Source organism: Pseudoduganella dura (assembly GCF_009727155.1).
Classification (GTDB): domain Bacteria; phylum Pseudomonadota; class Gammaproteobacteria; order Burkholderiales; family Burkholderiaceae_D; genus Rugamonas; species Rugamonas dura.
Window position 1 is genome coordinate 3618981 of sequence record NZ_WNWM01000002.1, and the last position, 56192, is coordinate 3675172.

The following is a 56192-nucleotide window of genomic DNA, read 5'->3' on the forward strand; positions in this document are numbered from 1 at the left end:
CTGCTGGACTTCGTTGACAACAAGCTGCCCGGCTGGCCCGAGCGCGTGCGCATCATGCAGTCGAACTGGATCGGCAAGTCGACCGGCGTGCGCTTCGCCTTCCCGCACACGATCGCGGGTGACGACGGCCAGCCCATCGGCGACGGCAAGATGTACGTGTTCACCACGCGGCCTGACACGATCATGGGCGTCACGTTCTGCGCGGTAGCCGCCGAGCATCCGCTGGCCACGCATGCGGCCCGGAACAATCCGGAACTGCAAGCCTTCATCGCCGAGTGCAAGATGGGTTCCGTGATCGAGGCCGACATGGCCACGATGGAAAAGAAGGGCATGCCGACCGGCCTGTCCGTGACCCACCCGCTGACCGGCGAACAGGTGGAAGTCTGGATCGGCAACTACGTGCTGATCACCTACGGCGACGGCGCCGTGATGGGCGTGCCGGCGCACGACGAGCGCGATTTCGCGTTCGCGAAAAAATACGACCTGCCGATCAAGCAGGTGATCACCACCGCCGACAGCAAGGAATACTCGACCGAAGCCTGGCAGGAATGGTATGGCGACAAGGCCGCTTCCGTTGTCATCAACTCCGGCAAGTACGACGGCCTGAAATACGCCGAAGCCGTGGATGCGGTGGCCGCCGACCTGGCCGCGCTGGGCCTGGGTGAAAAGAAGGTCACGTTCCGCCTGCGCGACTGGGGCATCTCGCGCCAGCGCTACTGGGGCACGCCGATCCCGATGATCAACTGCGCCGATTGCGGCGCCGTGCCGGTGCCCGAAAAAGACCTGCCGGTGGTGCTGCCGGAAGACTGCGTGCCGGACGGCACGGGCAACCCGCTGAACAAGCACGAAGCCTTCCTCAAGTGCGACTGCCCGCAGTGCGGCAGGCCGGCGCGCCGCGAGACCGACACGATGGACACGTTCGTCGATTCGAGCTGGTACTACATGAAATATACGTCGCCCGGTTCGGATGCGATGGTCGATTCCCGCAACGACTACTGGATGCCGATGGACCAGTACATCGGCGGCATCGAGCACGCCGTGCTGCACCTGCTGTACGCGCGCTTCTGGACGAAAGTGATGCGCGACTTCGGCCTGGTGAAGTTCGACGAGCCGTTCACCAACCTGCTCACGCAGGGCATGGTGCTTAACGAAACCTACTATCGCGAAGAAGCGTCGGGCAAGAAGACCTGGTACAACCCGGCGGACGTGGAACTGACCACCGACGACAAGGGCCGTCCGGTCTCGGCGCTGCTGAAGGCGGACGGCCAGCCGGTACTGATCGGCGGCACCGAGAAGATGTCGAAGTCGAAGAACAACGGCATCGACCCGCAGGCGCAGATCGAGCAGTACGGCGCCGACACGGCCCGCCTGTTCACGATGTTCGCCTCGCCGCCGGAGCAGACGCTGGAATGGTCGGGCAGCGGCGTGGAAGGCGCGAACCGCTTCCTGCGCCGTGTCTGGGCCTACGCCTACGCGCAGAAGGACCGCGTGGCCGCCGCCGGCGCCACCGTGACCGCGGCGGCAACCACCGATGCGGGCAAGGCGCTGCGCCGCGAACTGCACAAGGTGCTGCAGCAGGCCGATTACGACCTGAAGCGCATCCAGTACAACACCGTGGTATCGGCCTGCATGAAGATGCTGAACACGCTGGAGTCGGCCAAGCTGGACGATTCCGCCGCGTATGAAGTCGAAAATTCGGCCGTGATCTCCGAAGGCCTGTCGATCTTCCTGCGTCTGCTGAACCCGGTCGCGCCGCACATCACGCACGCGCTGTGGGCGGAGCTGGGCTATGCCGCCGCCAACAAGGACATCCTCGATACCGCCTGGCCGCAGGTCGACCCGGCCGCGCTGGAACAGTCCGAGATCGAGATGATGATCCAGGTGAACGGCAAGCTGCGCGGTTCTGTCAAGGTGCCGAAGATTGCCGACAAGGCGGCGATCGAAGCCGCCGCGCTGGCCGAGGAAAGCGTGCAGAAGTTCATCGAAGGCACGCCGAAGAAGGTCATCGTGGTGCCGGGCAAGCTGGTCAACATCGTGGTGTAAGGCATATGACGACGACTCTGAAGGGATTCCTCCGCAATACAGTGCTGGTGGGCGCGCTGGCCGGTACGGCCATGTCGCTGAGCGCCTGCGGCTTCCACCTGCGCGGCTCGGGCGGCAACTACACGCTGCCGTTCGCGTCGATGTATGTCGGCCTGCCCGAGTCGTCGCCGCTGGCGATCGACCTGAAGCGCAATATCCGCGTCAACGGCAGCACGACCGTCGCCAGCGATGCGCAGTCGGCCGACGCCGTCATCGAGGTCATCACCGACCCGGAAAAGACACGCAGCAAGTCGATCCTGTCGCTGAACAGCGCCGGCCGCGTCAGCGAATACCTGCTGGCGTATAACATCGTGTTCCGCGTGAAGGACAAGGCCGGCCGGGAACTGCTGGGCCCCACGCAGATCTCGCTGACCCGTCCGATCACGTTCAGCGAAACGCAACTGCTGGCGAAGGAACAGGAAGAAGCGCAGCTGTACCGCGACATGCAGAAGGACCTGGTGCAGCAGATGATGCGCCGGATGGCGGCGATCAAGCCCTCGCGTCCCGATGCGCATCCCACCAGCACGGTCAGCCCGCTGACGTTGCCGGGCGTGGTGTCGCCGGGTTCGGTGGCCGCGCCTTCGGGCGCGCCGTCCTCCACGGCCACGACGACGGTGCCGTCGTCCGCGCCGGCGGAGAAAGCCACGGAGCCGGCGCTGCCGAGCCGCCAGGAGTAGCATGCAACTGCGCGCTGATGCGCTGGACGGCCACCTGGCCAAGTCCCTGGCGCCGCTGTATGTGATCACGAGCGACGAGCACCTGCTGGCGCTGGAGGCGGCGGACAAGATCCGCCGCACCGCGCGCGCCCGGGGTTTCACCGAGCGCGACGTGCTCACGGTGGAACGCAGCTTCAAGTGGGGCGAGCTGCTGGCGGCCAACCAGGAGCTCTCGCTGTTCGGCGACAAGAAGCTGATCGAGTTGCGTATCCCCACCGGCAAGCCGGGCAAGGATGGCGGCGCCGCGCTGCAGGCTTACGTGAAAAACCTGTCGCCGGACAATCTCACGATGATCACGCTGCCGAAGCTGGACTGGCAGACGGCCAAGGCGGCATGGGTGACGGCGCTGCAGGCGGCGGCGGTGTACATCGACATTCCCAACGTGGAGCGCGCGCAGCTGCCGAACTGGATTTCGCTGCGGCTTTCGATGCAGGGGCAGAGCGCCGACCGGCAAAGCCTCGATTTCATCGCCGACCGCGTCGAGGGCAACCTGCTGGCGGCGCACCAGGAGATCCAGAAGCTGGGCCTGTTGCACGAGCCGGGCAAGCTCACCTACGAACAGGTGCACGACGCCGTGCTGAACGTGGCGCGCTACGACGTGTTCAAGCTGTCCGAGGCGATGCTGGGCGGCGACCCGGCCCGGCTGGTGCGCATGCTCGAAGGGCTGAAAGGCGAGGGCGAGGCGCTGCCACTGGTGCTGTGGGCAGTCTCCGAGGAAATCCGCACGCTGCTAAAATTGAAGGCAGGGATGGCGCAGGGCCGACCGCTGGCGGCGCTGCTGAAGGAATACCGGATCTGGGGGCCGCGCGAGCGCATGATGGAACCGGCGTTGCGCCGCGTTTCGCAGGCAACGCTGGAAGCGGCGCTGCGGCAGGCCGCCCAGGTCGACAGGATGGTCAAGGGCTTGCGCGCCAAGGCGTTCGCCGGCGACCAATGGGATGCCATGCTGCAGCTGGCGCTGAAGGTGGCACGAGGGTAGCACGAGGATAATCATGAGCACGATGAACGAAGCCGAAGTCAAAGAGTACATGGAAGCGCTGGGCAAACGCGCCCGCGCCGCCTCGCGCGCCATGGCGCGCGCCGACAGCGCCACCCGCAACCGGGCCCTGAGCCTGATCGCCGATGCGATCGAGCGCGAAGCCGGAGCGCTGCGCGCGGCCAACGGGCAGGACCTGGAAGCGGCCCGCGCCAACGGCCTGGCGCCGGCGATGGTGGACCGCCTGACCCTGTCGGACAAGGCCATCGCCACGATGGTCGAAGGCCTGCGCCAGATCGTCGCGCTGCCCGACCCGGTGGGCGAGATCTCGAACATGAAAACGCGCCCGACCGGCATCCAGGTCGGACAGATGCGCGTGCCGCTGGGCGTCATTGGCATCATCTACGAAGCGCGGCCGAACGTCACGGTGGATGCGGCCGGCCTGTGCATCAAGAGCGGCAACGCCACGATCCTGCGCGGCGGCTCGGAAGCGATTCACTGCAACCGCGCGCTGGCGAAGATCGTCAAGGAAGGCCTGGCCGGCGCCGGCCTGCCGGAAGACGGCGTTCAGGTCGTCGATACCACCGACCGCGCCGCCGTGGGCGCGCTGATCACGATGCCGCAATACGTGGACGTGATCGTGCCGCGCGGCGGCAAGGGCCTGATCGCACGGCTGATGGAAGAAGCCACGGTGCCGATGATCAAGCACCTGGACGGCATCTGCCACGTGTACATCGATGCGAAGGCCGACCTGCAGAAGGCGCTGGACATCGGCTTCAACGCCAAGTGCCACCGCTACGGCACGTGCAACACGATGGAAACGCTGCTGGTCGAGCGCTCGGTGGCGCCAGCGGTGCTGCCGGCGCTGGCGAAACTGTACCTGGCCGAGGGGGTCGAACTGCGCGCCGACGACGAAGCGTTCGCGATATTGAACGCCGCCGCCTACCCGCACCTGGCGCATGCGAGCGAACAGGACTGGGCCACCGAATACCTGGCGCCGATCCTGGCCGTGCGCGTGGTGGACGGCATCGATGCGGCGATGGACCATATCAACACCTGGTCCTCCAAGCATACCGAGGCGATCGTGACCGAGGACTACAGCGCCGCGATGCGCTTCCTGCGCGAAGTGGACAGCGCCTCGGTGATGGTCAACGCATCGACCCGCTTCGCCGACGGTTTCGAATACGGCCTGGGCGCCGAGATCGGCATCTCGAACGACAAGCTGCATGCGCGCGGACCGGTCGGGCTGGAAGGGCTGACGTCGCTGAAGTACGTCGTGTTCGGCCACGGCGAAGTACGCAAGTAACGTCATGCAGGTACGGTTGCGCAAGTACCGTTGCGCCAACAAGGCTACATAAAAGGATCTCCATGCTGTGGGTTAAAGCGCTGCACATCGTCTTCATCACTTCCTGGTTCGCCGGGCTGTTCTACCTGCCGCGCATCTTCGTCAACCTGGCGCAGGAAGCGCCCGGCCCGACGACCGAGCGCCTGCTGCTGATGGCCCGCAAGCTGTACCGGTTCATGACGATGCTGGCGGTGCCGGCCATCGTGTTCGGCCTGGTCCTCACATGGATGCAATACCACTCGCCGGAAGGCATGAAGCTGCCCGGCTGGCTGCATGCCAAGCTGACCTTCGTGGTGCTGGCGCTGGGCTATCACCACGCATGCGGCTCGCTGCTGAAGAAATTCGAGCGCGGCACGAACAAGCGCGGCCACGTGTTCTACCGCTGGTTCAACGAAGTGCCCGTGCTGCTGCTGGTGGCGATCGTGATCCTGGTGGTCGTCAAGCCGTTTTGAGTAGCGCAACAGCATTTTCACCCAACGGCAACTGCCGGGGTCAGACCCGCCGGGTCTGACCCCAGGTTTCGCCTCTGGGGTCAAGAGAGGCACTGGCGGCTTGCCAGTGCTGGAGCAATTGTTTTTCAACGGACAAAGGGTACCCCCATGACTTCCTATTTCTGCCCATGCCCGCGCGGCATGGAAGTGGCGCTGGCCGAGGAACTCCTCGAGATCGCGCAAACCACGCAAAGCCCCACGCTGAAGGTGCACAACCAGGTGCCGGGCGGCGTGCACTGCTCGGGCGACCTGTATGACGCCTACCGCATCAACCTGCATTCGCGCATCGCCTCGCGCGTGCTGATGCGGATGGGCGTGTGCCATTACCAGAACGAAAACGACATCTACGACCTCGTGCTCGCGCAGCCGTGGGAAGAATGGTTCGGCGTGGACCACACGATCCGCGTCGACGTCACGGCCATCAAGTCGCCGCTGAAAAGCATCGAGTTCACCACGCTGAAGATCAAGGATGCCGTCTGCGACCGCTTCCGCGACATGTACAACAAGCGCCCGTCGGTCAACACGCGCGAGCCGGACATGCGGATCGCCGGCTTCCTCGACCAGCGCCAGTTCATCGTCTACCTCGATACGTCCGGCGAGGCGCTGTTCAAGCGCGGCTGGCGCACCGAGACGGGCGACGCGCCGCTGCGCGAGAACCTCGCGGCCGGCCTGCTGCGCGTTTCCGGCTGGAAGCCGGGCATCCCGCTGTTCGACCCGATGTGCGGTTCCGGCACGATCCTGTGCGAGGCGGCGCAGATGGTGCAGGGCATCCCTCCCGGCGCGCGCCGCCAGTTCGCGTTTGAAAAGTTCCACGACTTCGATCCGGCGCCGTGGCAGGAAATGAAGGCGGCGATCAAGCCCAATCCGCTGCCGGCCGAGCCGACGATCTTCGGCTCCGACATCTCGGGCGACATGGTGGCAATGACGCGCCATAACCTGCGCAACGCCGGTATCCTGTTCGAAGTGCCGTTGAAGCAGATCGAGGCGCAGCAGGTGCAGCCGCCCGTTGCGAACCTGGACGGCGCGCCGGGCATCGTGCTGACGAATCCGCCGTATGGCGAGCGGATCGGCGTACGGGGCGACAGCACGATGCCCGAAGACGAACTGGCGAAGTCGTTCTATGCCGATCTGTCGAAGACGCTGAAGCAGCGCTTCGCCGGCTGGACGGCCTACCTGTTCACGGCCGACCTGAACCTGCCGAAGCTGCTGCGCCTGAAGGAATCGCGCAAGACGCCGTTCTTCAACGGCGCGCTGGAATGCCGCCTGTTCCGCTTCGACATGGTGGCCGGCTTCAACCGGCGCGAGGAAGCGAAACCGAAAACCGAAGAATAAGCTCGACCGGCTGGCGTGCCGGCATGGTCGGATGTAACGTGAATAAAAACCAGAACAGCCCATGCTCCCCGATACGCCAGCCAACCTTCCGCCCGACCCGGTTCCGCCCGTCCCGCCCCGCAGGAAGCCGCATACCCGCCCGCTGAGCCAGACCGGCCTGGCCATCGTGCTGGCCGCGCTGTCGATGCTGGGCCCGTTCTGCATCGATGCCTACCTGCCCGCCTTCCCCGAGATCGGCCAGTCGCTCGGCGCCTCGCCGATCGAGGTGCAGCAAAGCCTCACGGCCTACATGCTGGCTTTCGCGGGGATGGTGCTGTGGCATGGCGCGCTGTCCGATGCGTTCGGCCGGCGCAATGTGATCCTGGTGTCGCTGATCCTGTTCGCGATCGGCACGATCGGCTGCGCCGCCGTCCACAGCGTGCAATACCTGTGGGTGTTCCGCGTACTGCAGGGGGTGTCGGCCGGCGCCGGCGTGGTGGTCGGGCGGGCGATCATCCGCGACCTGTACCATGATGCCGAGGCGGCCCGGCTGCTGTCGCTGGTCACGATGATCTTCGCGATCGCACCAGCGCTGGCGCCCATCATGGGCGGCTTCATCGTCAAGTTCTTCGACTGGCGCGCGATCTTCCTGGTGCTGTTCGTGTTCTCGATCGGCTTGTTCGTCGTCTGCTGGCGGCGCTTGCCGGAAACGCTGCCGCTCCACAAGCGCCAGCCGTTCAATCCCAGCTTCCTGTGGGGCAGCTACAAGCAGATCCTCGGTTCGCCGCTGTTCCACCTGAAGTCGCTGATCGTGGCGCTGAACTTCGCCGGCCTGTTCGTCTACATCACGGCGGCGCCCGAGTTCCTGCCGAAACAGCTGCACCTCGGGCCGGACCAGTTCGGGTGGCTGTTCATTCCTTCCGTGTCCGGCATCTTCACCGGCGCGCTGTTCGCCAACCGGCTGGCCGGCAAGATCACGTTCGAACGCCAGATCGCCATCGGTTTCTGTTTCCTGCTTTCCGCCGCCACCATCAACGTGGCGTATCACCTGTTCATGCCCCCTTCGGTGCCCTGGAGCGTGCTGCCGCTGTTCTTCTACACGTTCGGCATGTCGGTGGTGGGGCCGGCCGCCACGCTGATGGCGCTGGACCTGTTCCCGCACATCCGCGGTACCGTGGCGTCGTGCCAGTCGTTCGAGACCACGCTGGCCGGTGCGATCGTGGCCGGCGTGGTGGCGCCGGCGCTGGCCGGCTCGGTGCTGTGGCTGGCGACCGGCCAGCTGGCATTCACCGCATCCGCGCTCGGATTGTGGCTGGTGGCGCGCGTGGTCCGGCGCAACCACGCGTCGCGTGCTGTTGAGCAACAATAACTCTGCATAAACAAGCGATTAGAAGTTGTTTTCATGCAAGTGACTAGCAATGTGTGCTACGATAAACCGATGTTGCGTTGAGTAAATATTTGTCAACTTAATTGACGACATCATAAAACTATAAGAAATCATCAGGGTGGCATGCCGTTGGGGCAGGACTGCCTGTTTCCGGGAAGAAGTACACTGCGGCGTGCCACGATGCATCAACCAGACCACGATATTCGCAACCGCCTGCTGACCGCGCGGCTGCCGGCCATGCCGCAGATCCTGATCAGGCTGATCGAGATATTGCAGCGGGACGACACCGGCATGCCCGAACTGGCGGCGCTGATCGCCAAGGATGCGGGGATGACGGGCAAGATCCTGTCCGTTGCCAACAGTTCCGCCTACCATCGCGCCAGCCGCACCGCCGGGCTGGAGCCGGCGCTCGCCGCGCTCGGCACGGACATGATCAAGACGCTGGTGATCAGCGAATCCGTCTTCCAGACCTTCAACAGCTTTCCCCATGCCGGCAGCGCCGACCTGCGCGCGTTCTGGAAGCATGCGCTGGGCGCCGCCGTCGTTGCGCGCGATATCGCTCGGATGATGAACTATCCGCACGTCGAGGAAGCCTACCTGGCCGGCCTGCTGCACAACGTGGGCCGCCTGGCGCTGCTGGCCGCCGCGCCGCGCGACTACGGCGTGAACTTCATGGCGCGCGACGACGCCGACCTGTGCGCCGTCGAACAACGCACGCTGCAGATCACGCATGCCGAGGCGGGCGCATGGCTGATCGAGCGCTGGGACCTCGATTCGTTCCTGGCCGACAGCGTGCTGTATCACCATGAACCGGTCGAACGCCTGGCACCGGCGCATCCGCTGATCCGCATCGTGCGGCTGGCGCACCTGCTCGTGCATCACCCGGAAGCCGGCGACATGACCGGCACCATGGCGGGCTACTGCGGGCTTGCGCCGCGCGACCTGGATGCGATCCAGAAAGGCGCCGCGCGCCAGGTGCAGAAGGCGGCCGATTACCTGGGCATCGACCTGGCAGGGGCGGACGACGTGCCCGCGCTGCCGGCCGTGATGCCGGCGCCGCCGGTGGACCCGGTGCAGGCGCGCCTGCAGGAAGAAATGCGCAACATGATGCTCGTCGCCGAGATGGGCCAGGCGTTCGCGCGCCAGCAAAAGCATGGCGAGGCGGCATTGCTGGACGCGGTCACGCGCTCGGCGCGCATCCTGTTCGACCTCGGCACCACCATCGTGCTGCTGCAGGATCCCGCCGGAACCGCGCTGGCCGGCGCCGCCGCGAGCGGGCAGCAGGGGCGTCTCGCCGGCTTTTCGATCCCGCTGGGCCGCGGCGGCTTGATCGCCGCGGCCGCCGCGGCCGGGGAGCCGGTGCTGCTCACGCGCGGCGCGCAGCCGCTGGGCATCGCCGAGGAACAGCTGTTCCGCATCCTCGGCACCGAAGCGATGGTGTGCGTGCCGCTGGCCACCGGCCAGCGCCGCGTGGGCGTGCTGCTGGGCGGCGTGGCGCCATGGCAGCTCCCGGCGCTGCAGCGGCGCGAGCGCTTCCTGCAGGCGTTCGGCGGCCAGGCCGCGGCCGCGCTGGCGGCGGCGGGGGCCGAACAGGGCGAAGCGCAGCGCCGCATCGAGCATGTGGCGCAGGAATACCGCGATGCGTCGCGCCGCGTGGTGCACGAGGTGAACAATCCGCTGTCGATCATCAAGAACTACCTGTCCGTGCTCGATGACAAGCTGGCGCGGCGCGAGCCGGTCGTTGCCGAGATGTCGGTCCTGAACGAAGAGATCGACCGCGTGGGCCAGCTGATCCACGGCCTGGCGGACATGCAGCCATCCGGGGGCGGCGGCGTGACGAACATCGCGCGCGTGGTGGACGATGTGCTGCGTCTGTTCCGCACCACCGGTTTCATTCCGGCGGCGGTGCAGGTGCTGGTGCGCATGCAGGACGACCCGGCCGAGATCGAGGGCGATGCCGATATGCTGAAGCAGGTTCTCGTCAACCTGGTGAAGAACGCGGTCGAGGCCATGCCGGCCGGCGGCCGGATCGAGATCGCGAACCGCGGGCACCTGGTGCGCGAGCGCAGGCTGTACGTGGAACTGGTGGTGGCCGACAGCGGCCCGGGCCTGGCACCGGACGTGCTGGCCAACCTGTTCGCGGAAACAAGGAGCACCAAGGAAGGCCGGCATCATGGCCTCGGGCTGTCGATCGTGCACGGCCTGGTGCAGAAACTGAACGGGCACATTTCCTGCCGCAGCGGCCGGGATGGCACCACCTTTGAAATCCTGCTGCCGGCGCGCGGCAGGGATACCAGGCTCGCGGTGCTGCCCGCGCGCGAAATGGACGTAATCACAGGCGCGAATACAGGCGCGAATACGGACGCAATCCAAGGATGAACGTGAACCACGACCCGGGCCACCCCGCCCACCTGCCGCGCCTGCTGCTGGTCGACGACGAGCCACGCCTGCTGTCCTCGCTGTACGAACTGCTGCGCGACCGCGACTATCACCTGGTGACGGCCACCTGCGGCGGCGAGGCGCTGGAGCACCTGGAACGCATGGCGTTCGACCTGGTGCTGCTGGACCTGCGCCTGCCCGATATCGGCGGGCACCAGATCATGGACATCATCAACGCCAGGCACTACGACTGCGACGTCATCGTGATGAGCGGCGAGACCGGCATCGATGCCGCGATCGGCGCGCTCAAGCGGGGTGCCTATGACTACCTGCGCAAACCGTACAGCCGCGAAGAGCTGCTCAAGACGGTGGAGAACGCACTGCAGCAGCGCCGCCTGGCCGCCGACAACGGGCGCATCGCCGAACGGCTGGAAACCTCGGAAAAGATGTACCGCTACCTGGTGGACAGCTCGCCGGACATCATCTACACGCTGGACCACGAAGGCCGCTTCACGTTCGTCAACGACCGTGCCTGGCAGTTGCTGGGCTTTACGCGCGAAGAGCTGATCGGCAAGCATTACTCGTTCGTGGTGCACGATGAAGACCTGGACCGCGCGCGCTATGTCTTCAACGAGCGCCGGGTGGACGAGCGCGCATCGCGCAACGTGGAGTTGCGGTTGAAGTGCAACACGGTGCACGGCGCCGCCAACGGCGAGCGCACGTTCACCAACACGCTGATGACGATCTCGCTGAACGCGGTCGGCATGCACCTGCCCGAAGGCGCCACGGCAAAGCACCGGCAGCGCGAATTCTTCGGCACCTACGGCGTGGCGCGCGACATCACGGACCGCAAGCGCGCCGAGGAAATGATTTCCTACCAGGCCTATCACGATATCCTGACGGACCTGCCGAACCGCATGCTGTTCAAGGACCGCCTCAGCCTGGCCGTGATCCAGGCCAAGCGCAAGCGGAGCGAGCTGGCCGTGATGTTCATCGACCTGGATCGCTTCAAGCTCGTCAACGATACGCTGGGCCATGTGAAGGGCGACGAGCTGCTGCAGCAGGCCGCCCAGCGGCTGAAGGGCTGCCTGCGCCGCGGCGACACGCTGGCGCGCCAGGGCGGCGACGAGTTCACGATCGTGCTGCCCGAACTGCGCGACCATGCCGATGCCAAGGCCCTGGCCGAGAAGTTCCTCGACACGCTGCAAAAGCCGTTCGATCTCGACGGCCACGTGGTGCACATCTCGGCATCGATCGGTATCGCCGTCTACCCGAACGACGGCGAAACGATCGACGAACTGCTGCGCCATGCCGACATCGCGATGTACCAGGTGAAGGCGCTGGGCAAGAACGGCCACAGCTTCTACCACGCCTCGATGCTGGACATGTCGCACCAGAAGATCGCGCTCGAACAGGCGCTGCGCCGCGCGCTCGAGAACGGCGAGCTGGAAATGTATTACCAGCCGCAGGTGGATGTGGCGACCGGCCGCATCATCGGCGCCGAGGGGCTGATGCGCTGGAATCATCCGCAGCGCGGCCTGCTGTCGGCCGGCGAATTCCTGCCGTTCGCGGAAGAGAACGGCCTGATGCTGCCGCTGTCGGACTGGATGCTGGGCGCACTGTGCGGCGACCTGCTGGCATGGAACGAAGCCGGCGGCAACGCGCTGCGGATGTCGCTGAACCTGTCGCCGCAATACCTGGACCGCGGCGACTTCTTCGAGAAGATGCGCAGCGCGCTGACGCGCTTCGGCATCTCGCCGGCGCAGATCGAAGTGGAAATCACCGAGAACATCTGCATCCGCAATCCGCAATACGCGATCGAACAGCTCAACAAGCTGTGCCAGCTGGGCGTGTCGGTGGCGATCGACGACTTCGGCACCGGTTATTCGTCGCTGGCTTACCTGCACCGGTTCCCGATCCACACGATCAAGATCGACCAGAGCTTCGTGAAGGAGATCCACGACGGGAACGGGCATTATCCGGTGATCCTGGCGATCATCTCGATCGCGCGCGGGCTGGGGCTGCACCTGGTGGCAGAAGGCGTGGAAACCGAAGTGCAGGCACGCTACCTGCAAGCGAACGGCTGCATCACGATGCAGGGCTACCTGTATCACCGGCCGATGCCGCTGGCATCGTTCATCGGCGTGCTGGCGGCGCAGAACATGTCGCAGGGCTGGGTGCAGGCCGGCGTTGCGCCGCCGCTCGCGATCCGGGCCTGACGGCGGATGGGGGATCGAGGGCCACAGGCCGCCGGCGACGTGGCGCGCATCCGCGCGCTGGCCGAGGGAGGCGCCGCGAATGCCCAGCATGCGCTGGGCTTCCGGTATTTCAACGGCGATGGCGTGCCGCAGAGCTACGAGCTGGCACTGGCATGGTACCGGCAGGCCGCCAACGCGGGACTCGAGCAGGCGCAGTACAACCTGGGCGTGATGTACCAGAAGGGGCAGGGCGTGGAGGCCGACCCGGCGGAAGCGGCACGCTGGTACCGGCTCGCCGCCGCGCAGGGCTACGCCGCCGCGCAGTACAACCTGGGCTGGCTGTATGCGAAAGGCCTCGGCGTGGGCCAGGATGCCGAACAGGCGCGCCACTGGTTCGGCAAGGCCGCCGAGCAGGGCGACGCGGGCGCGCAGAACAACCTCGGCATGATGTACGACACCGGCAAGGGCGTGCCGCAGGATTTCGTGCAGGCCGTCGGCTGGTACCGCAAGGCGGCGGAGCAGGGCTATGCCCGCGCGCAGTTCAACCTGGGACAGCGCCATGACAATGGCCAGGGCGTGACGCGCGATGCGCAGCAGGCGATCGGCTGGTATCGCAAGGCGGCCGGGCAGGGCCATGCGCCGGCGCAGTTCAGCCTGGCGCTGCGCTACGAGAAGGGCGACGGCGTGGCGCAGGACAGTGCCGAAGCCGTGCGCTGGTACCGTGCCGCGGCGGAGCAGGACCACGTCAGCGCGCAATTCAACCTTGCCCTCATCCACGACAACGGCCAGGGCGTGCCGCGGGACGCGCAGCAGGCGCTGGCATGGTACCGGCGTGCGGCGGCATCGGGCCACGCCGCCGCGCAGCACAACCTGGGCCAGCGCCACGAACTGGGGCACGACGTACCGCGCGACCTGGCGCAAGCCGCGCACTGGTACCGCAAGGCGGCCGACCAGGGTTTTCCGGCGGCGCAGTACCACCTGGGGCAGCTGTACGAGACTGGCCATGACGGCCGTGACGGCCATGACGGCCTGGCGCGGGACAGCGCCGCGGCGATCGCCTGGTACCGCAAGGCGGCCACCCAGGGCCACGTGCGCGCCCAGTTCGACCTCGGCCTGCGCCACGAAACGGGGCAGGGCGTGCCCTTGGACCTGCTTGAGGCGATGCACTGGTACAGCCGCGCCGCGGAACAGGACTACGCCGCCGCCCAGTACAACCTGGGCCTGCTGCATGACCGCGACGACAGTCCCGTGCCGGACGTGATGCAGGCGAACGGCTGGTACCGCAAGGCCGCCGGGCACGGCCACACGCTGGCCCAGTTCACGCTCGGGCTGCGCCATGACAACGGACTGGGCGTTCCGCGCGACTTCGCCCTCGCCTTCGACTGGTACCGCAAGGCCGCCCTGCAGGGCCACGCCCGCGCCCAGCTGAACGTGGGGCTGATGTATTTTGCCGGCCAGGGCACCGCGACCGACATGGCGCAAGCCTTGCAGTGGTTTCAGCTCGCCGAACGCAACGGCGAATCCGGCGCCGCCCGCTATGCCCGCGAAGCCAGCCTGCGGCTGGGCTCGGCCGCCATTGCTATTGCCGAGCCCGTGTCACATCTGGTGCCAGGCACCAGATGTGACACGAACTCGGCAATTATTTAATGCCTGGTGATAATTGGTGATGAAGTTTTAAATTTCCGTGCCGTAATTAATGAGTAGGGGAAATTTTTGTTTCCTCGAAAATACAGGTGCCGGTATGGCAATGACTTTGAACACCAATCTGGACTCGCTGTTCGTGCAGCGGGCGCTGGCGCGCTCGGGCGCGGATGTGGCACGCTCGATGGGGCGCCTGTCCAGCGGCTTGCGCATCAACTCGGCGAAGGATGATCCCGCCGGGCTGGCGATCGCGCAGCGGATGACGGCCCAGTTGCGTGGGCTCGGCCAGGCCGGCCGCAACATCAATGACGGCATCTCGATGGCGCAGACGGCGGAAGGGGCGATTGGCGAACTCGGCAACAATTACCAGCGCATTCGCGAATTGGCCGTGCAAGCTGCCAGCGACACCAACAATGCCAACGACCGCCTGGCAATCCAGTTGGAGACCAACGAGCTGATCAAGGAAAACCGGCGGATCGTCGAGACCACGCGCTTCAATGGCCGGGCGTTGCTCGACGGCTCGTTCGCCGGCGCGATCCAGGCCAGCGACCGGGCCGGCGACACCATCGATTTCACGATCGGCGCCATGGTCACCCGGGAAGACGCCGACATCGACATGAGCAGCCATGCCGGCGCCACCTCCGCCCTGCAGTACCTCGACAGGAAGCTCGATTTCCTCAATGTGCAGCGCGCCAGCCTGGGCGCGATGCAGAACCGCCTCGGCTACGCGTACGACAATGCGGCGACGGCATCCGAAAACCTGGCGGCGGCCCGCTCGCGCATCCTCGACACCGACTACGCGGCCGAAACCGCGGCGCTGGCGCGCAGCCTGATCCTGCAGCAGGTGGGCTATGCGATGCTGGCCCAGGCCAACTCGAAGCCGAACCTGATCCTGCAGCTGCTGCGCTAGCGCTTCCCTGGCGAGCCACCATGGGCCCGGCATGGCCCGCCATGAAATAGCGACGAAACGCTCAGGGCCTGCCGAACTGGCGGTCGAGCCAGTCGTACGCATGCTCCTGCGCCTCGCGCGGGAACTCGTGGCCACCCGGCCGCACGATGGCCTCGAACTTGTCGGCGGCGCCATACGCCTGCCATACCCGCGCCATTTTCGCGTATGCCGTGCGCACCGAGGCAACCGGGAACAGCTTGTCCGTTTCGCCGGCGAAGAACAGCGTGGGCTTCGGCGCGGCCAGGCTCGCCACGTCCGGATGATCGAGATAGCGCAGCAGCCCCGGATGCATCATCTGGTAGGCGGACGAGCCGCGCAGCTGGTTGCTGCCCGGGACCATCAGGCCTTCGGTGGTCGCCATCCAGTTCGATGCGATGACCGCCGTGATCTTGTCCGATAGCGCGCCCAGCTGCCATGCGCGGAACGCACCCATCGAAAAGCCCAGGGTCGCCACGCGCTTCGTGTCGACTTCCGGCAGCGATGCGAGGAAATCGGCGGCACGCGCATCCTCGAGCGCCATGTTGCCGGCCATCGAGCTGCCCAGGTTGAAGAAGTTCGATGCCAGCGCCTGCTGCTGTTCGCCCGTCAGCGGGCCGCGGTCGCCCCAGCCCACCGCATCGGCGCACAGCACCACGTAGCCGCGCGCGGCCAGCGCGTCGCCGGGCCAGCGGCTGGAGAAGTGCTTGTCGGCCCAGGCCTTCGCGGAAGCGTGCTTCACGCTATCGGCCGCGCCGAACGGCTCGATCATCTTTTCCTTGCCGATGTCGAACTTGCCGCCATGATCGTGCAGCATCAGCATCGCCGGATGCCTGCCTGCGGACTTCGGCACCAGCAACAGCGCCCGCACGCGGCTCATGGCCGTGAGGTTGAACACCACCTGGCGCGCCACGTAGCTGCCGCGATCCTCCTCGGCGATCACTTCGGCCTTGAAGGGCGTTCGATCGGGCTGCTGCAGCGTGGCTTCCCACACCTTGGCGCGGCCTTGCTCGCGCCATGCCTTCAGGTCTTTCACCGCGGGCGACCATGCCATCGGGTAGGTCATTTTCGCCTTCAGCGCAGGCGCGAAGACCGGCATGTTGTGTTCGACGCCGGGGGCTTCGTACTCCTGGGCGCCGGCGCCGGCGGCAACGGCCAGCAGCATGGCCGCGGCAAGGCGGGAGAGGGTTGCAAAACGGATGTCGCGCGTCATTCGGTCTCCTTTTATTTGGCGATATTCTGACATGGTTTGCAACGCTGGATTCCTTTGCGAAATTGCAATACGATGGGCCAGCTTTCGCACCGTGACGAAAGCGCCCATATGAACCACCAAGACCAGGGAGCTGGCGATGCGTCGTCCGAAGTTCAGTCCGAAATTCAGTCCGTTCCTTCCCGTGTTGTGCCTGTCTCTCCTGTCCGCGCCGGCGTGGGCACAGGCCGATGCGCCGCAGCCCGAACCCGTCGCGGCCGAAGCCGCCGTCGCACCGGAAGCCGCGCCGGAGCAGATCCTCGTCGTCGGGCAGAAGCCCGGCCCCGGTCTGTGGAAGGTGTCCAGGGGCGATCACGTGATGTGGGTATTCGGCACCTATGGACCGCTGCCGAAGAACATGGAATGGCGCTCGCAGCAGGTGGAATCGAAAATCGCACAGTCGCAGGAACTGATCACCGAGCCGGGTGCCACGCTGGGCATGGGCTTCTTCCGCAGCCTGACCGCGCTGCCCTTCATGATCGGCTTCGAAGACAGCCCGGATGGCAAGGTGCTGAGCGACCTGGTGCCGGCCGATACTTACCAGCGCTGGCTTGCCTTGCGCAAGAAATACCTGGAGGACGATGACAGCTACGAGCGCAAGCGCCCGCAGTTCGCCGCCGGGAAACTGACGGACAAGGCGACCGCCGCCGCCGGACTGTCGAAGCGGATGGACCTGACCGACAAGCTGGTCCAGATCGCCAAGCAGAACAAGGTGAAGGTTACGTCCGCCACGGTCAAGATGGAACTGGACAGCCCGGTGGCGGCCATCCGCGAGTTCAAGAAAACGCCGCTTGAAGACGTGCCCTGCTTTACGAAAACGATCGAGCGCCTGGAAACCGACCTCGACGCGCTGCGCGCCCGCGCCAACGCATGGTCGAAAGGCGATATCGAAGCGATTCGCGCACTCGATTTCTCGGAACAGGAAACTGCATGCCTGAACGCTGTCCAGAACAGCAAGATCATGCAGGAGCGGGGCCTGGGCGGCATCGACACCCGCATGCGCGCATCGTGGCTCGGCGCCGCCGAGAAGGCGCTGGCGGCCAACAAGACCACGTTCGCGGTCCTGCAGATCAAGCACATCATCGGCAAGCAGGCCTACCTGGCGGAACTGCAGGCAAAGGGGTACGTGGTGGAGCAGCCTGAATAAGCCGGCCGGATCGTCAATGTTTTTCTTGACGGTGTTGTAACGATCGGCAAGAGCGCATAGAATGCTGCTGACGCGGGTGTAGCTCAATGGTAGAGCAGGAGCTTCCCAAGCTTAAGACGAGGGTTCGATTCCCTTCACCCGCTCCATTGCGTAGATGTGCATTTTTCCTACACTGTCTTGCTCCACAATCCACCTTTTACTCCACAAAACAATTGTTCCTAGGGGAGCGTCCAGCTAGAACTTGGGTTTTCCACCGTGCTGTCGGGTTATAATTGTTGTCAACTGCCTAACGATGTGTTGCCGCGCAGTTGAACAAACTCTTTGCTCATAACCTAAAAGTTATATACAATGATCAGCCTCCTTATCACTCCCTCAGCGCAAAACGATCTAGATGAGTTGTGGGACATTGATGAGGATAGTGCAGCTGAGATTGAGACGGCGTTAGAGGAAATTTCGCATGATGCAACGCTCATGGGACGTCTGACAGAGCGTCGGTTTCGGCACGTCCCGGCGCCGTCTTTTGATACAGATAGGTTTGTCGCCCTATGGCAAAAGGGATTAAATTTATATCGTTTGAAGTTCTGGGATTGGCAAGGTGGCATAGTGCCTTACCGTGTAATTTATGCACACAATCCGACAACGGACACGATGTACGTTCTTGCGGTCGTTTCAAGGGAATTTAATTATGACATCCGACACCCAATTGTCACCCGAGTTCGCACGGAGTATGAGCGGCTGGGTATTCCAACCTACTAGTATGTCGGCCACAAGTGTTACTGGGATTTGCTATACGCAAGTGACATTTGATATGGCTGCCGCAGCACCATCACATTCGATACACGGCACTTCCATTTCTGCCATCGTTGCAGAACGGGAGAAAGACCCACGTAAGGCTGCAGCATACGCTCGTGCACGTCAAAAATTGGCTGGCCGCCTTGCAGATGGTGAAGCGAGCTTAGTGCAATTGCGTCTTGCTAGTGGCATGTCTCAGTCACAACTAGCTAACGCTATGGGGAAAAAGCAGCCATATGTGGCTCGCCTTGAAACCGGAAGCAACGATGTACAACTGTCAACTATTGAGTCGCTGGCCAAGGCTCTAGGCGTGCCAGTAAGTACAGTCTTTGCAGCAATCATGGCGTCTAGAAAAAAACAGGAAGAACAATCATGACTTACTGCCCACGTTTCATCCATACTATGTATTGCGATGACGTACGGCAGGAGATTGGTGGCAAAATGACTTTTGTCGGGGCGTATCAGTCGCAAATGGTGGCTGAACTTCCGGGCGAGTTAGTTTTGCCGAAGCTCTGCATTGTCGTTACTGCTCAGACCCCGCATGATCAGCCCTTCAAAGAAATGAAGGTGAAGTTGTATCATGACGATGAGGTCATACAGGAATTGGATGTACCCACGGCCATGGATAGCACAGTAGCTATGGAGGACGAGGAAGGTGTGAATTTCCATGTAGTAGGGATAATTATCACTTTACAGGGCCTACGTTTCCAGAAAAACTCAATGCTGCGGGTTCGAATGGAAACTGGAGACGAGGAACTGTCGGCCCCAGCGTTTCAAGTTGTGCTTAGAAAACCATTAGCCTCTGAATCTGAGATCGATGGATCTGGCATGCATTAGCTTTTATTTGGTCGGCGTCACGATCTTGCCGCGCCGCAGGTAGTGCTTTTGCGTTGTCTTCACGCTGTCATGGCCTAGCAGATCGCGAGCTGCTTCCTCCCCGCGTCCATCGGCCGTATCATCCGCAGCTTTAGCCCGTAGGTCATAGAACCGGAAGTTCTTGATGTCCTCTGCCAACTGCGGCTGCTTCTCCGCCGCCTGGTCGCGCGCTTTGTCAAACTGTGCTCGTAGCGCAGGCGCCGTAAGGCGCTTCCCATGATGGTTGACGAGCAGTGCTGCGGTTTTGATCGTATCCCCGGCCTTACGCGCCTGGATGCGCTCGACGAGCCTGGCCAGCTCGCCAACAATCCTGATTCGCAGCGGCTGCTTTGTCTTTTCTTGCGTCACGATCAAGTGGCCCTCGATGATGTCGTGCTCGGTCATCTTTAACGCGTCCGCCGGGCGCTGGCCTGTCAGGTAAGCCAGATCCATTGCATCCCGTAGCGGAACGCTGGCAGCGTCCCAAACGGCCTTGTACACCGCATCACTGATGTACAAGGTCCGCCTCTGCAATGAGTGCCCTTGAATGCCCTCGCAGGGATTGGGCAGGTCGGTATAGCCCCACCCCCTGGCCTTGTTCCACATGACCGAGAAGACACGCTTGCAGCGGTTCGCGGTGGTCGGCTTGTCAGCATGGTCGTCCAGGAACTGCCGGACGTGCAGCGGCTTGATCTGGCTCAGCGGAGCATTGGCAAAAGACTCGAGCAGATGCTTGATGTCCGACCGCCACATCCGCGCGGAGCTGGCTGCCAGCTTCGGCAGCGCGTCGACCAAGTAGCGTTTGTACACGTCCGAAAAAGTGGCCCCGGCGCTGGCGGCCACCACGATGTTCAGCTCGGCATACTTCTTCAGGGCGAGGATGTAGTCGTCACCAAGCGCGATCTCCTTCCTCTTCCCTTCCTCGGTCTTCTGGTACATGTAGTAGTAGACCTTGCCGCTGCGCTGCGTCCGAGGATGCATGTGCGGCGGCATGTTCAGGTTACGAGTGTTTTTTCTTCCCATCATTTCTCCTCGGCATAACCCATGTGTTTTCACGCGGCGCCTCTTTGCGCCCCTCGACTGCGGCGATAGTCACCACGGGGGCGCCTATGCCATTGATCCAGAATGGAAGGCCCATCCGCCGCAGCTGCTCAATTTGCTTTGACTTTCTTCTCCAACCAGTCAGCCGTTCCAGTGCTTCCGGTGTCAGGAACGTGTCCATTCAAGCTCCCTTGCATGTTTGGTGTCATCCTGTGGCGCAGCGCCATGGTCGTCTTTTTCACCGACCCCGCTCAACTGGGCTGCACTCAGGCCTGAGAGCAGCCCCTTGATCACCGCGGCGGCCCTGCCAGCGATGTCACGCACGTCTGCTGCACCTTCACGGCCTGCGTGCTCCAGGTCGTTCAGCACCTGCGCTACGTCCACGGCCCGGACGCCCGTCGACGGCTCCAGCGTTGCGGCGCTATTGGTAGCATGCTGGCCACGTTCGACCAGGTCGCTTGCGACGTCCACGCCGGTTTGCCCCGCGAGTGCCTTGATTGGCTGCTCGATGTGCTCCTGCCGGCCGTAGCCGCGCGGCAGCCGGCGGTACAGCCAAAGCAGGGCGCTCAGCAGATCATCGGCCGCCTGGCCCGGCACGGCACCTCGTGCTCGGATCTGCGGCAGCGGCTGCTCCATGATGTGCCGGGCATGGCGCTCGCCGTCGACGCAGTGCGCCTCGACGTACATGGCCGCATCGGCCAGCGCACTCTGCCAGAGCTGTTTTGTTTGAGCCACGTCGTCGGCCGATTGCGCCACGGAGGTGGCCATGCTGGCGCGCAGCGAATTGCGATCGGCGTTCGCGGCTTCGTATCGCTGCCAGCCCTGGTCGGCGCGCAGCTTCTCGGCGGCCAGTCGGCGGTGCAGCTCCAGCACTTCGGCGTTTTTGCCATCGGTGGGCATCGCAGTAGTGGCTACGTCTGGAGTTGTCGCAAGCGCCTTGATCGCGCTGCTGTAGCTGGCCACGCCGTATGCCATCCCGTTGAGGAACTCCTCGCTGCAGTCATCGCGCTTGAAGGTGTCGGCCATGATCGTATTCATCAGGGTGGCAGCCTCGGCCAGGCCGGCGGCGCGTGAGCCTTCCTCGCTCAGCAAGCTGTACAGCCCAGCGCGCGGGGCTCCATCGCCCAACAAGCTATCCAGCACGGCGAACGCATCCTTGCAGCGGCAGTACAGATCATGGCTGCCTTCATTGATGGTCGAGTCTTCCAGGTTGCGAAGGAGGGTGGCCACGTGTACGCCGGCGATCCGGCCGTTATTGTCAGTCTGGTTCATTTCGCTTCCCCGTTCAAATGTGAGAAATTCTTACCTTTTCCTGCGCGCCGCGCGCGGCGCTCCAGGACATGTGATGCTGCGATCGCGCCGATGCCAACTGACAGACATAGGCCGTAGAAGCCATTTATTCCGAGGTGCACCACTGCCAGGCCCAGCAAGGCCCCCAAGAGGGCGCCGCCGAGGATGCCCAGGCCGGCGGCACGGAGGAATGCATGCAGAGGCGTCCTCATCGCGTCGCCTCCTTACATCCTTTGTGCGTGAGGCCATCGGCGGCCATGCGTGGCACTAAGCCCGTCGACGTGTGAGTGCTCAGGTATTCGCACCCGGTTTCGCTGTCGATGTAGACGTACGGCGCATACCCGAATCCGGCGCCTGGCGCTGGCGCTGGCTGTGGCGCTGCTGGCGCCGGATCATTTGGCAGCGCGTTGAGCACGACGATCATCAGGAAGCCGGGCGGCGACCAGATGAACGTGTTGGCTAGCCAAGTGAATGTCATGGCCACGGCCGCCAACAGCAGCGCAGATGCGGCTGCCTCCAGCGCAGGTAATGCCGCGACTAGTGCTGGTCAGGCGGAGATATTTGCCAATGCCGCATCGGTCTCAGCCGGCGTTCCGCTGTGGGTTTCGGGGACGAACTATGTTGTCAGCCCTACGCCCTCGGTTGTCGCCGATCCGAACGATTTTCGAACGTATCGGCGCCGGGTTGCGGGCGCGGGCTCGATAGTCCCCTCGCTTGACCCGACTAACTGGCAAGTGATTTCCGCAGGTGCCTATCCGCTCCTGCACGTGCGCGACGAAAAGCCAAGCGGTACAGGTGGAGGGGCTGCGTTCTTGGACGCGACGCAGACCCGCACCCTGAATACCGTTAAAACAAACAGCATTCCCGGGGCGTCGCTGTCGGCCAGCCAAATCAGCTTGCCTGCCGGCCGCTATCGCATCCATGGACGGGCGCCGGCGCTACTGGGAGGCCGCATGCAGGCATTTTTGTGGAATGTTACCGATTCATCGTATGCGTTGCGAGGCTCTAGCGAACTTGCGGCGAGTGGAGCAAGTTCTGCGTCAACGATATGCGGCGAGCTCGAAATCTCCACGACGAAAGTGTTTAGCTTACGCCATTACACTGCTTCCCCGTCGTCTGATACTACCGCACTGGGTGGCCCGGTATCGTCTGGCCTGGGCGAGGTTTACAGTGAATTGTTTGTCGAGAAAGTCAGCTGATGAAATACGTTACCTACGACGAAGATGGCAACCTTACCGGCAGCTTCTGCCAAGACTTACACCCTGACCACGCAGTGGCGTATATCGAGGTCAGCGAAGTGCAGCAGCAAGGCTGGCTTGCCTATCGTGCCAACGATGCGCGCGACGGCCTATACCAGCTGCCCGCCATGGAGGCGCCGGTAATGCCACCGGCAGCCTCGATCCCCATGCTGAACCTGCAGCTCGCGCTGATCGATGACGGCAAGCTCGTGCAGGCCGAGGCCATCATTGCCGAAATGCCGGGCGACGACGGCCTGCGTGCACGCGCGTACTGGGCCCGGGCGCAGACGGCGCGTCTCGACAACGACGTGGTGCAGGCGCTGTGGCCGCAGCTCTACGAGACCGACGAGGCGTTCCTGGCATCGTGGCGCCGCGCCGCAGAAATGAATCCGTAGCCTTGTCTGTGTTGACCAGCAATTTACCCTCCCAGCAATTCCAACCCGCTTCGGCGGGTTTTTTTATTCCTACCCATGAAAGCACATCCCATGAGCTTCGAAAGCGCCGGCACCGCAGCGGCAATCAAATTCTTCGGTGCCGCCGTCGTCGCTTCGGCGCTGGGCACGGCGCTCGGCTTCGCCCTGATGTGGCCGCGCAGCGCGCGCGAGGCAGTCGTGCGCTTCACGTGCGCCATCTGCAGCTCGTTCACCTTCGGCCCGCTGCTGGCCATGGCCGCGCATTCCTGGTGGCCCGGCCTGTTCACGTCGGCGCGCGAGTTCGGCACGCTGTACGGCGGCGACCCGCTGGCCGGCCTGCTCGTGGCGGCATCGCCGTTCATGGTCCTGGCCGCGCTGCCCGCGTGGTGGCTGCTGGGCGGTCTGGTGCTTTGGCTGGAACGTCGCCGCGGCAAGGACCTGGGCGAGCTGGCGCGCGATGTCGCAGCCGATGTTCGCAGTGTACGGGAGGGCCTGTGATGCACATCACCCCTGAACAACTGCTGAAGATCGTGCCGAGCGTCGGCCAGGCCGCGGGCGTCTACACCACCGCCCTGAACGCTGCGGCCGACCGTTTCCTGATCAACACGCCGAAGCGCATGGCCCACTTCCTGGCGCAGATCGCGCATGAGAGCGGCCAGCTGGAGCGCTTCCGCGAGGGCATGAGTTACAGCGCATCACGGCTGCGCGACGTGTGGCCGGCCCGGTTCCGCAGCATCGAGATCGCCATGCTGTACCAGCGCAACCCGGAGAAGCTGGCGAACTACGTGTATGCCAACCGCATGGGTAACGGCGACGAGAAGAGCGGCGACGGCTGGCGGTACCGCGGCGCCGGCTGGATCCAGATTACTGGCAAGAACAACCACCGCGAAGTGGCCGGGGCCCTGGCCATCACCGGCGACGTCGGCGCGTGGCTATCGACCGTGAATGGCGCTGCGACGTCGGCAGCCTGGTTTTGGTGGAAAAGCGGCTGCAACACGCTGGCCGACCGGGGCGACGTCGACGCGATCTCGGATGTGATCAACATCGGCCGGCGCACGGAGCGGCTGGGTGATTCTGTCGGCTACGACAAGCGCGCGAGCCTGACGAAATACTGCCTGGCGGTGCTGTCGTGAATCTGCAGGCGCTCATGGCTGCCGTGGTGCTGTGCGTGGCCGGCACGGTCTGCGGCTTCTGGTACGGCACGAACGTCGGCCGTGACGGCGAAATCGCCAAGCAGGCCGCCGTCGACAAGGCCACGGCCGACACCCGCAAACTCGCCATGGAAGGGGCGGCAGATGCTATCTCGAAAATCGTCGTGCGCAACACCACCGTGCAGGGCCGGGTCGAAACCATCGTCCGCGACAATCCTGTGTATCGCGATTGCAGCCATCCTGCTGACGTCGTGCGCAACATTAACGAAGCCCTCACCGGTCGGGCCGGGCCCGCTGGTAATCGCGGCGTGCCCGGAGCTGACCCCGCTGAATGACGCCAGCTTCGGCGCTACCACCACAAAGCTGGTCCAGGTGGCCGGGCAGTACCACGTGTGCCGCGAGGCGGCGCTGGCTGGAAAGAAGGGGGCCCATCTACCGCGCTGAGATACTGTTCTTTGTACAGTGTTTGTCAGAGGCACGTATGTTCGGCACCAGCTTTTCCATGCTCACTTGGAGAGCGATAGAAGCGTCTGCCATTTGCATGTGCGCGATTGTAGGACGGACTAGTGCAGGACTCCTTCCTTTACCATGGTTTAACGATGTAAAGCAATAATAAAACGATTGAGAAATTTTTTTATTGAACAAATGATCATTGTGACAATTGGTGAGAAAGTGTGATGGGATAGTTGTTATCATTTTTTCATTTCTACCTGAGGAGTGACAATGAACAAGCAATGGATGTCCCGGACAGCCATTTCCGTAGCAATTGCTGCGATAGGTCCGAGTAGTGCTTGGGCAGGATTGCCCTCCGAGGTAAAACCTGGTCATCCACGCCTGTACGGTTCAAAACTTGATTTTCAGCGGATGCAATCAGACGCCGCAACTGGTATAGCTGATCTGCCAAAGGTAGAGGGGCGACTTGCATTTTCTATCACCCCTGTAGCATGGAAAAGCATAAGCGGTCCCCCAATTAGTATTTTCGGCGATAGAGACCGTCCAAACTCGATTTACGTAGTGCATTATAGTAATGGTGGCGGGGGTGATACTACAAGGCTGTATGTTGTTTTTAAAGGCTCAACGGGAAATAATTTAGAGCAAGTATTCGATATCCCTATTGGCACTCAATCCGATTTTGTGGTCGGCTATAATACAAGTACTCAAACAGCAACCTTTAAACTAGGCGGCAATACACTGCCATCTCGTTCGATAGGTAACTGGACGCCAAAAGACCAACCATTTTTCTTTCGCCCAATCGAGGGTACCGTACTCTCTAATATCTCGGTAACAGATCTTGCAGCAGTGGGTGGGCCTAAAACTGAATTACTAACGTTCCCAGGCCAAACACTTGATCTTCCACTTGCCAGCGCCTGGCGGAGCTATGCTGAGCGAGCGGAGCGAGCTGCAGTTAGACTGGGCACTTGCCCTCAGCAAATTGATGACTCTAATGAGACAGAATGTAATACAAGGCGTGGTGGCCGAAACGCGATTACAGAACCAGCTGAATGGTTGTCAATGGCATACCGGCTTACCAAGAAACAAAAATTCCTGGATGCCGCGAAGACGCACATTGAACTAATCTTAAATACGTCAGTAGGAGATGTGATAGATGATGAATCCGATAGCCCTGAATGGAGTATGAGTGGACGCGTCGGGGCATTAGGGATCTATTATGACTGGCTTTATGACGAACTCGGATCGACCAAACGCGATCAACTAGCTGCTAAAATTAAGGAAACCATTCGTTATGATACTGCTACCCAATCGGATCTAGTCAATTACGCGTGTGGCAATCAACCGCTCTCTAATACAGTATTCAAGTGCGACACTGATCCCGAAATGACTTGGACGGGTACTCCTGGCGCCAAGACTATTTCCGACACCTATCTTGGTGGACATTCTGCCAGTGGCAATTTCGGGTCAGCACTGGGTTTGCTAGCGATTGTTGAAGAGCATCCAGATGTGAAACCACTGCTCAATACAATCTATGAGCACTTTGCTCAAGGGTATGTGCCGGCGCGCGATTATTTTTCCATTGATGGTGGAAATTACGCGCTTTTCGCCTATGCCTCAGGCGGGGGGGAGAACGCGGAACGATTGGCGGTTTGGCGTCGCGCTCTGCAGACGCCTGTAGCACCGGCAAAGGTGGTAGAAACAGCAGCTGCACCGCATATGGTATATCCCTACATTTACGGGGTTCGAGCTGATGGCTCTTTCCCGGCCCGTGGAGACAGTGGTCCATTCACTGCATCGGCGACAGGCGCTCTTGCGATGGCAGCTATAGGAGCGAATACGAACGGAGACGCACACGCGGCTAAGTTCTACTGGAACTACATCTATCCGAACCGTGTAGCAGAAGGCCTTGAATCAGGAATGATAATGGAACGCCTGATGTATAAAAAGCCAACCACCTCTAATCCGACAACTTCGCTGCCTTTGTCACGCCATTTTTCGAAAAGTGGCAATGTCTTAATGCGCGATAGATGGACGCCCAGCGATACAACTTTACTTGAGTTCAAGTCGACATCGTTCATCAGCATCAATCACCACCATATGGACCAGAATAGCTACTCGCTCTATTATAAAGCGCCTCTATTACTAGATTCAGGTCAATATGATAAGTATGGGAGTAATCATTGGCACAATTACTACATTCGCTCTATTGCTCATAATACGGTCACTATGTTCGATAAGGATGAGGTATTTAAACTAAACAGTACCCATAATTTGTTCAATGATGGCGGACAGTGGCTGGGTGTTCGTGCATTTTACCCTCGCCTAGATCAGGTTAAGCCCGCTGAGGGAAGTATCCCCGCTGGCTCTAACTGGCTTGATGGTGTGACTGCATTTGAGGAAGGGGGGGATTTCTCTTACGTATTGGGGAATGCTAGTAAGGCTTATCTGCCAAATAAAATTGATAGTGCCGCAGGATTTCTCCGCAGCATTGTCTACCTGCGTCGCGCTGATAATGCCGGCCCACCCAAAGTACTGGTATTTGATAGCATCCGGCCTACTAAAAATAATCTGGGAATTACCTCGCTACTCCATAGTGCAAACAAGCCTTCCAGTACGGTCAATCCTGTAGAGATTCCAGGGGAGCCAGGCCGTTATATGCTTCCATTCATTAATAAAGTGGATCCAATCACTATTCGCAATGAGCCAGGAATGGTGACAATACAAACCTTGCTACCTGTCGATGCTAGCGTAGTGATTTCTGGTGGCACCAATGGATCAAGCTGTAAGCAAGCACATGATCCGTTCTATAATAAAAACGCCAGTGTAGATACTCCTGACTGCCGATTCCTTGTACGTACAAAAGAGGCTGATGGAACACTAGCTTGGCGCAATGTTGCAATACTGGAGCCAAGTGATGGGGTGACGATGACAGCTCAAAGTACCACTGACACGGGCGCATGGCGTATCGAAATCTCGCCAAAAACCTCCCCAGCAGCCGGTTCGACGCAGCATTTTCTTAACGTGTTACACACAGCGGATGTCGATCAGAAGCCGGATGGGGCCGCTGATATCAATGATGCCGCTGTCGTGCTTTCGCAAGATATTAGTGGTGTTGCCGTAAAAATGAAAGATGGTCAGACCATTGTGTTCAGCAGTAGTGCTGCACCTGCGACAAATATTCGCTGGAAGCCTGATTCCAAGTCAACGGGGCGGACCTTGGTGTTCGGTTTAGCGAAGAACGCAAAGTTCATGCTGACGAGTCCAGGGCTGGATGGCTGGGTGGAGCTTAAGCCTAGTACCACCGGTTCCTACGTTAGTTCAGTCGACGGGGGAGTGGTGCGTATTAATCCATAGCGAGTCGGGCTGCATTTTGACGCCGCATTAGGAAATTTCGGGCGGCTTCGGCTGTTGACCTAGTCGCCCGCGAGTAGGGTCGAGGCGCTTGGCTACTGCCTCGGCCCGAGCTAGCCAGTCCCTCAGTGCCGGAGCGACCTCACCACCAGCTTTTGCTGAAGCCCTAATGTGTGCTGCATATGCGCGGATCGCCGTCGCATCGCGCCAAGCGCTGGCTTCCACCACCAGCATGCGCTCTCTTTCGGCGGCCGCTTCCTGTTCTTCCTGTATGCGCTGCTGCTCTTCTTCGCGCCGCCGCGCCGCTTCCGCCGCCACGGCGCGCTCCTGTTCTCGCATCTGGGCAGCCGCCTCGTCGCGCTGCCGCTGCTCTGCATATGCGGCACGCCCGGTGCGCTGCAACGCGATCGAGCGGTGGATCCGGACCATCACGTCGTTCAGTTGCTGCTCAAGCGGCCGGTCGGCGCTGTCCTCGATCTTGGTCTCATTGACAAACATTCGCAGGCAGACGGGTGGCTGCCGCGCCAGGGCGGCGCGCCGTCCGAGCTTGTTCGTCTGCTTGACCTGGCCAACATTCTGGGCCAGACGCAGAGCCACTTCATCGACTCCGTCGCTGACCTTGGCCCTCCGGCTCCTGATCGAGATATGCAGGCCCCGCACTTCGCACGCTTTGAGTACTGCATCCCACAATCGTAGGGCACGATCGGCAAATTCGATCGAAACGCGCATGGGCAGCACGCCGGCATCTATTTCCAAAAAGCCGCGTTCCATATACTTATTCCAGCTCGGTCCCAAGATGAGCTGCGGCCGTTCAGCTGGCTTGCGTGGCCGCTCCCGCTCCTCTCTATTAAGCTGCAGGGCAGCGATCTCCTTGCGTACAGCCGCCGCAGCAGCTTTAACTAAGGGATGGGGTTTTAAAAGTTCGTCCGGCACCGTAATGACATTCTCCGGGCGCGCCTCGAACGCAATGCGCTCTTGCAGCCAGGCGGCGGTCGTTTCAGCGGTTTTTTGCGTGGTCGGCATGATGTGATTCTCCGCTGACATCAGGTCCTCAGGCAAGAGGATTAGAGGCACCCAAGCGTACCCTTAGTCGCTCCACAAACATAATTGGAACCGCACAAATGCTGGGTTCTATAAGGTATAATTTCGCCGTTTTGTGGAGCGGAAAACGCAATCGAACACGCATGGTTGAGCCGTTCTCCGGGCAGCTTCCCAAGCTTAAGACGAGGGTTCGATTCCCTTCACCCGCTCCAGTATCCATGCGGTTTCCCGCAAATCTGCTAGTTCCGCAATTCTGGACTAGTTCCGCAAAGGTCATTTCGTCGGCGCTACGACCTTGCCCCGCCGCAGGTAATGCCGCCTTGTCGTCTGCACGTTCTCATGCCCCAGCAGGTCGCTCGCCGCCTGGTCGCCACGCACGTCAGACGTATCGTCAGCCGCCCTCGCGCGCAGATCGTAGAACCAGAACGTACGCACCTGCTCGGCCAGCTCCGGATGCCTTTCGATGGCCGCGTCGCGCGCTTGATCGAACTGGTAGCGCAGCGCCGGGCCGGTTGCGCGTTTGCCGTGCGTGTGCACCAGCAGCGCGGCGGTCACGATCGGCTTCAGCCGCTTCCGTGCTCGGATGCGCTCCATCAGCTCGGCCAGCTTGCCGGTGATTTCGATGCGCAGCGGCTTGCTGGTCTTGTTCTGCTTGATGACCAGGTACGCGCCCTCAATATTCTGCTCGGTGAGCTTCAGCGCGTCGCCAGGGCGCTGCCCGGTCAGATAGGCAAGGTCCATGGCGTCGCGCAGCGGCTCGGCCGCGTACTGCTGGACCAGGTCGAAAATATTGTCCGTGATGTAGACCAGCCGCTTTTCGAGCGAGAAGCACCTGATGCCTTCACATGGGTTGGCGAGATCCGTATAGCCCCAGGCGCGGGCGTGGTTCCAGATCGTGGAGAACACGCGCTTGCAGCGGTTGGCCGTCGTGGGGATATCGCGCAGCTCGTCAAGGAAACCTGCGATATCGGTTGGCCGTATCAGGTCGACCGGCGCCTTGTCGAAGTACTCGCGCAGGTGCTTGATGGTCGACCTGTATGTGTTCCGCATGTCTTCCCCAGGCGCGGCAGCTCGGTGACGAGGTCCAGGGCAGGAGAAGGCGCTCGCCTCCGCGAAGAGATATGCGGCGAACTTCGATGAGGCCCTGTTGCACGGCACGTCGCTGATCTTCTGCGGGACGATCGGCACCGGGAAGACGCACTTGGCCGTGGCCATCGCACACGAAGTCATGGCGCGCGGCCGGCAGGCGGTGTTCGTGAAGACGATGCGGGCGATCGATGCCGTGAAGGAGACGTATGCCCGGGCAGCGCGCAAACGAAAGCCCAGGTGATCCGCGACTTCATCGAGCCCGAGCTGCTGATCCTCGACGAGGCAGGTATGCAGCGCGGTACGGATGAAGAGAAGAGCATTCTCTTTGAGATCATCGACGGGCGTTACGAGCTGTCCCGGCCGTCGATTCTGATGACAAACCTCGCCCTGCCAGCCCTGGAGGAGATGATCGGCGAACGCGTGCTCTATCGCCTTCGGGAAGGCAACGGCCGGCAGGTGGTGTTCGAATGGGAGTCGCACCGCAAGCAGCGTGTCGCCGAAAAAGCACTTTAAACCGAGTGGCGCGAAAGTGGCGGGGGCCACCTTCGCAGCTCGCATGGTTAAGCCATTTGCAGATTATTTGGAATCATCAGGGATCAATAGCGTAAGGATTTGCGTCGCGCAACTGCCGACAGGATTCCGAGTCCAGCAAGGAGAGTAATCCAGGTGTTAGGCTCTGGCACCGCTACAACATTCACATAAAGTTGGCCTGAAAAATACACTTCAACAGGAGCGTTGCTATGGTTGTGGTAATAGGAACTCAAAGTTCTCTCAAACCCGCTGCTAAAGTACCCCGTGTCAATACCGCATATGCCAAAAGAACAATCGTTACTCGAAATATGCGCGTAACCCTCCGCATTGCTATTCAGTTGATAGTTAATATATTCTGAGTTAGCGCCGCCGCTGGTAAGAAAGGAAATTCCGGTATTGGGCATAACTAAAACGGGAAGAGAGTACTTTATACCGATATATGCTGACCCGCTGCCATTTGTGTGCGCCTCAGCACGCAAATTGCCTTGACCATCAAATGACCATGACGCAAAAGTACCATCAAGCTCATAGGTATCACTCATTGATAAATCGCCGACGACTACACCCGAATTTTGTTGCGTAATGTCTAAAGTATTTGAATCGAAGCGAATTGCCCAAAAGCCAAATGCTTTACTAAAATTGGGGGCAAGTGGTAAATAACTATCAGTAGTGTTACCATCGTAAAGTGTGTACTGGAAATTTTTAAGCGACGCTTCAGCAGATACTCCTGCCATAGCAGAGGTGCTAAAGGTAGCAGATAAAGTAATTATTGGTAATAAATATTTATTCAAGGAAATCATAATTTTTACTTTGAGGTAAAGAAAGTAGAAGAAATCAGATTTTACATGTTCACACACAAAGAATCCTTGCTAAATTCTGTAACCGTAAAAACGGGAGAAAGCGGCCCGTATAACATTCTCAGCTGCATTCCTATGTAGCTTGTAGACGATCGAGATTATCTGTAACAGCAGGAGAGAGCATCAAAAAAGACAGAGGATGCTGCTCGAAGCCGTGGGTGTTTCTGCTGGGCAATCGTCTCTCTTCAAGTATGGAAATGCCGGACTACTTTGCATTGGTCACTCGACACGCCATGGCTACCTGTTGAGACTTCCAAAGGACCGGTTCGCTGCGTGTTTGATGTCGAAAACCTTCCTGACAACGAGGAGGAAAAACCATGAATGATCGTCTTTTGAACCAGCTCTGCCTGGACTGGGTGCACTGGTGCTACACGCGCCGCTACTACATCGCGGCAGGCTGAAATCGCAGCTCGGCGCAATGCAACCGAGCAAAGTCCGCGAAGCGCCGGACGCCCGCAATAACGCCAATATGCAGTTCTTCAACATGGCTGTGCACACGCTGGCGGACATGAAAGAGCACCAGGATGCGATGGTGTGCTTCAACCTGCACTACGTCGAGCAGGCTGACAACATCAAACGGCGCGCGGACGAGCTGGGGATCAGCCGGCCGCGTATTACAACCGCGCCAAGGCATACGCTCGGAAGGCATACGCTCTTTCGCAAAGCCTGAAAGCAGCGCATCTGGCCGGTGCCGGCGCGACTGCCAGCAGGGCGGGGGAGGTGCATCAGGCCACTGTGTAAAGGCGCGGTTAGACAAATTAGTTCGTGACTCGCCTTTACACAATGGCCTAAAATCGCCTCAGTTTCGATAGTCTCAAAAACTATCGCCGAAACAAATTGCTTTTTACGAGATACGTCTGAGCACCTGAACGCCCGCGCTTCAAACCGCGGGCGTTTTTGCGTTTGGCGGTTGATTCCTCCCCGTTGAATCCGCCAAACGCACCCATTCCCGCGAGGCTTCACGACCACGACCACGCACCCGGCGAAAGAGACGGTTCGCGAGTACATGGGGCGGCGCATTGAATCGCCCGAGCCGCCGCCAACGCCGGAAGAGGTCCGCCGCCAGCTCGGGTGGACCTGATCTCGGAAGCACGTCGACCTGACCGCCGCGGCAACCTGAACGACATCGATACCTGAGGAAGCAATGCGCTTATCCGCCTACCCTGGCCACCCCGACTACAAGCGGGAGTGGCTGCCTTGTCACGTATTCCTGAACGGCGAGCTGATCGAGGGCTGCGTGCACGCCGACTACGAGCGCTGCCAGGTGTCGGTTCAGGTGAGCACGCGCGATGGCGACGTCGTGCTTGATGAAAACCACTACATCGCCACGAAGTTCCTGACCGGCCGGGTCGAGTTCAGGCGCGACTGGAAGCACGTCAACGCAGTCGGCTTCGACGCCTGGATGCGTGACCGCATCGAAACCGCACACCAAGCATTTATGAAAAGGACATCCGCATGACGATTCGACTGCTCAGCGCCCGCGGCGGCTTTGACGCCAATACCATCATGGACCTCGACTTGGTCGACCTTTTCAGCCAGCCGCAGCGTAACCCAGTCGATTTCGTTGCTGACGTTGACCCGTCGATCCCCGGCTGAGACGCGCATGCCGCGTGCCTCGCAAGCCTTGATCACAGCATTTCGCAGCCGCAGCGAGCGATCAACCGATTCGATGGCAACTCGCATTGGAAGTGCCTCTGGATCACTTTCCATAATGCCACGCTCCAGGTAGTACCGCCAGTTCGGTTTCTCTAGGGCGGCCCAGATTATCTGCGGTGGGGCGTTACGGTCGCGTACCGCGTCTGCTTCTCCCGGTTCAGACTGCAGGCCGGCAATCTCGGCACGCACAGCCGCAGCCGCAGCCGCAGTCTTGACGAGAGGATGAGGATTCACAAGTTCCGCTGGCACGTGCACGGCATTCTCTAGCAGGGCTTCGAAAGTGATGCGCTCCTGCAGCCAGGCGGCGGTCGTTTCGGCGGCTTATTGCGTGATTGGCATGATGGGATTCTCCGCTGACATTAGGTCCTCAGGCAAGAGGATTAGAGGCACCCGAGCCGACCTTTAGGCCGCTCCACAAACATAATTGGAACCGCACAAATGCTGGGTTCCATAAGTATAATTTCGCCGTTTTGTGGAGCGGAAAACGCAATCGAACACGCATGGTTGAGCCGTTTCCCGGACAGCTTCCCGAGCTTAAGACAAGGGTACGATTCCCATCACCCGCTCCAGATTTCAGGTAGCTTTTGCCATTTCCGGTAGTTCCCCACTTCTCTCGTTGTTCAGCGCTTCCCTCGAACGCATGGCCGTACCATGGCAGCTCTGCTGCTTGGAAGCGGGTGGATCATGCTAGTTGATCATTCCGTGATCATAGAGTTCGTAAAGGGGAAGGTACTTTCGGCCGTGTCCTGGCCAGGGGCCGGAATCCGTCGAAAGTTTCATGGGAATATTTTGAAGGGCAGGGAAGTCTGAAAGTCGCGAGTGTTCTACGCAAAGCCGTCAGCTTGACAGGATTTTTTCGGTACAAAATTACCCTTGGAAGTTGAGTCGCAACATCATGCTACGCATGCAGTTGGGTTGGCCTGAAATTGATGGCCCGGAATCCGCGGAGTTCAATCCTGTGCAACGTAGGCAGAACGTCCAGATCCCCGGGCCGATTCATCAGTTCTGCCTGTTTTTAGCTGGCGTCAGCTGCGAGCCGAACGTTTGCGCCAGGCCGATCCGCCCAGCAGCAACATGCCGGCACCGAACATTGCATAGGTGGCCGGTTCCGGTACCGGTGCGGTGTGGAATGTCATCGTCACCGTGGATGCCCAAGTATTTGCATAAGACTCTTCAATCAAGTCGTTGTTGCTTGATCGCGCGGCGCGCGCAAAAGCATCTTGATACGAATACAGGGAAAAATAGGAGCCATCGTTCGAATTGATGTCTCCGCCGCCGATTCTTTCCAGATCGAGATCAGCGGAAGTCGTCGCGGCGCCGTTGAGATTCACAAACCTTTCGGTATCAAAGCGGTCGCCGTAGACATGGCTGCCATTTCCCCGAATTTCCCCGAAGTCGACATGCATCATAATCGCATTGTTCGTATAGCCGCCCGGTTGACCGGTACGCAGTTCGCCCATAAATGTCACATCAAGTGTTACGCCGGTCAGCCTTTGCCCCGATGCCAGATCGAACCTGTAACCTTCGATGGCCATCATGCCTGTCTTGTCAACTCCACCAGGGTAATAGATGTCGTCAGTAATTCGTGGCGCATTGTCGTGAGCTGCGTATGCCCCGCTCTCTAGTGCAAATGAGTCGAACGAAATGGTCGTTTCAGAAGCCGATTGCGACACAAGGCTGACTGTCGGATTCGGGGTTAAACTTTTGATTGAAACGTTGTCGAAGCGCCAGGTTTCGGCATGAGCAAGCGGCGACATCAGTATGGCTGCAGCAGCGATCAACGGGGGCGCAAAATTTCTCATGAAATCCTCGGTTTGGGTTAATGGAGTACTACAAATTCCTTATGAATATAACATCATTTACTTCTGCAAATCTCACGAATTGTCACCTGCTGAATAGCGTTGGCAGCCGTACTGCTCGATACAGGCATTATTTGAAATGCTTTGCGAATTGTTGCGTGTCTCTGGTTTAAATGCCAGGTCTCTAGTCCGCCGTTTTAGCATTGCCGCAAAGCATGGGAAAGCGCGCAACTTTATATTTCCAATGCGCAATTAAACGGATATAAAATCGGGCTCCAGTACACCGTTGCACACTAAAAAAGTTGCCTCGGCGACTGTTCGTTGGAAGAGCTGAAGGCTAATTCGGCGCAATTGATTAATTAAAATTATCTTTTAGTACGCATTATTGTTGGGTTTTCAGTCCAGCTTCCCGAACTTGAGACCAGGATTCATCCCTCCACCGCTCCACCAATCCCATCAATTATCGCCGCGCATTGCCTCACGCCGGCGTGCCGCAAATCCCATCAGGCCCAGCCCGGCCAGCACCATCGCATAGGTACCGGGTTCCGGTACCGCCGACACCTGCACCGTGAGCGTCAGGTCGCTGAGCGCGATCGATGAAGTGGTTTCCCAATACAGCTGTTCGTACCACTCGAAGTCGCCCGAAAGGTGATGAACCAGCTGGTTCGCCGAGAGCGCATACGCTTCGAGGGCACTGGAAACGTCGAGTGTGAAATCGCCTTCCACCTGGCCGGTGAAGGTGCTGGAAAACGCCTGGGGCGACGTGATGTCGGTGTACCTTGTCGGCAAGGACGTGGTGGCGCCATGGTTGCCGATGGTCCAGTCGATCCTCGCTGCGTTGCCGGCCACGCCGGCGGTGCCGGTGCAGCCGGTACCGCACACCCTGTCGGGCTGGCCGATATCGAAGGCTCCCGACAGCACGCCGCTCAATGTGACGGAAGTAATCCGGTACCCTTCGCGCACCGCGCCGCCCAGTTTTGCCCAGGTATCGTCGCCGTTCAGGTACTCGGTGCCATGGGATGCCGATTGCACGGGACTGGTGATGGGGATCGCGCCCGGCAGGGCGATCTGCACCGTGCCGCCGTTGTCGGACAGCACCCGCATGTCGAATTCCGATGGATAAAGCGCTTCGGTCAGGGCCAGCGTGAATCCGGTCGGATTCAGTTCCTGTGCGGCGTGCGCCAGCGGCGCGCCAACCAGCAGATTCGACAGCAGTATTCCGGCGATCATTGTTCTCATCGTGACCTCGATAAAGTAGGGAAATTAGTCCCGGATGGGGTTGTCTCCAATCTAACATCGTGCGACCGGCGCAATGCTCGCCAATTGTCACAACCGCCCTGGAAGCCACACGTCGGCGGAATGGCGGTCCAGCGACTCGCCCGTGATTTCCCGCTATAATCCGGCAGTCGCCGGTACTTCAACGGCGCATGCCGGGCGGTTTTCCGCCATTTGCCCCGCGGTGGGGCCAGGTCACGAATCCCGATCGAGAATCTCGACATACGCCGCATGTCCTCACGCGTCATGGTCCAACTGCTGCTTTCACTGCTGTTGCTGGTTTCCCAGCAACTGGCGCTGGCGCACGGCTACACGCACGTCCAGCGCACCGCCACCGAGCAGCTGCGCGGGCAGGACGATGGCTCGCCGCAGACGCCGGCCGCGGATCACCTCTGCGCCCAATGTCTCTCCGCCGACCAGCTCGCGTATGCGCTCGGCGTACCCGGTTATCACTTCAGGATCGCCGGCAACGGCTACCTGCGATGCACGGAAACCTCCGCGCAGCCGGCCGGCTTCAAGGCCGCCCACGCCTTCCAGCCGCGCGCCCCGCCCCGGGCCTGACCAGCACAAGTCCGCATCAAGCTTGAGCCGCCGCGCATGCACGTGCGCGGCGGTGGCTCGTCATTCCAGATACCCGAGGTACGCAACAATGAAAACGCAACGCACGCTGCTGGCCAGCGCCATCCTGGCCGCCATTTCCTCCACCGCCTTCGCCGCCACCAGCGCCGACACCGCGAGCGCGGAAAGCCCCGCCATCGACGCCCAGGGCGCCGGCCAGCCCGTCCCGCAGGTAGTCGTCACCGCCAATCCGTTCCGCAGCGCCGAAGGCGACCAGATCCTCACGCCGGCCAAGGTGCTGCAGGGCGACGAGCTGCGCGACAAGGCCGGCAGCTCGCTGGGCGAGACGCTGTCGCAGGAACTGGGTGTGTCGGCTTCCGCGTTCGGGGCCGGGGCGTCGCGCCCGATCATCCGCGGCATGGAAGGCCCGCGCGTCAAGATGCTGGAGAACGGCATGGCGGTGTCCGACGTGTCCGGCCTGTCGAACGACCATGCCGTGGCGGCCGAAGGCGCCGTGGCGCGCCAGATCGAGATCCTGCGCGGCCCGGCCGCGCTGCTGTACGGTTCCGGCGCGATCGGCGGGCTGGTCAACGTCGTCAACGAGCGCATTCCCACCGCGCTGGAGGCGAAGCTGACCGGCCAGGCCGAGGCGCGCTACAGCACCGTCGACAGCGGCAAGAACGCCTCCGGTACGATCGATGGCGCCATCGGCAAGTTCGCGTTGCACGCGGACGGCAACTGGCGCAACGCTGATGACTACAGGATTCCCGGCACGCGCGTGATCGGCGACCCGGACTCGGGTTCCGGCCGCCTCGCCAATTCCTTTACACGCGAACGCAATGTGGGCCTGGGCAGCTCGTACGTGGACGACTGGGGCTATGTGGGCGCATCGGTATCGCACCTGACGAACCTGTACGGCATTCCCAGCGCCGAAGGCTCGCGCATCGACCAGAAACAGACACGCTACGACATCGAAGGGCTCGTCAAGGCGCCGTTCGCCGGCTTCGAGAACCTGAAGTTCAAGGCCGGCCACACGAGCTACGAGCACGCCGAACTGGGCGAGGACGATGCGCCGGAAGTGCTGTTCGACAACCGCTCGACCGAGACGCGGCTGGAACTGTCGCACCTGCCGCTGGCCGGGTGGCGCGGCACGTTCGGCATCCAGACCGAGAACACGCATTTTTCCGCGCTGTCCGCGGAAGGCGGGGCCGATACGGTGCCCGTCACGCGTTCCACGTCGCAGGCCGGCTTCCTCGTCGAGGAAAAAGACCTGGGGCCGGTGCGCCTGTCCGCCGGCGGCCGCCTCGAACACGTCAAGCGCGAACCGGTCACCGGATTCGACCGTTCGTTCGACCTGAAATCGGGCTCGGTCGGCGCGATGTGGCCGTTCATGCAGGGCTATGGCGCCGGCCTCACGTTCTCGTATGCGCAGCGCGCGCCGGCGACCGAGGAGCTGTATTCGAACGGCCCGCACGATGCCACCGTCACGTTCGATATCGGCAACGCCGATTTCAACAAGGAGGTATCGCGCAACGTCGAGCTGTCGCTGCAGAAGACCAGCGGCCTGGTGCGCTGGAAGGCGAACCTGTACCGCAACAAGGTCGACGATTTCATCTACGGGAACGTGACCGGCGCGCTGGTGGACGAAGAGGGCAATCCGGGCGAGGAACTGCGCCAGCGCATTTTTGAACAGGCCAATGCCACGATCCGCGGCGCCGAGGCCGAGCTGACGTTCAACGAGCACGGCGCCGGCTGGTCCGGCCGGGTGTTCGGCGACACGTCGCGCGGCAAGCTCGATGCCGGCGGCAGCCTGCCGCTGCAGCCGGCCGACCGGATCGGCGCTGCCGTCGCGTACAAGATGGATGCGCTGCGCGCCGGGCTGTCGCTGGTGCACGGAAGAGGGCAGGACCGGCTCGCGTCGTTCGAAGGCACGCCCACGGACAGCTACAACCAGCTCAACGCCAACGTGTCGTACACGCAGAAGGCGGGCGATGTCGACCTCACGTATTTCGTGCTGGCGAAGAACCTGCTCAACGACGAGATCCGCATGTCGACGTCGGTGCTGAAGGATATCGCGCCGCTGGCCGGGCGCAGCATCGTGTTCGGCGTGCGCGCGAAGTTCTGAATGGCGGGATCGTGCTCTACGGTGCGTTGATTAACCGACCATCAACGTGCAAGCGACCATCCTTGGAGAAACGACGTGTGTCGTCATTCAAGGAGAACATCATGTCCGACAATCTGCAAGAGCGCGGTCCGCAGGACCGCAGCCGCATCAACGTCCACGAGGAATGGGAACTGCGCTACTGGACCAAGGAGCTGGGCCTTTCCGCGGACGAGCTGCGCCAGGCCGTGAAGGATGCCGGCACCAGCGTGAAAGCGGTGCGCGAGCACCTGGGCAAGCCTGCTTGAGCGCCGCCTTTCAGGCTGCAAGCGTGCGCGCGGCGGTGGCCGCGCGTGCTAGCATCCGCGCTTTCACATTGCCAAAGTAGCATGACCGAAGATATCTGGGTAAAGGGTTACGTCTACCGGGTCGAGGTAGCGGAAGAGGCCGGGCGTTACCGCGGATGCATTCACATCAAGGCGCACCGCTACACGGGCCGCACGTTCGAACCGCCCATCGTCATCGAGACGCCGGCGCTGTTCAAGCGCGAGCATGCGGCCGAGATCGAGGCGCGGGCGCTTGCGCGCGAACTGATCGACGGCGGCCACCTCGAAGAGCGCATCGAGGCGCGGCAAGGCGCCGCGGAGCCGGCACTTGCGCCGGGCGTTCAGCCGTTCAGCGATACATCCACCCACACCGAATAAGCCAGGCGCTTGCCTTCCCAGGCGCCGCCGCCGCGCACCGCGCCATCCGTCGACGTCAGCTTGCCGTCGATCTCGTGGCGCGCCAGCATTTGCCGGAACGCCAGCGCATCCTTTGGCGCCAGGTAGCCGACCATGCGGCCGGACAGGAATACGGCCACGGCCTTGTCTTCGTAGGGATTGTCATCGTCCACCAGCAGCAGTGCCGGGTGGCGCGCATCCGCCTTGGCATCGCCGTGTTCGCCGGCCAGTGCGCGGATGGCGTCGCGATAGCGCGATTCGCCGACGATTTCCAGCTCGAAGCGGCCGTCATCGGCCCAGTGCCGTACCGGTTCGCCTTCCGGCACCGGCGTATACGACCCGCCGGCGGGCTGCCCCTGCAGCGGCGCCGGTTTCGGCCGGCCCTTCAGCAGGTAATACAGCGCCAGCAGCGCGACGATGATGATTGCGATGTTGAGGGCCTGGGCCATGGGGCGCTTCCGGAAAGTCGAGGGGGCGCCATTATCGCAGCCCGGCCGGTGCCGTATAGGTAAATACCGTGTGCCCGTCGCGTGACAGCACTTGCAGGCCGCCGCCATGGGCGTGGGCGATCTCGGAAGCGATATACAGGCCAAGGCCGAGGCCGCGTTGCGGATGCCCGTCGTCGCGCCAGTACGGCTGGAACAGCTTGCCGAGCTTTTCCTGCGCGATCGTCTCGCCCTGGTTCGCCACGGCCAGCCGGAACGTGCCGTCTTCCACTTGCGCGGCCACGTGCACCGGGGTGCCGGCCGCGCCGTAGCGCAGCGCATTCGTCAGCAGGTTCGACAGCACCTGCGTCACGCGGTCGCGGTTGCACCATACGGTGCCGGGAATCGCGATGTCGCTGACGATCGTCCGCCGCGGGTGTTCGCTCTGGCATTCGAGCACGGTCTGCGCCAGCGCGTCGGCCAGGTCGTCCACCGGTTCCCGCTCCAGCGCGATACCGCCACCGAGCCGGCCGCGGGCGAAGTCGAGCACGTCGTCGATCATGCGGCCGATGCGCTGGCCGCTGCGCTGGATCGTGCGGGCGATCGTCAGCATGGTGGCGTCGCCGCCGCGCTGCTGCAGGATCTGCGCGCCGTGCAGGATCGAGGAGAGCGGCGTGCGGATGTCGTGGCCCAGCACGGCGATGAACTGCTCGCGCAGCAGCGCGGTGGTTTTTTCGTCGGACAGTTCGGAAATCCGGTCGGCGTGGCGCCGCTCGGCTTCCAGCTGCTTCGAGATCAGCTGCGCGAACAGTTCCAGCGATTTGACCGTCTTTGCGTCGGACAGCCGCAGCGGACGCGGGTCCAGCCCGCAAAGCGTGCCGAAGAAAGCACCGCTGACATCGTAGATCGGAATCGAGATATAGCTCTCGAAGCCGTACTGGCGCGGGCAGGGGTGATCCTTGAACAGGTCGTCCTGGCTGACATGGTCGATCACGATGGTGGCATCGGCCTGGCGCACGGTATCGCACAGCGTGGTGCTGACATCGAGCGGATCGCCCGGCTGCAGGCCGAAGTCGAGCTGGTCCAGCACTGCGCAGGTGGTCCAGCTGGTTGGCGTCACGTGCGCGACGCAGACGAAGCGCAGGCCCGTCATCTCGGCCATTACGGACAGGATGTCCGGCACGCATGGCAGGGCTTGCACTGCCTGTACGGAAGGGGGCAATGCTGGCGTCATGTCTGGTTCGGAAAGTATGTCCAAGCGACAAGTGTAGCAGACCTCGAGCGACGGTTGGGATAGCGGAATCGCGAGGCGGCGGGCAGGCAGCCGGGAGGATGCCTGGAGGATGGGCGGCCGGTGGCTGGCGGGGCGGCTGGCGGGGTGACTGTCGCAGTGACTGCTATAATCGCCCCTTTTTTCAGCACAATCCCATGTCTTCCGAAACCCCACCGAAGGGCCCCGCGCGGTCCATGCTGTACGACCCGACCGAACGCCGCATCAAGAGTTTCGTCACCCGCGCCGGCCGCCTGTCCACCGCGCAGGAGCGCGCGCTGAACGACCTGGGGCCGCAGTACATGATCGAATACACCAGGGCGCCGCTGGATACGGATGCGGTGTTCGGCCGCAAGGCGCCGGTGATCCTGGAGATCGGTTTCGGCATGGGCCAGACCACGGCCCACATTGCAAAGCACATGCCGGAGAAGGATTTCATCGGCGTCGAAGTGCATACGCCGGGCGTGGGCAGCCTGCTGAAACTGATCGGCGAGGAAGCGCTCACGAATCTGCGCGTGATTCAGCACGACGCCGTCGAGGTGCTGAACAACATGATCCCGGCCGGCACGCTGGCCGGCGTGCACGTGTTCTTCCCGGACCCGTGGCACAAGGCCCGGCACAACAAGCGGCGCCTCATCCAGCCGCCGTTCGTGAAGCTGCTGGTCGACCGGCTGCAGCCGGGCGGTTACCTGCACCTGGCCACCGATTGGGAAGATTACGCGGTGCAGATGCTGGAAGTGCTGTCCGCCGAGGAAGGCCTGCAGAACACTGCGGAAGGCTACGCGCCGCAGCCGGCCTATCGCCCGCTGACCAAGTTCGAGAACCGCGGCCTGAAGCTGGGCCACGGCGTGTGGGACCTGGTCTTCACGAAAAAATAATCCTCATCGTGCCGTCATGAGCGCGCCGGCGCCGCCACCGCGGCGGCCGGCGCTTTTGTTTTCGCGGGCAGGAAGGCCAGCAGGTTGCCGGCGATGACGAGCGCCAGCCCGCCGAACGCGGCGGCGCTCCAGCGGTAGTCTTCGAACACCGACGATACCGTCAGCGCCACGACCGGGAACAGTACCGTGCAGTAGGCGGCGCGGTCCGGTCCGATCCGGCCCACCAGCAGCAGGTAAGCGGTAAAGCCGATCACGGAACCGGGGATCGCCAGGTACAGCAGCGAACCCACGTACTGCGTGGTGGGCTCGAAGCGGAACGGCATGCCGAGCGCCAGCGCGCCCAGTGTGAGGATGGCCGCGCCGATGAACATCGCCCACGTGTTGGTCAGCCACGGCGTCAGCCCCAGCGCCTGCATTTGCGACGACAGCAGGTTCCCGGCCGAGAAGCACAGCGTTCCCAGCAACGCCAGCGCCAGCCCGGCCAGCATGTTGCCATCGCTCCAGTGGCCTTGCATCTGCGGCAGGAACAGCAGGCCGATGCCGGCCAGGCCCAGCGCCGCGCCGCCCATCACCGTGCCCCGGATCGGCCGCCCGAGGAACAGGCGGCCGTTGATCGCATTCCACACCGGCGCGGTGGAAAACACCACGGCCACGAGCCCGCTCGGCACATGTTCGCTCGCATAGTAAAAGCACAGGAAATTACAGCAGAACAGCGCCGTGCCCTGTGCCACCAGGTAACGCCACGCCCGGCGTGGCGGCCACAGCGGCCTTTTCGTCACCACCAGGATCAGCAACAGCACCGCCGCCGCCAGCCAGAACCGCCACGCGATCGATACCGGCGCCGGCACGTCGCCCAGCTGCAGCTTGATCGCCAGCCACGTGGTACCCCAGATCAGCACCGTGGCTATGTAAAGAAGAGCATTCATTTCGTATCTCAAGGTTGCCGGAAACCACGCGGTCCGGCGATCCGGTCAGACCCCGATTTTTGGAAATGTTTCTCAAAACCGGGGTCAGACCCCAGTTTTTGGAAATGTTCCCCAAATTCGGGGTCTGACCCCGGTTCCAGGAAATATTGCCCGGCAGGTGGCGTGGCTGGTTGTCTGGACTTGCGCATTTCACCGGCAGGCTGGCTGAAAGACGGGTGATGGATGCTAGACTTTTCGTCATGCACATTGACCTTCTTGCCGATTCGATTCCCGACGCGCGCCTCACGCCGGCCGCGCGCGTGGCGCTGGCGGCGGCGCCGCGCGATGCGATGGGCCACGCGGTGTTCCGCACGATGAGCGGCACCGATGCGAAGCTGGAGCGCTTCGCGTGGCTGGGCGACGGGCTGGCGGCGGCGGTGTGGGAGCGCCATACGGACGAGCAGCTCACCGTGTACAGCGAGCCCGGCCACCACACGCTGTCGTGCTACCTGGGCGGCGGCTACCGTGTCGAGCGTAATGGCGCGCCGGGGCAGTTCGGCGCACCACGCCGCCTCTGTTCATTGCCGGACTGGCACGAGTCGCGCTGGATGGTGCGCGATTCGCTGCGCCTGATGCACATCTACTTCATGCCGGAGCACTTCACGCGCCGCGCCGTGCTGGAACTGGACCGCGAGCCGCGCGAACTGATGCTGCAGGACCGCACCTATTTCGACAACCCGGCGCTGGCGCGCCTGTGCGAATCGTTGCTCGATGCGCCATGGCTCGGTACCGACGGGCTGCTGCGCGCCAACGAGATCGCGCACGGGGCCCTGTCGCAGCTGCTGCACGACCAGGCCGCGGTACGGCCCGACCCGCGCTTGCGGGGCGGCCTGGCGCCTTACCTCCGGCGGCGCCTGGCGGACTGGATCGAGGCCCACCTGCATGAACCCATCACGCTGGGACGTCTCGCGGAACTGGCCTGCCTGTCGGAATTCCACGTGGCGCGGATGTTTCGCACGTCGTTCGGCCTGCCGCCATCGGCCTGGATCGCGGCGCGGCGCATCGACCGCGCGAAGCTGCTGCTGAAAACAGGAGCGCTGCCATTGCGGCAGGTGGCCGATGCCTGCGGCTACGCGGACATGGCCCACTTCAGCCACCGCTTCCGCGCGGCGACGGGCGTGCCGCCGGGCCGCTGGCGGCAGGCGATTACAGGAAATTGAAAGGAAAACCGAGCAGAAGCGTGAACAGCAACCTGGACGGAATCAAAACGTGCCCGGGGGAGGCCGGTCAGCCAAGCCGGCCGGCGAAACCCGTCAGGTCAGGTCCCTGATCAGCCGGACGATATCGTCGCCATACGAAGCGAGCTTCTTCTCGCCCACGCCGGAAACGCCGCGCAGCTGGTCCAGCGACGTGGGCTTGGCCTTGGCGATCTCGCGCAGCGTGGCATCGACGAAGATCACGTAGGCCGGCACATTGTGCTCGCGCGCGGCGCCCATCCGCCACGTGCGCAGGCGCTCGAAGATGCCCTGTTCCGTCGAATCGAGATCCGTTTCGACATAGCCTTTCGGCGCGGAGCCGCGCTTGACCTTGACCGGTTTCTGGTACTGCCGCAGCTGCACTTTCTGGCCGCCCTTCAGCACCGGGCGGGCCGCATCCGTCAGCTTCAATGAGCTGTACTGGTCGTGGTCGACGCTGACGAGCCCCAGCGCGATCACCTGCCGCAGGATCGCGCGCCATTCCTGTTCGCTGCGGTCGGCGCCGATGCCGAACACGGAAAGCTGGTCGTGGCGCCAGGTGCGGATCCGCTCCGTTTCCGCGCCGCGCAGCACTTCGATCACGTGGGTGGCGGCGAAGCGCTGGTCGACGCGATAGATCGTCGACAGCAGCTTTTGCACCGGCACCGTGCCGTCGAACGACACGGGCGGTACCAGGCAGGTGTCGCAATTGCCGCAGGGCGTCGACGCTTCGCCGAAATAATCGAGCAGCCGCACGCGCCGGCACGACAGTGTTTCGCACAGGCCCAGCATCGCATCGAGCTTGGCGCCCAGCACGCGCTTGAATTCCTCGTCGGCTTCGGATTCGTCGATCATCCGGCGCTGCAGCACCACGTCCTGCAGGCCGTAAGCCATCCAGGCGCTGGCCGGCATGCCGTCGCGGCCGCCGCGGCCGGTCTCCTGGTAGTAGCCCTCGATGCTCTTGGGCAGGTCGAGGTGGGCCACGAAGCGCACGTCCGGCTTGTCGATGCCCATGCCGAACGCGATCGTGGCGACCATCACGATGTTTTCCTCGCGCAGGAAACGGGCCTGGTTGGCGGCGCGCTTCGCGTGGTCCATGCCGGCATGGTAGGGCAGGGCGCGGATGCCGTTCTCGTTCAGCATCTCGGCCGTTTCCTCGACCTTCTTGCGCGAAAGGCAATACACGATGCCCGAATCGCCCGTGTGCTCGCCGCTGATGAAGTCCAGCAACTGCTTGCGGCCGTTGGCCTTTTCGACAATGGAATAGCGGATGTTCGGACGGTCGAACGACGACACGAATTGCGCGGCGTTCGTCAGGTCGAGGCGGTGCGCGATCTCGGCGCGGGTCTGCTGGTCCGCGGTCGCCGTCAGCGCGATGCGCGGCACGCCGGGGAATTGCTCGTGCAGCACCGACAGCTTGATGTATTCGGGCCGGAAATCGTGGCCCCATTGCGACACGCAGTGCGCCTCGTCGATCGCGAACAGCGCGATCTTCGAATCCTGCAGCAGGTCGAAGCAGCGCTGCGTCATCAGTCGTTCAGGCGCGACGTAGACCAGGTCGAGCTGGCCGGCGCGCACCATGCGCTCGATCCGGGAGGCTTCTTCCCACGTTTGCGTGGAATTGAGGAAGGCGGCGCGCACGCCCACTTCGGCCAGCGCATCCACCTGGTCCTGCATCAGCGCGATCAGCGGCGAAATCACCACGCCCACGCCATCGCGCAACAGCGCGGGAATCTGGTAGCACAGCGACTTGCCGCCGCCGGTGGGCATCAGCACGAGGGCATCGCCGCCGTTGGCGACCTGCTCGACGATTTCCGCCTGCTGTCCGCGGAAAGCCGAGTAACCGAAGACCGATTCCAGCAGGTGAAGTGCGCGTTGACTGATGTCCAGTTGATCCATTGATATGCTTTTGACCCGGGGATGCTGTTCGACCCGGGCCAGCCGACCGGGTCTAGTCGACCCAGGCAACAGTACCGGTGTAGGCAGTGGCGAGAACCACGATGCCGAACACTATACGGTACCACGCAAAGATGGTGAAGTCATGCGTGCTGATATAACGCAGCAGCCAGCGAACGCACAGGAACGCCGACACGAACGCCGCGATCGAGCCCACGCCGAACAACGGCAGGTCGGCCGTGGACAGCAGTTCGCGTGCCTTGTACAGCGAATAGAACGTGGCGCCCAGCAGCGTGGGAATGGCCAGGAAGAACGAAAATTCGGTGGCCGCCTTGCGCGACAGGCCCAGCATCATGCCGCCGATGATCGTGGCACCCGAGCGGCTGGTGCCAGGAATCAGCGCGAACGCCTGCGCGCAGCCGACCTTCAGGGCATCGAGCGTTGTCATGTCGTCCACGGCATGGATCCGCACGGAGACCGGGTTGTTCCGGGCGCGGCGCTCCACCCAGAGGATCACGAAGCCGCCGATGATGAACGCGGCGGCCACCGGCACCGGCTTGAACAGCTGGGCCTTGATGATCCCGCTGAAGAACAGGCCCAGCATGGCGGCCGGCAGGAAGCCGATGATAACGTTCGTCGTGAAGCGCCGTGCCTTCGGATCGGAGCCCAGGCCCGCCAGAACCGCGGCGATCCGCGCGCGGTATTCCCAGATCACCGACAGCATCGCGCCACCCTGGATCGCGATCTCGAAAACCTTGACTTTCTCGCCGGTGAACTCCAGCAGGCTCGCCGTCAGGATCAGGTGGCCAGTGGAGGAAATGGGCAGAAATTCGGTGAAACCTTCGACCAGGCCCATGATCAGGGCCTTCAACGCGAGAACGATATCCATGTGCAGGGTAAGGAAGATGAGGGAAGAAGCGTGCCGAAGCAACAACAAAAGCGCGCGCCGAAGCTTACCACGTTGCGACCTCGACAACATGCGAAGCCCAGCCTTTTGGACTGCCATGGCCATGATCCGGATGCAATTAAGGCGGCGTTAAGGCACCACCACGGTTGACGCCACTGCCAACGTCGCGGCTAGTGTTGTAAATCAATAAAAATAATTTCCGCTGGGATAAAAATGACGTTCCAGCGCCACCGGGAGGTCCACGATGAAACACCATGCCAGGGCTGCCCGTGCCCATTTCGCCTTCGCGGTCCTTTACGCCGTTCCACTGGCTGCCTTGCTGGCCGTGGCACCACTGACCGGCAGGCAGCCCGCCACGCTGCCTGCCGTGTTTGCCGCCATGCTGGTGATCGTGCATCTGTTCATCGGGTGGGGTGCCTGGCGGGCCCGGAACTGGGCACGCCTGACGACACTTGCGCTGGCGTTTCCCGCGCTGCTGGCGATACCGCTCGGCACACTGGTCGCGATATTGCTGATTTCATATTGCTGGCAGGCGTGGGACGACCGCAGTTCCCCATCGGCGCCGCGCGGCATCCGGGTCGCGGACTGACATCGACCGGTACCGTTGTTTTGTTTTGACTTCCGGGCCCGGGCCGATTACTATTTTTGCAAACTGGTAGCGGTACCAGCCGTGTTTCGGACAATGCATCCTTCACTCCACGGAGAGACGACGCCGGCATGGCATTTCCGCTGGCGTAATGGACCACGGTGGCATGGCGGCCCGGAGCAGTTGCCGGTTCCGGCACGGCCAGAGCACCCAAAAGAGCAACAACAAAATAAACAAGGAGACTTCCGGAATGACCTTACGACCCATCGCACTGGCCGCTTCGCTGCTGGTGCTGCCGGCCCTCGCCTCGGCGCAGGATGCCATCGACCGCAAGGTGGATGCGCTGCTGCAGCAAATGACACTGCAGGAAAAGGTCGGCCAGCTGCACCAGCTGTCCGGCGCCGAGGCCACCGGGCCGGAAGCGGCCAAGCGCGCCAGCCAGATGACGGAAATCCGTGCCGGCAACGTGGGCTCGATGCTGAACATCAAGGGCGCGAAGGATACCCGCGAAGCCCAGGCGCTGGCGCTGCAGTCGCGGCTGAAGATCCCGCTGCTGTTCGGGCTGGACGTGATCCACGGCTACAAGACCGTGTTCCCGGTGCCGATCGGCGAAGCGGCATCGTGGGACCTGGAAGCGATCGAGCAATCGGCCCGGGTGGCCGCGCGCGAGGCGGCAGCGGCCGGCATCCACTGGACGTTCGCGCCGATGGTGGACATCGGCCGCGATCCGCGCTGGGGCCGCGTGATGGAAGGCGCCGGCGAAGACACGTACCTGGGCTCGAAGATCGCCACCGCCCGCGTGCGCGGTTTCCAGGGCGCCAGGCTGGGCGCCACCGACCGCGTGATGGCCACCGCCAAGCATTTCGCCGCCTATGGCGCCGCGATCGCCGGCCGCGACTACAACGCGGTGGACATGAGCCTGCAGCAGCTACATGAAGTATACCTGCCGCCGTTCAAGGCGGCCGCGGACGCCGGCGTGGCCACGTTCATGAACTCGTTCAACACGCTGAACGGCGTGCCCGCCACCGGCAGCGCGTTCCTGCAGCGCGATATCCTGAAAGGCGCCTGGAAGTACCAGGGCTTCGTGGTTTCCGACTGGGCTTCCGTCAAGGAGATGGTGCTCCACGGTTACGCGAAAGACCTGCCCGACGCCGCCGTGAAGGCGATCAACGCCGGCAGCGACATGGACATGGAAGGAGAGGCGTACATCGCCCACCTGGCGCAGGCGGTGAAGGATGGCAAGGTGCCGCAGAAGCATGTCGACGATGCCGTGCGCCGCATCCTGCGCAAGAAGTTCGAGATGGGGCTGTTCGACGACCCATACCGCTTCTCCGATGCGCAGCGTGAACAGGCGGTGCTGGCCGATCCCCGGCATCGCGCCATCGCGCGCGACGTGGCCCGCAAGTCGCTGGTGCTGCTGAAGAATGAAGCGCTCCATGGCACGCCTGTCCTGCCGCTGGCGAAGGGGGCGCGGAACATTGCCGTCATCGGCCCGCTGGCCGACTCGCGCCGCGACCTGGAAGGCGGCTGGGTGGTGTCCGACGTGCGCGGCGAAGTGGTCAGCATCGTGGACGGCATCCGCAACCATGCGCAGGGGGCGCAGATCAGCTACGCGGCCGCCTGCGCGCCGGGCTGCACCAGCGCCGATGGCTTCGACGCGGCCGTCGCCGCCGCCGCCAGGGCCGATGTGATCGTGCTGGCCATCGGCGAAACCTGGGACATGAGCGGCGAAGCGAAGTCGCGCACCGATATCGGCCTGCCGGGCCGGCAAACGGAGTTGTTCCAGCGGCTGAAGGCCACCGGCAAGCCGGTCGTCGCGGTGCTGTTCGCCGGCCGGCCGATGATCTTCAACGAGATCGCCGATGCCGCCGACGCGATCCTGTACGCGTGGTTCCCCGGCTCGGAAGGCGGCAACGCGGTGGCGGACGTGCTGTTCGGCGACTACAACCCGTCCGGCAAACTGCCGGCCACCTTCCCGCGCAACCTGGGCCAGATCCCGCTCTCGTATGCGCAGTACAACACCGGCCGCCCGGTCACGGACGAGAAGGACATCGTCTACCGTTCGGCCTACATCGATTCGCCGAACACACCGCGCTATGCGTTCGGCCATGGCAAGAGCTATACGGAGTTCGGCTACTCCGGGGTGCAGCTGGACCGCACGATCCTGCGGCCGGGGCAGACGGCCACGCTGTCGTTCGACCTGGAGAACAAGGGCAAGGTCGCCGGCACCGAGATCGCGCAGCTGTACCTGCGCGACACGGTGGCCTCGCTGGTGCGCCCGGTAAAAGAGCTGAAGGGCTTCACGAAAGTCCACCTGCAGCCGGGCGAACGGCGCCGGGTCACATTCACGATCGACCGCGATACGCTGTCGTTCTTCGACAGCGCCCTGAAGTGGCGCGCCGAGCCGGGCGAATTCAGGCTGATGGTCGGCAGCGCGTCCGACGACATCCGGCTGGAAACGACCCTGCACCTCCAATGAGAGACACCATGAACGATACCCCCGTCATCACCTCGGTCCGCGTGATCCCCGTCGCGGGGCGGGACAGCATGCTGCTGAACCTGTCCGGCGCGCACGCGCCTTTCTTCACCCGCAACCTGCTGATCCTCACCGACAGTTCTGGCAGGCAGGGCGTGGGCGAAGTGCCGGGCGGCGAAGCGATCCGCAAGACGCTGGAAGATGCGCAGGCGCTGATCGTCGGCCGCCCGGTCGGCGACTATAACGCGGTGCTGAACTCGGCCCGCACGGCGTTCGCCAGCCGCGATGCGGGCGGCCGCGGCGTGCAGACGTTCGACCTGCGCGTGGCGATCCATGCGGTGACGGCCATCGAATGCGCACTGCTCGATTTGCTGGGCCAGTTCCTCGGCGTGCCGGTGGCGGCGCTGCTGGGAGAGGGGCAGCAACGCGACCAGGTGCCGATCCTGGGCTACCTGTTCTACATCGGCGACAAGCATAAAACCGACCTGCCGTACGCCAGCGAACCGGATGCGCCGGATGCCTGGAGCCGGCTGCGCCATGAAGAAGCCTTGACGCCCGAGGCGATCGTGGCGCTGGCGGATGCGGCGTACGATCGCTATGGCTTCCGCGACTTCAAGCTGAAAGGCGGCGTGCTGCGCGGCGAGGAGGAAATCGAAGCGGTGACGGCGCTGGCGGAACGCTTCCCCGAAGCGCGCATCACGCTGGACCCGAACGGCGGCTGGCTGCTGGAGGATGCGATCCGCCTGTGCCGCGACAAGGGCGACGTGCTGGCCTATGCGGAAGACCCGTGCGGTCCGGAGAACGGCTACTCGGGCCGCGAGGTGATGGCCGAGTTCCGCCGCGCGACCGGCCTGCCGACGGCGACCAACATGATCGCCACCGACTGGCGCGAGATGAGCCATGCCATCGCCCTGCAGTCCGTGACGATCCCGCTGGCCGATCCGCACTTCTGGACGATGCAGGGTTCGGTGCGCGTGGCGCAGCTGTGCCAGGCATTCGGCCTCACGTGGGGTTCGCATTCGAACAACCATTTCGACGTGTCGCTGGCGATGTTCACCCACGTGGCCGCGGCGGCGCCGGGCAACATCACCGCCATCGACACGCACTGGATCTGGCAGGACGGCCAGCGCCTCACGAAGGAACCGCTGCGGATCGTGGGCGGCCTGGTCGACGTGCCGAAGACGCCGGGCCTGGGCGTGGAACTGGACATGGACGAAGTGGAAGCGGCGCACCGGCGCTACCTGGGCATGGGCCTGGGCGCGCGCAACGACGCGGCCGCGATGCAGTTCCTGGTGCCGGGCTGGCAGTTCGACAGCAAACGTCCATGCCTGGTGCGCTGATGGCGGACACCGACAAGCACGCCGACAAGGACGCCGGCAACATGCCGGGCAGGCGCCGCCGCAAGGGCCTCGGCCTGACGCTGCGCGACGTGGCCCGGCTGGCCAACGTGGCGCCGATCACCGCGTCGCGCGCGTTGAACACGCCCGACGCGGTGTCGGACGAGATCCTGCGGCGCGTGAAGGATGCCGTCGAGCGCACCGGCTACGTGCCGAACCTGCTCGCCGGCGGCCTCGCGTCGCGCCGCTCGCGACTGGTGGCCGCCGTGGTGCCGACCATTACCGGCTCGGTGTTCTTGGAGACGGTACAGGCGCTGACCGAGACGCTGGCGGCCAACGGCTACCAGATGATGCTGGGCCAGTCCGGCTACCACGGCTCGCGCGAGGACGCGCTGCTGGAAACGATCATCGGCCGCCGCCCGGACGGCGTGATCCTCACCGGCATCATGCACTCCACGCTGGCGCGGCGCCGGCTGGTGGCCAGCGGCATTCCCGTCGTCGAGACATGGGACCTGACGCCGACGCCGGTCGACATGCTGGTGGGTTTTTCGCACGAGAAGGTGGGCGCCGCCGTGGCGCAGTTCCTGCACAGGCGCGGCCGGCGCCGCATGGCCTGCATCAGCGCCGACGACGAACGCGCAATCCGCCGCAACCTTGCCTTCGCCAACGCCGCCCAGGCGCTGGGAGCGGACGTGGTACCGACCCACATGGTGCCGGCGCCCAGTTCCGTGGCCAGCGGCCGCGAAGGCCTGCGCGCGCTGCTGGCGAAAGACCCGTCGCTCGACGCGATCTTCTGCAGCTCCGACATGGTGGCGCTCGGCGTGCTGACCGAGGCCCAGGCACAGGGCATCAGGGTGCCGGACCAGCTGGCCATCATCGGGCTGGGCGACCTCGCCATGTCGCGCGAGCTGCACCCGGCGCTGACCACCGTGCGGGTCGACGGCACGCTGATCGGGCACACCGCCGCGCAGTACATCATGCAGCGCGCCGACGGGCTGGTGGTGGCGGAGCCGGTGTGCGATGTGGGGTTTACGATCGTGGAGCGGGCGACGACTTAGGAGCCATAAGATGAACTTGATGGACTACCTTCATGCGGTCAATGACGAGCACACATTTCTGGCGTTCGTGCATGCTTTGACGAAGGACCGTCATGCTGCTGTGAACAAATCTGCCGCCGACAACAGCGATGACGTTGAGAACGGCTGGAGCAATGAAACAATAGAAGGGTTTCTGGAGTCAGCACATGCCTGGGCGGAGGAATCCGATTTCGGTGCGCGGCAGGGGCTTGATTCTGCCTCGCCCTGGAAAAAGTTCGCGACTTTTCTATATTGCGGGAAAGTTTACGAATAAGCGTGCTCAAGCCGGCGCGGTCGCCCGCTCCAGCTCCGCCAGCCACACCATCGCATGCTCGCGGCTGTCGCCGCACATGTCGGCCGCTGGCTGCAGGCCGCCGCAAAACGCCGGCCGCTCCGGCTTGCCGAACACGCGGCACCGGTTGTCGTCATCGAGCTGCACGCAGCGCACGCCGGCGGGCTTGCCGTTCGGCATGCCGGGAAGCGGGCTGGTAATCGAGGGCGCGGTGCAGCAGGCACCGCAATGGTCGCGGCAGTTCATGGTCGGGCGGGCGGTAGTGTGCAAGAACGGGGCAAGGGCGGGACAGGGGCGCTGGAGAAAGCCGGCTATTGTACCCCGCTCAGTGCCCGCCCAGCAGCAGCGAAATCGAATACAGCAGCACGCCCACGACACCGCCGACCAGCGTGCCGTTGATGCGGATGAACTGCAGGTCGCTGCCCACCTGCAGCTCCAGCTTCTGCGAAATCGTTTCGGCATCCCACTTGTCGATCACCTTCTGCACCACCGCCACGATCAGCCCGCGCCGCTCGACGATCGCCTCGGCGGCGAAGCTTTTCAGCCACTCGTTCAGCTTGGCCCGCACCGTGGCGTTCTGCTCCAGCGCGGTGGCGAAAATGCGCAGCGCGCCCTGGGTGCGCAGCAGCAGCCGCGATTCGGGCGATTCGCTGGCCGCCAGCAGCCGGATGCGAATGTCGCCCCACACGCCGGACACGTATTCGCGGAACAGCGGGTGCGTTAGCCCGCGCGTCAGCAGGGCGCGCAGCTTCTGTTCGTATTCGGGCGATTCTTCTAGCTTCGCGATCAGCTCCGTGATCGCGTCGTGGAAGCGGGCGCGCCATTCGCCGTCTTCATCGGCCATGTCGTCGAGGATGCTGCCGATGCCGTCCATCAGCCGCTCGAAGAATTTTTCGTCGACCATCTTCGGTATCCACTTCGGGCTGTGGTCGTGCACCTTCTGGCGGATATAGCCACGGTTTTCCTCCAGCGCGGCGGCGACCAGGCCCAGCACCTTCTGCAGCAGGCGCACGTGCTGGCCGTTCGCCACCAGTACCGACAGCACCTGGCCCATCAGGGGCGCCAGCCTGACATCCTTCAGGCTGGAGGCCAGCGTGCCGCCGACGAAACTGGCGGCGTCGCGGTCCTCGATCATGTTCAGCACCGCGGGAATGGTGCCGACGATGCGTTCGGCCACGGCGCGGTTGTTGGTGTCGTCGACCAGCCAGCGTGCGCAGGTTCCGGCGAAATCCACGTCCTTCAGCTCGTTTCGCACCACTTCCGGCGTGATGAAGTTATGTTCCAGGAATTCGGCGATGTTGGCGCCGATCCGGTCCTTGTTGCGGGGGATGATGGCGGTGTGCGGGATCGGCAGGCCGAGCGGATGGCGGAACAGGGCGGTGACGGCGAACCAGTCGGCCAGGCCGCCCACCATCGCCGCTTCGGCGAAAGCGGCCACGAAGCCCAGCCACGGGTAATCCGGCTGCAACAGCCTGGCGGTCACGAAAACCCCGGCCATGGCGGCCAGCAGGCAGGTGGCAATGCGGCGGATGCGCCGCAGGCGCAAGAGGGGATCCCTGGACGGCAACACTATCTCCCGGCAAAAGACTTGCCCGATGATACGTCGGCACGGCCGTGCGTTACCGTTCGGTACGTCACGATGCGGCCGGCTGGATTAGGATTGCCGGTACAGGAAAAACCACGGAGATCACCATGGACCGCGAACGACCGAAAGCAGGCGACGTGGTGCGGCCGATCGGCTGGCACCAGCAGATGATCGTCATCGCCGTGCGGGGCGACGATATCCGCTGCCGCTGGAACGACGACGAAGGCGAGCACGAGCAGGCATTTCCGTCCGGCCAGCTGGAAACGGTGCACCGCGGCGCCGAATTTTCCGCCAATCCGGAGCGCAGCCGGATCACGCATCGCCCTTAGTGCAGGGAGACGCAACCTTGACGTTGCTTTAGTGCAGGTCTATCATTTACTGACCCGCCAGTAAGTAAAGGGGCGGGTAATTGCAAGCAAGCGTCACGACAAGCGTCAAAACAAGCGTCGAAAAAGTGTCAAGCAAGCAGCAGGCAGCCCCGTAACAGCCAAGTATTAGCAAAGCAATCCCTCTATGCAATCCGACACGAAACCGCGCTGGGAGCGCCGCAAGGACGCCCGGCCGCAGGAACTGCTGGCCGCCGCGCTGGACCTGTTCGTGGACCGCGGCTACGCCGCCACCCGCCTGGAAGACGTGGCGCGTCGCGCCGGCGTGTCGAAAGGCACGCTCTATCTCTATTTCGAAAACAAGGAAGAGCTGTTCAAGGCCGTCGTTCGCGAGAATATCGTGGGAGTGATCGGCAAGGCGGAGAGCGATGTCGCCGCCGCCGACAGCACTTCCTGCAGCGAGCTGCTGCGCGCGATGCTGCGCCGCTGGTGGGCCGATGTGGCCTCCACGCGCGCCTCCGGGCTGGCCAAGCTGATGGTGGCCGAAGCCGGTAATTTTCCTGAAATTGCCCGGTTTTACAATGAGGAAGTGATCGCGCGCGGCCATGCGCTGATCGCCTCCATTGTGCAGCGCGGCGTGGAGCGTGGCGAATTCGTGCCGGTCGATGCGGAAATGATGACGCGCGTGTTGACGGCGCCCGTCACGATGCTGATGCTGTGGGCGCACAGCTTCGATCCGTGCTGCGGGCCGGTCGACCCGGAAGCGTTCATGGATGTCTATCTCGGCCTGGTCGAGCGCGGCATGGCACGGCCGGCGTGAACCGGCAAGGCTGCCGCAAGTTCGTGCGCAGCCATCGCAATTTCGTTCATTCAACCCCGCCAAACTGCAGACTGTCGCAATTTCAGGCCACCCGCCGTCGTTATCGTTAATATCCCGT

The 56192-nt window shown here is 62.7% G+C and carries 54 protein-coding genes, 1 tRNA gene and 1 pseudogene (1 of these 56 only partly in view); 40 read left to right on the plus strand and 16 right to left on the minus strand.

Going from position 1 to position 56192, the window contains the following annotated elements; genetic code table 11:
- From leuS to GJV26_RS15880, 11 genes are all read left to right on the plus strand, one after another.
- Nucleotides 1–2043, plus strand: partial view of a leucine--tRNA ligase gene (leuS, locus tag GJV26_RS15830; RefSeq protein ID WP_155709670.1) — the 3' portion only. The gene continues 612 nt to the left of window position 1, outside the view; only the last 2043 of its 2655 coding nucleotides appear in the window; its start codon lies beyond the left edge, outside the window; it ends in the stop codon at nt 2041–2043.
- A gap of 5 nt (nt 2044–2048) precedes the next feature.
- Entirely contained in the window at nt 2049–2759 is a 711-nt protein-coding gene (locus GJV26_RS15835) for an LPS-assembly lipoprotein LptE (protein WP_155709671.1), read from the plus strand.
- A 1-nt stretch (nt 2760) separates the two neighbouring features.
- The gene (holA, locus tag GJV26_RS15840) at nt 2761–3777 is read left to right on the plus strand and encodes a DNA polymerase III subunit delta (RefSeq protein ID WP_155709672.1); all 1017 of its coding nucleotides are present in this window, start codon (nt 2761–2763) and stop codon (nt 3775–3777) included.
- Nucleotides 3778–3790: 13 nt separating this feature from the next.
- The gene (locus GJV26_RS15845) at nt 3791–5080 is read left to right on the plus strand and encodes a glutamate-5-semialdehyde dehydrogenase (protein ID WP_229419315.1); all 1290 of its coding nucleotides are present in this window, start codon (nt 3791–3793) and stop codon (nt 5078–5080) included.
- 62 nt (nt 5081–5142) lie between these two features.
- On the plus strand, nt 5143–5571 hold the full coding sequence (locus tag GJV26_RS15850) for a CopD family protein (protein ID WP_155709673.1): 429 nt from the start codon (nt 5143–5145) through the stop codon (nt 5569–5571).
- A gap of 147 nt (nt 5572–5718) precedes the next feature.
- Entirely contained in the window at nt 5719–6942 is a 1224-nt protein-coding gene (locus GJV26_RS15855) for a THUMP domain-containing class I SAM-dependent RNA methyltransferase (protein WP_371866481.1), read from the plus strand.
- Between the two features lie 61 nt (nt 6943–7003).
- Nucleotides 7004–8290 (plus strand): multidrug effflux MFS transporter, encoded by a 1287-nt coding sequence (locus GJV26_RS15860; protein WP_155709674.1) that lies wholly within the window; start codon nt 7004–7006, stop codon nt 8288–8290.
- Between the two features lie 198 nt (nt 8291–8488).
- Nucleotides 8489–10687 carry an HDOD domain-containing protein gene (locus GJV26_RS15865; protein WP_229419316.1) on the plus strand — a complete coding sequence of 733 codons (2199 nt, stop codon included), beginning with the start codon at nt 8489–8491 and terminating at the stop codon, nt 10685–10687.
- Complete coding sequence (locus tag GJV26_RS15870; RefSeq protein ID WP_155709675.1) at nt 10684–12906, plus strand: putative bifunctional diguanylate cyclase/phosphodiesterase; 2223 nt, start codon at nt 10684–10686, stop codon at nt 12904–12906. The genes GJV26_RS15865 and GJV26_RS15870 overlap by 4 nt, the downstream gene beginning before the upstream one ends.
- Nucleotides 12907–12912: 6 nt before the next feature.
- Entirely contained in the window at nt 12913–14532 is a 1620-nt protein-coding gene (locus GJV26_RS15875; protein ID WP_155709676.1) for a tetratricopeptide repeat protein, read from the plus strand.
- Between the two features lie 100 nt (nt 14533–14632).
- A complete protein-coding gene (locus GJV26_RS15880; protein ID WP_308807656.1) occupies nt 14633–15436 on the plus strand; it encodes a flagellin N-terminal helical domain-containing protein in 804 nt (267 codons plus the stop codon).
- Nucleotides 15437–15497: 61 nt separating this feature from the next.
- On the opposite strand, the gene GJV26_RS15885 is transcribed toward GJV26_RS15880, so the two are convergent.
- Nucleotides 15498–16664 carry a dienelactone hydrolase family protein gene (locus GJV26_RS15885; RefSeq protein ID WP_216643135.1) on the minus strand — a complete coding sequence of 389 codons (1167 nt, stop codon included), beginning with the start codon at nt 16662–16664 and terminating at the stop codon, nt 15498–15500.
- A 136-nt stretch (nt 16665–16800) separates the two neighbouring features.
- On the opposite strand from GJV26_RS15885, the gene GJV26_RS15890 reads away from it, so the two are divergent.
- The 5 genes from GJV26_RS15890 to GJV26_RS15910 all read left to right on the plus strand — a co-directional run bounded on the left by GJV26_RS15890 (nt 16801) and on the right by GJV26_RS15910 (nt 19476).
- Nucleotides 16801–17847 carry a TraB/GumN family protein gene (locus tag GJV26_RS15890; RefSeq protein WP_155709678.1) on the plus strand — a complete coding sequence of 349 codons (1047 nt, stop codon included), beginning with the start codon at nt 16801–16803 and terminating at the stop codon, nt 17845–17847.
- 72 nt (nt 17848–17919) lie between these two features.
- Nucleotides 17920–17993: transfer RNA gene (locus GJV26_RS15895), tRNA-Gly, on the plus strand.
- A gap of 202 nt (nt 17994–18195) precedes the next feature.
- Nucleotides 18196–18603, plus strand: coding sequence for a type II toxin-antitoxin system RelE/ParE family toxin (locus GJV26_RS30700; RefSeq protein WP_155709679.1), 408 nt, complete (start codon nt 18196–18198; stop codon nt 18601–18603).
- Nucleotides 18533–19015, plus strand: coding sequence for a helix-turn-helix domain-containing protein (locus GJV26_RS15905; RefSeq protein ID WP_229419317.1), 483 nt, complete (start codon nt 18533–18535; stop codon nt 19013–19015). Before GJV26_RS30700 ends, GJV26_RS15905 begins: the two co-directional genes overlap by 71 nt.
- The gene (locus tag GJV26_RS15910; RefSeq protein ID WP_155709681.1) at nt 19012–19476 is read left to right on the plus strand and encodes a DUF6941 family protein; all 465 of its coding nucleotides are present in this window, start codon (nt 19012–19014) and stop codon (nt 19474–19476) included. The genes GJV26_RS15905 and GJV26_RS15910 overlap by 4 nt, the downstream gene beginning before the upstream one ends.
- A 3-nt stretch (nt 19477–19479) precedes the next feature.
- Here GJV26_RS15910 and GJV26_RS15915 read toward each other — a convergent pair whose 3' ends face one another.
- The 3 genes from GJV26_RS15915 to GJV26_RS15925 are packed head-to-tail and all read right to left on the minus strand — an operon-like array spanning nt 19480 to nt 21807.
- Nucleotides 19480–20520, minus strand: a complete 1041-nt coding sequence (locus GJV26_RS15915; RefSeq protein WP_229419318.1) for a tyrosine-type recombinase/integrase — start codon at nt 20518–20520, stop codon at nt 19480–19482.
- A complete protein-coding gene (locus tag GJV26_RS15920) occupies nt 20495–20716 on the minus strand; it encodes a DUF4224 domain-containing protein (protein WP_155709682.1) in 222 nt (73 codons plus the stop codon). Before GJV26_RS15920 ends, GJV26_RS15915 begins: the two co-directional genes overlap by 26 nt.
- Nucleotides 20701–21807, minus strand: a complete 1107-nt coding sequence (locus GJV26_RS15925; protein ID WP_155709683.1) for a hypothetical protein — start codon at nt 21805–21807, stop codon at nt 20701–20703. Before GJV26_RS15925 ends, GJV26_RS15920 begins: the two co-directional genes overlap by 16 nt.
- Before the next feature lie 425 nt (nt 21808–22232).
- Here GJV26_RS15925 and GJV26_RS15930 point away from each other — a divergent pair, with 425 nt between their 5' ends.
- From GJV26_RS15930 to GJV26_RS15955, 6 genes are all read left to right on the plus strand, one after another.
- Nucleotides 22233–23024 carry a hypothetical protein gene (locus GJV26_RS15930; protein WP_155709684.1) on the plus strand — a complete coding sequence of 264 codons (792 nt, stop codon included), beginning with the start codon at nt 22233–22235 and terminating at the stop codon, nt 23022–23024.
- Nucleotides 23024–23458 carry a hypothetical protein gene (locus tag GJV26_RS15935; RefSeq protein ID WP_155709685.1) on the plus strand — a complete coding sequence of 145 codons (435 nt, stop codon included), beginning with the start codon at nt 23024–23026 and terminating at the stop codon, nt 23456–23458. Before GJV26_RS15930 ends, GJV26_RS15935 begins: the two co-directional genes overlap by 1 nt.
- Nucleotides 23459–23548: 90 nt before the next feature.
- A complete protein-coding gene (locus tag GJV26_RS15940) occupies nt 23549–23974 on the plus strand; it encodes a hypothetical protein (protein WP_155709686.1) in 426 nt (141 codons plus the stop codon).
- A complete protein-coding gene (locus GJV26_RS15945) occupies nt 23974–24609 on the plus strand; it encodes a glycoside hydrolase family 19 protein (protein WP_189441937.1) in 636 nt (211 codons plus the stop codon). Before GJV26_RS15940 ends, GJV26_RS15945 begins: the two co-directional genes overlap by 1 nt.
- A complete protein-coding gene (locus tag GJV26_RS15950; RefSeq protein WP_155709687.1) occupies nt 24606–24962 on the plus strand; it encodes a hypothetical protein in 357 nt (118 codons plus the stop codon). The genes GJV26_RS15945 and GJV26_RS15950 overlap by 4 nt, the downstream gene beginning before the upstream one ends.
- Nucleotides 24963–25350: 388 nt before the next feature.
- Nucleotides 25351–28434 (plus strand): heparinase II/III domain-containing protein, encoded by a 3084-nt coding sequence (locus GJV26_RS15955; protein WP_155709688.1) that lies wholly within the window; start codon nt 25351–25353, stop codon nt 28432–28434.
- Between the two features lie 27 nt (nt 28435–28461).
- Here GJV26_RS15955 and GJV26_RS15960 read toward each other — a convergent pair whose 3' ends face one another.
- On the minus strand, nt 28462–29454 hold the full coding sequence (locus GJV26_RS15960; RefSeq protein WP_155709689.1) for a hypothetical protein: 993 nt from the start codon (nt 29452–29454) through the stop codon (nt 28462–28464).
- Nucleotides 29455–29745: 291 nt separating this feature from the next.
- Nucleotides 29746–30687 carry a tyrosine-type recombinase/integrase gene (locus GJV26_RS15965; RefSeq protein WP_229419319.1) on the minus strand — a complete coding sequence of 314 codons (942 nt, stop codon included), beginning with the start codon at nt 30685–30687 and terminating at the stop codon, nt 29746–29748.
- On the opposite strand from GJV26_RS15965, the gene GJV26_RS30705 reads away from it, so the two are divergent.
- Nucleotides 30680–30802, plus strand: a complete 123-nt coding sequence (locus GJV26_RS30705; RefSeq protein ID WP_371866483.1) for a hypothetical protein — start codon at nt 30680–30682, stop codon at nt 30800–30802. The two genes, GJV26_RS15965 and GJV26_RS30705, sit on opposite strands and share 8 nt — an antisense overlap.
- Nucleotides 30796–31074: pseudogene (locus GJV26_RS30710) on the plus strand (ATP-binding protein); the annotation flags it as partial. The gene GJV26_RS30705 and the pseudogene GJV26_RS30710, both read left to right, overlap by 7 nt.
- Nucleotides 31075–31157: 83 nt before the next feature.
- Here the strand turns inward: GJV26_RS30710 and GJV26_RS15980 are convergent.
- Nucleotides 31158–31892, minus strand: a complete 735-nt coding sequence (locus tag GJV26_RS15980; RefSeq protein ID WP_155709691.1) for a PEP-CTERM sorting domain-containing protein — start codon at nt 31890–31892, stop codon at nt 31158–31160.
- 475 nt (nt 31893–32367) lie between these two features.
- Here GJV26_RS15980 and GJV26_RS15985 point away from each other — a divergent pair, with 475 nt between their 5' ends.
- The 3 genes from GJV26_RS15985 (at nt 32368) to GJV26_RS15995 (ending at nt 33545) form a co-directional block, all read left to right on the plus strand.
- Nucleotides 32368–32619: a hypothetical protein gene (locus GJV26_RS15985; RefSeq protein WP_155709692.1), complete on the plus strand. Its 252-nt coding sequence runs from the start codon at nt 32368–32370 to the stop codon at nt 32617–32619.
- A gap of 474 nt (nt 32620–33093) precedes the next feature.
- Nucleotides 33094–33408: a hypothetical protein gene (locus GJV26_RS15990; protein ID WP_155709693.1), complete on the plus strand. Its 315-nt coding sequence runs from the start codon at nt 33094–33096 to the stop codon at nt 33406–33408.
- Entirely contained in the window at nt 33405–33545 is a 141-nt protein-coding gene (locus GJV26_RS15995) for a hypothetical protein (RefSeq protein ID WP_155709694.1), read from the plus strand. Before GJV26_RS15990 ends, GJV26_RS15995 begins: the two co-directional genes overlap by 4 nt.
- 1085 nt (nt 33546–34630) lie before the next feature.
- On the opposite strand, the gene GJV26_RS16000 is transcribed toward GJV26_RS15995, so the two are convergent.
- Both GJV26_RS16000 and GJV26_RS30240 read right to left on the minus strand, forming a co-directional pair.
- A complete protein-coding gene (locus GJV26_RS16000) occupies nt 34631–35407 on the minus strand; it encodes a PEP-CTERM sorting domain-containing protein (RefSeq protein WP_155709695.1) in 777 nt (258 codons plus the stop codon).
- 453 nt (nt 35408–35860) lie between these two features.
- Nucleotides 35861–36634 carry a PEP-CTERM sorting domain-containing protein gene (locus GJV26_RS30240; protein ID WP_229419320.1) on the minus strand — a complete coding sequence of 258 codons (774 nt, stop codon included), beginning with the start codon at nt 36632–36634 and terminating at the stop codon, nt 35861–35863.
- 276 nt (nt 36635–36910) lie between these two features.
- Here GJV26_RS30240 and GJV26_RS16010 point away from each other — a divergent pair, with 276 nt between their 5' ends.
- The 4 genes from GJV26_RS16010 to GJV26_RS16025 all read left to right on the plus strand — a co-directional run bounded on the left by GJV26_RS16010 (nt 36911) and on the right by GJV26_RS16025 (nt 40042).
- Nucleotides 36911–37240, plus strand: coding sequence for a hypothetical protein (locus GJV26_RS16010; protein WP_155709696.1), 330 nt, complete (start codon nt 36911–36913; stop codon nt 37238–37240).
- 88 nt (nt 37241–37328) lie between these two features.
- Nucleotides 37329–39362 (plus strand): TonB-dependent receptor, encoded by a 2034-nt coding sequence (locus tag GJV26_RS16015; protein ID WP_155709697.1) that lies wholly within the window; start codon nt 37329–37331, stop codon nt 39360–39362.
- A gap of 101 nt (nt 39363–39463) precedes the next feature.
- A complete protein-coding gene (locus GJV26_RS16020; RefSeq protein ID WP_155709698.1) occupies nt 39464–39646 on the plus strand; it encodes a DUF3606 domain-containing protein in 183 nt (60 codons plus the stop codon).
- Between the two features lie 81 nt (nt 39647–39727).
- Nucleotides 39728–40042 (plus strand): hypothetical protein, encoded by a 315-nt coding sequence (locus tag GJV26_RS16025; protein ID WP_155709699.1) that lies wholly within the window; start codon nt 39728–39730, stop codon nt 40040–40042.
- Here the strand turns inward: GJV26_RS16025 and GJV26_RS16030 are convergent.
- Together GJV26_RS16030 and GJV26_RS16035 are read right to left on the minus strand one after the other, a co-directional pair.
- A complete protein-coding gene (locus GJV26_RS16030) occupies nt 40006–40509 on the minus strand; it encodes a hypothetical protein (RefSeq protein ID WP_155709700.1) in 504 nt (167 codons plus the stop codon). The two genes, GJV26_RS16025 and GJV26_RS16030, sit on opposite strands and share 37 nt — an antisense overlap.
- Nucleotides 40510–40540: 31 nt before the next feature.
- Nucleotides 40541–41719 (minus strand): GAF domain-containing sensor histidine kinase, encoded by a 1179-nt coding sequence (locus GJV26_RS16035; RefSeq protein WP_155709701.1) that lies wholly within the window; start codon nt 41717–41719, stop codon nt 40541–40543.
- Between the two features lie 233 nt (nt 41720–41952).
- Between GJV26_RS16035 and trmB the strand changes: the two genes are divergently transcribed.
- Nucleotides 41953–42633, plus strand: coding sequence for a tRNA (guanosine(46)-N7)-methyltransferase TrmB (gene trmB / locus GJV26_RS16040; RefSeq protein ID WP_155712522.1), 681 nt, complete (start codon nt 41953–41955; stop codon nt 42631–42633).
- A gap of 14 nt (nt 42634–42647) precedes the next feature.
- Here trmB and GJV26_RS16045 read toward each other — a convergent pair whose 3' ends face one another.
- Nucleotides 42648–43559, minus strand: coding sequence for a DMT family transporter (locus GJV26_RS16045; RefSeq protein WP_155709702.1), 912 nt, complete (start codon nt 43557–43559; stop codon nt 42648–42650).
- Between the two features lie 239 nt (nt 43560–43798).
- On the opposite strand from GJV26_RS16045, the gene GJV26_RS16050 reads away from it, so the two are divergent.
- Nucleotides 43799–44758, plus strand: a complete 960-nt coding sequence (locus GJV26_RS16050; protein WP_155709703.1) for a helix-turn-helix domain-containing protein — start codon at nt 43799–43801, stop codon at nt 44756–44758.
- Between the two features lie 93 nt (nt 44759–44851).
- On the opposite strand, the gene recQ is transcribed toward GJV26_RS16050, so the two are convergent.
- Nucleotides 44852–46672, minus strand: a complete 1821-nt coding sequence (recQ, locus tag GJV26_RS16055; RefSeq protein ID WP_155709704.1) for a DNA helicase RecQ — start codon at nt 46670–46672, stop codon at nt 44852–44854.
- Nucleotides 46673–46724: 52 nt separating this feature from the next.
- Entirely contained in the window at nt 46725–47558 is an 834-nt protein-coding gene (locus tag GJV26_RS16060; RefSeq protein WP_155709705.1) for an undecaprenyl-diphosphate phosphatase, read from the minus strand.
- 262 nt (nt 47559–47820) lie between these two features.
- On the opposite strand from GJV26_RS16060, the gene GJV26_RS16065 reads away from it, so the two are divergent.
- The 5 genes from GJV26_RS16065 to GJV26_RS16085 all read left to right on the plus strand — a co-directional run bounded on the left by GJV26_RS16065 (nt 47821) and on the right by GJV26_RS16085 (nt 53325).
- Nucleotides 47821–48165: a hypothetical protein gene (locus GJV26_RS16065; RefSeq protein WP_155709706.1), complete on the plus strand. Its 345-nt coding sequence runs from the start codon at nt 47821–47823 to the stop codon at nt 48163–48165.
- 247 nt (nt 48166–48412) lie between these two features.
- Nucleotides 48413–50641 (plus strand): beta-glucosidase BglX, encoded by a 2229-nt coding sequence (gene bglX, locus GJV26_RS16070; RefSeq protein ID WP_155709707.1) that lies wholly within the window; start codon nt 48413–48415, stop codon nt 50639–50641.
- 8 nt (nt 50642–50649) lie between these two features.
- Complete coding sequence (gene gudD, locus GJV26_RS16075; RefSeq protein WP_229419321.1) at nt 50650–51978, plus strand: glucarate dehydratase; 1329 nt, start codon at nt 50650–50652, stop codon at nt 51976–51978.
- A complete protein-coding gene (locus GJV26_RS16080) occupies nt 51978–53033 on the plus strand; it encodes a LacI family DNA-binding transcriptional regulator (protein WP_155712523.1) in 1056 nt (351 codons plus the stop codon). Before gudD ends, GJV26_RS16080 begins: the two co-directional genes overlap by 1 nt.
- A gap of 10 nt (nt 53034–53043) precedes the next feature.
- Entirely contained in the window at nt 53044–53325 is a 282-nt protein-coding gene (locus GJV26_RS16085; protein ID WP_155709709.1) for a DUF7660 family protein, read from the plus strand.
- Nucleotides 53326–53331: 6 nt separating this feature from the next.
- Here the strand turns inward: GJV26_RS16085 and GJV26_RS16090 are convergent, their stop codons facing one another.
- Nucleotides 53332–53589 carry a YkgJ family cysteine cluster protein gene (locus GJV26_RS16090; protein ID WP_155709710.1) on the minus strand — a complete coding sequence of 86 codons (258 nt, stop codon included), beginning with the start codon at nt 53587–53589 and terminating at the stop codon, nt 53332–53334.
- A 79-nt stretch (nt 53590–53668) separates the two neighbouring features.
- Nucleotides 53669–54910, minus strand: coding sequence for a DUF445 domain-containing protein (locus GJV26_RS16095; protein WP_229419322.1), 1242 nt, complete (start codon nt 54908–54910; stop codon nt 53669–53671).
- A 125-nt stretch (nt 54911–55035) separates the two neighbouring features.
- Here GJV26_RS16095 and GJV26_RS16100 point away from each other — a divergent pair, with 125 nt between their 5' ends.
- Nucleotides 55036–55257 (plus strand): hypothetical protein, encoded by a 222-nt coding sequence (locus tag GJV26_RS16100; RefSeq protein ID WP_155709711.1) that lies wholly within the window; start codon nt 55036–55038, stop codon nt 55255–55257.
- A 184-nt stretch (nt 55258–55441) separates the two neighbouring features.
- Nucleotides 55442–56074 (plus strand): TetR/AcrR family transcriptional regulator, encoded by a 633-nt coding sequence (locus GJV26_RS16105; protein WP_155709712.1) that lies wholly within the window; start codon nt 55442–55444, stop codon nt 56072–56074.
- The last annotated feature ends 118 nt before the right edge of the window (nt 56075–56192 follow it).

Coding starts and splice junctions, on each gene's coding strand:
- gudD (WP_229419321.1), top strand. CDS start 50,650: ATGAACGATACCCCCGTCATCACCTCGGTCCGCGTGATCCCCGTCGCG.
- GJV26_RS15985 (WP_155709692.1), top strand. CDS start 32,368: ATGCAACCGAGCAAAGTCCGCGAAGCGCCGGACGCCCGCAATAACGCC.
- GJV26_RS15835 (WP_155709671.1), top strand. CDS start 2,049: ATGACGACGACTCTGAAGGGATTCCTCCGCAATACAGTGCTGGTGGGC.
- GJV26_RS15865 (WP_229419316.1), top strand. CDS start 8,489: ATGCATCAACCAGACCACGATATTCGCAACCGCCTGCTGACCGCGCGG.
- GJV26_RS15920 (WP_155709682.1), bottom strand. CDS start 20,716: ATGGACACGTTCCTGACACCGGAAGCACTGGAACGGCTGACTGGTTGG.
- GJV26_RS16000 (WP_155709695.1), bottom strand. CDS start 35,407: ATGAGAAATTTTGCGCCCCCGTTGATCGCTGCTGCAGCCATACTGATG.
- GJV26_RS15870 (WP_155709675.1), top strand. CDS start 10,684: ATGAACGTGAACCACGACCCGGGCCACCCCGCCCACCTGCCGCGCCTG.
- GJV26_RS15855 (WP_371866481.1), top strand. CDS start 5,719: ATGACTTCCTATTTCTGCCCATGCCCGCGCGGCATGGAAGTGGCGCTG.
- GJV26_RS15910 (WP_155709681.1), top strand. CDS start 19,012: ATGACTTACTGCCCACGTTTCATCCATACTATGTATTGCGATGACGTA.
- GJV26_RS16010 (WP_155709696.1), top strand. CDS start 36,911: ATGTCCTCACGCGTCATGGTCCAACTGCTGCTTTCACTGCTGTTGCTG.
- GJV26_RS15940 (WP_155709686.1), top strand. CDS start 23,549: ATGAGCTTCGAAAGCGCCGGCACCGCAGCGGCAATCAAATTCTTCGGT.
- GJV26_RS16050 (WP_155709703.1), top strand. CDS start 43,799: ATGCACATTGACCTTCTTGCCGATTCGATTCCCGACGCGCGCCTCACG.
- GJV26_RS16090 (WP_155709710.1), bottom strand. CDS start 53,589: ATGAACTGCCGCGACCATTGCGGTGCCTGCTGCACCGCGCCCTCGATT.
- GJV26_RS15925 (WP_155709683.1), bottom strand. CDS start 21,807: ATGAACCAGACTGACAATAACGGCCGGATCGCCGGCGTACACGTGGCC.
- bglX (WP_155709707.1), top strand. CDS start 48,413: ATGACCTTACGACCCATCGCACTGGCCGCTTCGCTGCTGGTGCTGCCG.
- GJV26_RS16030 (WP_155709700.1), bottom strand. CDS start 40,509: ATGGCCCAGGCCCTCAACATCGCAATCATCATCGTCGCGCTGCTGGCG.
- GJV26_RS15845 (WP_229419315.1), top strand. CDS start 3,791: ATGAGCACGATGAACGAAGCCGAAGTCAAAGAGTACATGGAAGCGCTG.
- GJV26_RS15890 (WP_155709678.1), top strand. CDS start 16,801: ATGCGTCGTCCGAAGTTCAGTCCGAAATTCAGTCCGTTCCTTCCCGTG.
- GJV26_RS16085 (WP_155709709.1), top strand. CDS start 53,044: ATGAACTTGATGGACTACCTTCATGCGGTCAATGACGAGCACACATTT.
- GJV26_RS16060 (WP_155709705.1), bottom strand. CDS start 47,558: ATGGATATCGTTCTCGCGTTGAAGGCCCTGATCATGGGCCTGGTCGAA.
- GJV26_RS15990 (WP_155709693.1), top strand. CDS start 33,094: ATGCGCTTATCCGCCTACCCTGGCCACCCCGACTACAAGCGGGAGTGG.
- GJV26_RS16025 (WP_155709699.1), top strand. CDS start 39,728: ATGACCGAAGATATCTGGGTAAAGGGTTACGTCTACCGGGTCGAGGTA.
- GJV26_RS16105 (WP_155709712.1), top strand. CDS start 55,442: ATGCAATCCGACACGAAACCGCGCTGGGAGCGCCGCAAGGACGCCCGG.
- GJV26_RS30700 (WP_155709679.1), top strand. CDS start 18,196: ATGATCAGCCTCCTTATCACTCCCTCAGCGCAAAACGATCTAGATGAG.
- GJV26_RS30240 (WP_229419320.1), bottom strand. CDS start 36,634: ATGATCGCCGGAATACTGCTGTCGAATCTGCTGGTTGGCGCGCCGCTG.
- GJV26_RS15935 (WP_155709685.1), top strand. CDS start 23,024: ATGAAATACGTTACCTACGACGAAGATGGCAACCTTACCGGCAGCTTC.
- recQ (WP_155709704.1), bottom strand. CDS start 46,672: ATGGATCAACTGGACATCAGTCAACGCGCACTTCACCTGCTGGAATCG.
- GJV26_RS15980 (WP_155709691.1), bottom strand. CDS start 31,892: ATGATTTCCTTGAATAAATATTTATTACCAATAATTACTTTATCTGCT.
- GJV26_RS15965 (WP_229419319.1), bottom strand. CDS start 30,687: ATGGCCACGGCCAAGTGCGTCTTCCCGGTGCCGATCGTCCCGCAGAAG.
- GJV26_RS15905 (WP_229419317.1), top strand. CDS start 18,533: ATGACATCCGACACCCAATTGTCACCCGAGTTCGCACGGAGTATGAGC.
- GJV26_RS15860 (WP_155709674.1), top strand. CDS start 7,004: ATGCTCCCCGATACGCCAGCCAACCTTCCGCCCGACCCGGTTCCGCCC.
- GJV26_RS15995 (WP_155709694.1), top strand. CDS start 33,405: ATGACGATTCGACTGCTCAGCGCCCGCGGCGGCTTTGACGCCAATACC.
- holA (WP_155709672.1), top strand. CDS start 2,761: ATGCAACTGCGCGCTGATGCGCTGGACGGCCACCTGGCCAAGTCCCTG.
- GJV26_RS15880 (WP_308807656.1), top strand. CDS start 14,633: ATGACTTTGAACACCAATCTGGACTCGCTGTTCGTGCAGCGGGCGCTG.
- trmB (WP_155712522.1), top strand. CDS start 41,953: ATGCTGTACGACCCGACCGAACGCCGCATCAAGAGTTTCGTCACCCGC.
- GJV26_RS15915 (WP_229419318.1), bottom strand. CDS start 20,520: ATGATGGGAAGAAAAAACACTCGTAACCTGAACATGCCGCCGCACATG.
- GJV26_RS15960 (WP_155709689.1), bottom strand. CDS start 29,454: ATGCCGACCACGCAAAAAACCGCTGAAACGACCGCCGCCTGGCTGCAA.
- GJV26_RS16065 (WP_155709706.1), top strand. CDS start 47,821: ATGAAACACCATGCCAGGGCTGCCCGTGCCCATTTCGCCTTCGCGGTC.
- GJV26_RS16020 (WP_155709698.1), top strand. CDS start 39,464: ATGTCCGACAATCTGCAAGAGCGCGGTCCGCAGGACCGCAGCCGCATC.
- GJV26_RS15955 (WP_155709688.1), top strand. CDS start 25,351: ATGAACAAGCAATGGATGTCCCGGACAGCCATTTCCGTAGCAATTGCT.
- GJV26_RS15850 (WP_155709673.1), top strand. CDS start 5,143: ATGCTGTGGGTTAAAGCGCTGCACATCGTCTTCATCACTTCCTGGTTC.
- GJV26_RS16100 (WP_155709711.1), top strand. CDS start 55,036: ATGGACCGCGAACGACCGAAAGCAGGCGACGTGGTGCGGCCGATCGGC.
- GJV26_RS16045 (WP_155709702.1), bottom strand. CDS start 43,559: ATGAATGCTCTTCTTTACATAGCCACGGTGCTGATCTGGGGTACCACG.
- GJV26_RS16035 (WP_155709701.1), bottom strand. CDS start 41,719: ATGACGCCAGCATTGCCCCCTTCCGTACAGGCAGTGCAAGCCCTGCCA.
- GJV26_RS16015 (WP_155709697.1), top strand. CDS start 37,329: ATGAAAACGCAACGCACGCTGCTGGCCAGCGCCATCCTGGCCGCCATT.
- GJV26_RS16080 (WP_155712523.1), top strand. CDS start 51,978: ATGGCGGACACCGACAAGCACGCCGACAAGGACGCCGGCAACATGCCG.
- GJV26_RS15875 (WP_155709676.1), top strand. CDS start 12,913: ATGGGGGATCGAGGGCCACAGGCCGCCGGCGACGTGGCGCGCATCCGC.
- GJV26_RS15945 (WP_189441937.1), top strand. CDS start 23,974: ATGCACATCACCCCTGAACAACTGCTGAAGATCGTGCCGAGCGTCGGC.
- GJV26_RS15885 (WP_216643135.1), bottom strand. CDS start 16,664: ATGACGCGCGACATCCGTTTTGCAACCCTCTCCCGCCTTGCCGCGGCC.